Here is a 57671-nt window from a genome sequence, read left to right on the forward strand (position 1 = left end):
GTCGTGCAGCAACTGTTTTTTGATCCTCATGCTGGCGCCCCACTTTTCTTGACAGGTATTTATGGCCAGGCTGAAAACCGAAATCCTTCCCGAGCAGATCGCCGGGAAAAGCGTTGAACGCAAGAAGCTGCCCGCGCAGCAGCGTGCTACCGAAACCTACGAACGCATCCTGGTCGCCACGGCAAATACCCTGTGCGAGGTCGGCATAGAGCGCTTGTCGACCAATCTGGTATGCGAACGGGCCGGCCTCACGCCGCCCGCGCTGTATCGCTATTTCCCCAACAAGTACGCGCTGCTGACGGTGCTGGGCGAGCGCCTGCTCGAAAAACAGAACGAGCGGATCGATCACTGGATCACCCCCGAGCTGATTGCAGGCACGCCGCAGGCGCTGGAAAAGGCACTCGCCGAGCTGATTCTGGATACCTACCGGGTCACCGACGGCACACTGGGTGGCATGTGGACGCTCAAGGCACTGCGGGCGGTTCCCGCGCTGGAGCATGTACGGCTCGACTCACACCGCAGGGTTTCCCAGGCCCAGGCGGCGATCATTGGCAGTGCTTTTCCAGACGCCGATCCCGAGCGCATCGCCATGGTTGCCCGCGTCGCGGTGGAAATGATTCACGCGACCATCGAGTTGCTGTTCGATGAACCGCTGGAGCCCGCGAAAACCTGCGCAATGGTGGCTGCGATGATCGTCAGTCATCTGGATCGCCTGGCGTCCGAACCCGCGCATGGCGAGCAATGAGTGGCATGCAGGTTGGCCGTTTGGACCACGTTAACCGGCCGGTTCGCCCCTCCATCGGCCGGTCAGGGTTCTATACGGTTACGTGAGCCAGGAAATACACACCACTGCTGACGCGTCTGCAGTTGCGGCAGATTCCATCGCCGTCATGCAACCCCTATAAAAACCACGCAGCCACAGGAGCAGCGTCATGAATCAACCCGCCAGGGTTCCGCCAGCCACGACGTTCCACGCGGCCGGGCTAACCGAACTGTTCGAGGCACAGCAGGCTGCATTCCTCGCCCAGGGTGCGCCTTCCTTCGATCAACGAATCGCAGACCTCAACGCCGTTCTGCGTATGGTCAGCGATAATCAGGACAGGTTGCTCGAGGCGGTCAGCGCAGACTTCGGCAACCGCTCGTTCGACGAAACCCGGCTCGGTGAATTGATGCCGGTGGTCAACGGCATCAAGCACATCCGCGCGCACCTCAAGGCGTGGATGCGCCCCTCCCGGCGCAAGGCGGGTATTGCTTTCAGGCCCGCCACAGCCCGGGTGGTTTATCAGCCGCTGGGCGTCGTCGGCATTCTGGCCCCGTGGAACTATCCGCTGACGCTGACACTGGTGCCCTTGATAGAGGCGCTGGCTGCGGGTAACCGGGTAATGATCAAGCCTTCGGAACTGACACCCCGAACCTCCGAGCTACTCAAGCAACTGCTGGGCGAAGCCTTCCCGGCTGAACAGGTTGTTGTGGTCACTGGCGACGCCACGCTGGCGGGCCAGTTCAGTGAGCTGTCTTTCGACCATCTGCTGTTTACCGGCTCGACCCACGTAGGTCGCCAGGTCATGGCGGCGGCCGCACGTAATCTGACACCGGTCACACTGGAGCTGGGCGGCAAGTCTCCAGTGGTGGTGTGCGACGATTTTTCGATCGGTAAAGCCGCGCGGATGATCGCTATCGGCAAACTGTTCAACGCCGGCCAGACCTGCGTAGCACCTGACTATGTGCTCGTGCCGCGTGAACAGGTGGACAGCTTTGCCAGCGAGTGGCTGGCTGCAGCGAAAAAACTTTACCCGACCCTCGATGGCAATCCGGACTACACCTCGATCATCTCCCAGCGCCACTATGACCGGCTTATCGCGATGGCCAGCCAGGCCGTCGCGACGGGGGCCAAGGCATGGCAACACAATGCGCCTGCGACGGCGGGCGAACGCAAGATCGCACCGATGGCACTCACTCAGGTGTCCCTGCAAGCAGATGTCATGTGCGAAGAGATTTTCGGGCCGCTGCTACCGGTCCTTGCGTATGAGTCGCTGGATGAAGCCATCGCCTTTATCAACGCGCGCCCGGCACCGCTGGCCCTTTATTGCTTTTCCAACGATCAGACCTCTGTAGACCGGGTGCTGAGCCGCACGCGGTCCGGCGGCGTGACCATCAATGGCACCATGCTGCACGCGACTCAGGATGACCTGCCTTTTGGCGGTGTCGGCGACAGTGGCACCGGGGCCTATCACGGCTACGAGGGCTTCGTTCGTCTGTCCCACGCCCGCGGGGTTCTCAAGCTCGGTCGTTTCAACATGTCCGACAAGGTCTCGGCACCTTACGGTCGGCTTACGCGCCTGGTGACCCGGTTCATGATCGGAAAATAGACGCATGCCAAATGTTATTTCCCCGCCATGTCGCGACTTTATGTGCACATGCGCGGGGATCTTTTTCACTCCCTACTTCCCGTCACAACATCAGGCGATACGAGCTGACACTGGTTCGCCCGACCGCTTTCTGCTCCCTCCTTGCCCACCGTCCGACCGATAACCATCACTCTTTCTGATAGTGAAGTATTTAGGTAACCTCAGGACGATAGTCTTTGCTGTACTTCACTGGCGGTGCTCTAGCGAGCATCTAACGCTGATTTCGTGCCGGAAACGCCAACGCCCAAGTTGATGTGACTGCGCCATGCTTACAGCGTCTACACCCTTGTCAGCAGTTTTAAATTCATGGATGACTACATGCCTAACACACTACTTCCGCAGATTGGCAGGGCCATAGCCAGCATCGGTAGCGGGAATTTTTCCAGTATGTTCCACAAACTGATCGACACTCAGCTTGCGGTAGATGCCACGCACCTCTCCTCCCTGCCACAGCCCTGGCAAACACCACCTGCCGCTGCACTAACGGTCTTTAACGAGACCGTGACGTCATCACGGGGCACGCTGTTGCTCAGTGACTCGATTCATCTTTACCCTGATCAGGCCTCGGAAAGCTTTAGCTGTAAAATAACGGTATTTCGGGCGCTTCCCGCGCACGAATTTTCAGAAAAGGAACGCCGGCAACTAGGCGATATTTCTCCTCTGCTGTTTTCGATACTTGAAAAACATGTCAATGCCCTGCAATCGGCAATGCCCGGCATCGAGCCTAAAAAGCCGGAAAGCATTGAAAAGCGCTTTCAGGAACGACTGCGCGAAACAGGACTGACGTTATCCGAACGCGAAACCCAGGTGTGCCTGGGACTGCTCGCCGGCCATACTGCACTTGAGCAGGCCGAGCGGCTCGCACTCAAGGTCAATACCGTGGGCAGTTACCAGCGCCGCGCGGCGATCAAACTGGGCATCAGCGGTCGCAATTCACTGATGCGCTGGATGTATGGCTCATCAGCGGGCGTTTTTTCAACCTGCTGACCGCCAGTCGATGCAAAGGACGGGGCGATATCGATCGCCCCTCCCGGATCCGCCCTCACTGCCTCCGATGCCAGACCTCCTTGCGCTTGCAATGGCTCATGCCCCATATCCCCCGGTTCATTGCGTTTCCCCCACACCCACTGCCAACCCGTCATACCACCAGGCCGCCAGGCTATAGACGTCCGGCGCTTTCAGGACGCTGAAGTGGTTGCCCGGCCCGTGCCAGAGCGAAAGTTGCGGCAGCAAGTGCTGCCATTCGCTTGCGCAAGCGGCATGCTCAAGTTGATTGTCCAGCGCATCCAGTTGCGGATCATTCACCAATACCAGACTCGCCCTGCCGCTGTAGCCTCCCGGCTCAGGTCGATAGACCGTGCGCAAGGCGCTGGCAAACGTGCGGACAATGCCTTGCAGAGCCTGTGCCGCCAGGCGTGGCGGCAATAACCCGACGCGCACCATGGCCTGCTGAAGCAGGTGCATTTGCGTGACCGTATCGCTGTCGGCAAAGGCCAGCGGGTCAAGCTCGAGGCTTCTTCCGCTGGACAACTGCAGCGCCTCGATCAGGCGTTCCAGCACGGCGGTGGCGGTATAAGGTTTGCCGTCCAGGCCCTCGCCGCCAGGCGCTTCGCTGTCGATCAGGGTCAACGAGACGACCTCGCGGCCACGGGCCTGCAGCTTGACCGCCATGGCGTGCGCTGCCCAGCCGCCGAACGAATGCCCGACCAGATGCAGGGGACCTTTCGGATACAGCGCTTCGATGGCCTGCACGTGGCTCTGCGCTGCCGCTTCCACCCGACTGTGCGGAACACTGCGACCGTCCAGGCCACGCGGTTGCAGGCCGTGGATCGGCCAGTCCGGCCCCAACGCCTCGGCCAAGCCAATGAAACTGGTGACGCTGTCACCGGCGCCCGGTACGCAAAACACTGGCGCATGCCCGTCACGCCCGCTCTGGATGGCCAGCAGCGACTGATGAGCCGGTGCCGGCGGTGGCGTGGCAGGCGCGTTGTGCAACGCCTGAACGATGTTCAGACCGAGCACGGCCACGTGCGGTGCCTGCATCATCGTCATGTGGTCCCCCGGGACATCGACGCACTGCAGTTGATTTCTGGAGAGAATCTCACCCCAGCCCAGGGTCGAACTGCTTCCGATCGGCGCCATTGGACGCTGTTCGGCGCGGAACAGGTGAATCGGCAGGCTGAGCGGCTCCAGCTGGTAATGCGCCAGAGCCTGACCATGCGCCACTTCCCGGTCCAGGTAATGGTGCAATTGCTGATCGCTCGCCAGCGCGAGTTCCTCGTACAACAGGCCTTCGTCACGGCACAGTTGCAACAGCGTCGCGAAGTCCGGCAGCGGCGCTTGCTCGCTCAATGAGTTCAGACGCGCCAACTTCGCAGCGCCCTCACCCGCCTGGGCTTGCCAGTGCGCAGTGCAATGCGAGAGCAATTGCCGCTCGAGCAAGTCAGGTCCCTGCCAGCGCGCCTTGCCCTGATCGGTCAGGCGTGGCACATAGCTGTCGATCAGGCCGAGGAATGTCACGGCCTCGTCCATGCCCAGCAGTTGAGTGGCCACTTCGTAGGCCAGAACCCCGCCAAACGACCAGCCGGCCAACCGATACGGGCCCCGCGGCTGGACCTGACGAATGCGCTCCACCATCCGCGCAGCCAGGCACTCCATGGTGCGTAATTGCTGCTGCCCAAGGCCAATGCCCGGCAAGCCGTAAATCGGGAAGTCGCCTTGCAGATGTTGCCCAAGCACGGGGAAATAAGCATCCAGCCCGGTGAAATCGTGCAGCAGAAACAACGGTGACTCGCTGCCACCGGCACGCACTGTGATCACCTCCCGAGCTTCGTCCGGCGATCCTGGACGCTGGTCAAGCAAGCCGGCCAACGCTGCAACGCTAGGGTGCTGGAACAGCTCGGCCAGCGTCAGTGACACGCCGGCTTTTTGCAGCAGGCTGACCAGACGGATGGCCGACAGCGAATGGCCGCCCAGTTCGAAGAAGCTGTCGTGCCTGCCGATTTTCCCGACTTCAAGAACCTCGGCCCACAAGTCCGCCAAGCGCTCTTCCAGAGCCGTTGAAGGCGCCTGGTAAGCGAGGTTCGCCAGTGCGGCCAGGTCCGGCGCAGGCAACGCCTTGCGGTCGACTTTGCCGTTCTGGGTCAATGGCAGCGCATCAAGGCCTACAAACACCGCAGGCACCATGTACTCCGGGAGTTGACCCAACAGATGCGCACGCAAGGCGGCACTGTCGAGCGACGCGTCACGACGGGTGAAGTAACCCACCAGACGCAACGTGCCATCGTCCAGACGCTGGGTGGTCACCACCGCTTCGCCGACGCCCGGGCATTGCGCCAGGTGCTGTTCGATCTCGCCTGGCTCGATACGCACGCCACGAATCTTCACCTGATCATCGTTGCGGCCCAGGTATTCAAGCGTCCCGTCGGACAGCCAGCGCACCAGATCGCCGGAGCGATACATGCGCGCACCGGGCCTGTCGCTGAACGGATCGTCGAGGAAGCGTTCTGCGGTCAGGTCCGCACGGTTCAGATAGCCGCGAGCCACGCCTGCGCCACCGATGTACAACTCACCGGGCACGCCGAGTGGCAGTGGCTGACCACGCGAATCCAGTACGTACAGTCGGGCATGGGTAACCGGCTTGCCGATGTGCAACACCTTGCCTGGCTGCATCCGGCCAGAGCTGGCCACCACCGTGGTCTCTGTCGGGCCATAGTTGTTGACCACGGCAAAACCCGGATCACGGTTGAAGTGGCGCAAGCGATCACCGCCAATCAACAGGGTCTGCAGCGTCGGGTGGTGCAATTCACGGCTGAAGGCATATTCGGCCACCGGGGTCGGCAGAAACGCCACCTGCAGCGGCTGGGCCAGCCACCAGTCGAGCAGCACATCGAGCTGTTCATTGCCAATCTCCGCAGGCGGCAGGTGCAGCACCGCACCGGCACACAGCGCAGGCCAGACTTCCCAGGCCATGGCGTCGAAACCGAACCCGGCAACGCTGGCGGTATGACTGCCGGCACGCAGGTTGAAGGCTTCACAGTGCCAATCCACCAGATTGTTCAGCGTGCGGTGCTCGACCATCACGCCCTTGGGCAGCCCGGTGGACCCCGAGGTGTAAATCACGTAAGCCAGATGCTGCGTGGTCATTTCCGGCACGGACGGGTTGTCGGTGCGCTGTGACCAGTCCGGGCGATCAAGCGCGATCAGCGGCACCTGCAGTTCGGGCAGACGTGTCAGCAAGTCGAATTGCGCCAACACCACCACCGGTTCGCTGTTCTCCAGCAGGTAGCTGATGCGTTCATCCGGGTGGCCCGGATCGACCGGTACGTAGCTCGCCCCGGCTTTCAGCACTGCCAGCAGACCGGCCAGGGTCTCCAGACCGCGCCGCGCGACCACCGCCACCCGGTCGTCAGAACGTACGCCCAGTCCGATCAGATGATGGGCCAATGCGTTGGCACGGGCATTCAACTCGGCGTAGCTCAAATGCTGGTCGCCCGCCTGAGCGGCCAGTGCGTTCGGCTGATCAAACGCCTGCTGTTCGATACGTAGATGAACCGGCAGCGGGCACTCCGCCGTAAGGCGATCGGCATTGAAGCCATCGAGCAGTTCGCTTCGCTCGGTGCCGGGCAGAATATTCAGTGCTTGAATCGGCTCGGACGGCGCCTGCTCGAGGGCGTTGACCAATCCCTCCACGGCGCAGAAAAGATACGCGCAAATACGTCGGGCATCGATGCCTGTCGAGGTCAGCGCAGTAAGGTCGAACGCTTCGCCCAGATCATCGACGCTGAGCGTCAACGGATAGCTGCTGCGCTCGCCAGACTGCAACAGCTCGATGCCCTGCCAGGCCTTGCCGGCAGCCTCGTTTGCCTCACCGGGCGCCGCACTGTGGCGGTAATTCAACAGCGCACTGAACAACGGTACGCCCGCAGGCAAGGCGCTGCAACGCTGAGCGATTGCCAGAGAAGCCTGTTCGTGGGCAAGCAATCCGGTCAGGCGACGGTGGGTCTGGGACAGCGCATCGCGTGCACTCTGATCGGCCAGGTCGATGCGCAGCGGCAAGGTGTTGATGAACACCCCGAGTGTGCGTTCGGCACCCTCGCTGCCGTTCAAACGACCCAGCAGTACGGTGCCGAACACCACGCTGTCACGCCCGGCCAAGCGGCCCAGTACCTGAGCCCAGGCCAGGTGCATCAGGCTGGCAGGGCTGACACCCAGCTGCCGCACCTGATAGCGTAAACGCCTGCTCAGGTCCGCATCCAGACGCAGTCGGGCCTCGCCTGCGACCTCCGGCCCTGGCAACCAGGTCTGAGCATACGCCAGGGTCGGCTCATCCAGATCGCCCAATTGCTCGCGGAAGAACGCTTCGTGCGTGTCGTCCCCCGCCCCCAGCAAGGTCTGCGCGATGTAGTTGCGGTAAGGCACTGGCGCAGGCAGTTGCGCTGCCTGATCGAGCAGTACCGCCTGCAATTCCTGGCTCAGCAGGTCCAGGGCAACGTGGTCCATGATCAGGTGATGGAACAGCAGGACCGCGACGATACGCCCGTTGTCCGTGTCATCGGCGTGGATCAGCCGCAGCAGCGGTGCACGTACAAGTTCCAGCGGCTCGGGATTATCCAGCGCCGCCAGCGGCACCTCGATCACCGGCAGATCGGCATGTCGCCAGACCACTTGCACAGGCGTTTCCAGACCTTCCCAGCACAGTGAAGTGCGCAACACGTCGTTACGGGCGATGATCTGTTGCAGCGCCTGGCTGAAGGCCTCCAGTCGCGAGCGGTCGGCAAAGGCGAAGCGTGCCTGCAAGCGATAGGGATCATCCTCGGCGGCGGACAGGTAGTGATAGAAAATACCCGCCTGCAGAGGCCCCAGCGGGTAGATGTCCTGAATATTGCTCGCACCACCGGTAACGCTGGCGACAACGCGATCGATCCCTGCCTGGTCCAGTTTCACCAGCGGCAACAGGTCCGGGGTGATTGACGTGCAATCCGCACCGATCAGGTTGGCCGGAATCTTCACCTGAGCGCCGCTGCCAACGGCGCGTGCCAAGGCGGCCAGGGTCGGCTGGGCAAACAACACGCGGATATCGGCATCCATGCCACGGCGACGCATGCGTGCGATCAAAGTAACAGCGAGCAGCGAATGGCCGCCGAGTTCGAAGAAGTGATCGTTGCGCCCTACTTGCTCGACTTGCAGCAAATCGCTCCAGATGTCGGCCAGGGCCATTTCCAGCTCGCCTTGCGGCGGCGCGTATTCACGTCCTGGCAATGCGTCGCGATCCGGCATCGGCAAGGCACGTCGATCGACCTTGCCGTTGGCGGTCAATGGCCAGGCATCGAGGCGCACGAACGCACTCGGCACCATGTAGCCCGGGAGACGGTCCAGCATGTCGGCACGCAGCCTGGCGATATCAAGCGCCGGGCGCGGGCCTTGCTCAATGAAGTACGCCACCAGACGTGACTGTCCAGGTTCGTCCTCGCGCGCCACCACCAGCGATTCCTCGATACCCGACAACGAGGTCAGTTGCGCCTCGATTTCGCCCAGTTCGATGCGCATACCGCGGATTTTTACCTGATCGTCGTTACGCCCCAGATAGTCCAGCGTGCCGTCGGCATTCCAGCGCGCCAGATCGCCGGTGCGGTACATGCGCGCCTGCGGGTTCTCGCAGAACGGGTCGCTGAGGAAGCGTTCGGCAGTGAGTTGCGGCTGATTCAGATAGCCCCGCGCCACGCCTTCACCGCCGATGTACAGCTCGCCGGCAACACCGGTCGGCACCAGTTGCTGCTGCTCATCCAGCAGGTACACGCGGGTGTTGGCGATCGGCTTGCCGATGTCGAGGCTGCCGTCAGGCAACAAACGACCGGAAGTGGCAACCACTGTGGTTTCGGTCGGGCCATAGTTGTTGATCACGACAAAACCCGGATCGCGGTGGAACTGCCGCAGGCGGTCGCCACCGATCAGCAGCGTGTGCAGCGTCGGGTGATAGAGCTCGCGGCTGAACGCATATTCGGCCACCGGTGTCGGCAGAAACGCCACCTGCAGCGGCTGCGCCAGCCACCAGTCGAGCAGCAGGTCGAGCTGTTCATTGCTGATCTCGGCGGGCGGGATGTGCAGCGTTGCCCCTGCACACAGGGCCGGCCAGACTTCCCAGGCCATCGCGTCAAAACCGAAGCCGGCCACAGTGGCCGTATGGCTGCCGGCGTGCAAAGCGAACGCCTGGCAATGCCAGTGGACGAGATTGGCCAGCGTGCGATGTTCGACCATTACGCCTTTCGGTTGTCCGGTCGAGCCGGAGGTGTAAATCACATACGCCAGATCGCCGGGCGTCTGGCCCGACACCAGCGGATTTGCCGGTTGCTCAGGCCATTGAGGGCGATCGAGCGCGAGCAGCGGCACCGTCAGTGCAGGCAGGCGCGCCATGAACGCCTGTTCGGCGAGCACCACTACTGGTGCGCTGTCAGTCAGCAGATAGTTTATGCGCTCATCGGGGTGCGCCGGATCCACCGGCACATAGCAGGCACCGGACTTGAGCACGGCCAGCAGGCTCACCAGCGTGTCCAGCCCACGGCGTGCGACGACCGCGACGCGATCATCCGGGCGCACGCCCAGGCTGATCAGATGATGAGCAAGGCTGTTGGCCTGACGGTTCATCTGCGCGTAGTTCAGTGACTGCTCGCCGACCCTGGCGGCAACGGCTTCGGGCATGCCTTCGGCGCGTGCTTCTATCAGGGCATGAATGGTCTGACCTTGCGGCAGGCTCACCGCGCTGGCGTTAAGAGTGTCGAGCAGATACTCGCGCTCCTGCAGGCCCACCAGCGGAATATCAGCGAGCACCACCTGCTGGTTATTCACCAGCGTGCGCAGTAATTGTTCGAAATAACCGCAATAGCGCTGCACCGTTGCCTCATCGAACAGCGCAGTGGCGTAGTCCAGCGTACCGAACAAGGCATCACCCTGTTCGCCGAGGTTGAGCGACAGATCGAACTTGGAGACCTGACTCTGCTGTTCGACCGTCGCCAGCGACAGCCCGTCCATCTCCGGCAACGTAGTTTCCCCGGCCAGCCAGTTGAGCGTTGTCTGGAACAGTGGGCCATGGGCCAGGCTGCGTGTCGGGCGGACGATTTCCACCACCTGCTCGAACGGCAGGTCCTGGTGGTCCTGAGCCTCCAGGACTCGCGTCCTGACCTGTGCCAGCAGCGCCTCACCGGTGGGTGCCGCTGCCGTATCGATGCGTATGGCCAGCGTGTTGACGAACAGGCCGATCAGCCCTTCCAGCTCGGCGCGACCACGGCCCGCGATCGGGCTGCCGACCACCACCTCGGTCTGACCGGAAAGCCGCGCCAGCAGTGCGCCCCACGCAGTCAGCAAGGTCATGTACAGCGTAACGCCTTGCCGTTGTGCCAGAGCACGCAGGCCGGCAGTCAGTTGCCCATCCAGCCGTACGTTGAGGCTGGCACCGGTGAAATCCTGCTGCGCCGGACGCGGCCGGTCGGCAGGCAGGGTCAGCAGTGTTGGTGCGCCTTCCAGCGCCTGCCGCCAATAAGCAGCCTGGTGTTGCAGACGTTCACCGCTCATCCAGCCCTGCTGCCAGACCGCATAGTCGGCGTACTGGATGCTCAGCGCTGGCAGCGGATCGGCCTCGTCGCGACGCAGCGCCGGATACAACGCAAGCAGTTCGCGGGTCAGAACGCCCATCGACCAGCCATCTGAGACGATGTGGTGCACGGTCAGCAACAACACGTGCCGCGCGTCTTCCACCTGCAGCAGGCAGCCCCGGATCAGCGGCCCCCGCGTCAGATCGAACGCTGCGGTGGCCTCCGCTGCGACGCGTTCGGCCAACGTTTGCGGGTTTTGACGCAGGTCTTCGATGTGCAGGAACGACATGGCTGTCGGTGCGGTGAACACGACTTCAGCCCCCTCCTCGCGGGCAATGAAGCGGCTGCGCAGGGTTTCGTGGCGCTCGACGATTCGCCCAAGCGCGGCTGTCAGTGCAGCCACATCCAGCGATCCTCGCAGACTGAGGGCCAGCGGGATGTTGTAAGCCTGATTGCCGCCCTCCATTTGTGCCAGAAACCACAAACGCTGCTGGGCAAACGACAGCGGTAGCGACTGATCACGCGGCGCAGGCAGGATCAGTGACAGTTCACTGCGTCCCGTACCAGCCAGCGCACTGGCCACGGCTGCCAGTTCGCCCAGCGCGAAGAGTTCGCCCAATGGCAATTCCATGCCCATCTGCTGACGCACCTGCGACACCATGCGCATGGCCAGCAGGGAGTGCCCGCCCAGATCGAAAAAGTGATCGTGGCGACCGACCCGCTCGAGCTGCAGAACTTCAGCCCATATCTGTGCCAGAGCGATTTCAATCTCGCCCTGCGGTGGCTCGTAGGCCAGCCCCAACAGCGACGAGTGATCCGGTTTGGGCAGCGCACGGCTGTCCAGCTTGCCGTTGGCGGTCAACGGCAAAGCGGTCAGTTCGACAAAGGCCCCAGGCACCATGTATTCCGGCAGGTTAGCCTGCAGGTGAGCACGCATTTGCTCCGGTGCAGGCGCCTCGGCGTCCACCCGGCTGGTGAAGTAGGCAACCAGACGCACATGGCCCGGCTCATCCTCGCGCGCCACAACCACAGCCTCCCTGATGCCCGGCAACTGGTGCAGGCAATTGACGATCTCGCCCAGTTCGATACGGAAACCGCGGATTTTCACTTGGTCATCGTTGCGTCCCAGACATTCCAGCTGGCCGTCCTCCAGCCAGCGGCCCAGATCGCCAGTGCGGTACATCATCGCGCCGGGCTGATCGCTGAACGGGTCGGCGATAAACTTCTCTGCGGTCAGGTCCGGGCGATTCAGATAACCCAGCGCCACACCGTCGCCACCAATGTAAAGCTCGCCAATGGCCCCCAACGGTGTCAGGTGCTGATGAGCGTCGAGCACGTAGACCGTCGTGTTGCCGATAGGCCTGCCAATCGGTACCGACTCGGCGTGATCGGCCAGTGCTCTTACATCACTGGCTGTAGCGAAGGTAGTCGTTTCAGTGGGGCCGTACGCGTTCAACAGGTGCAGGCCCGGAGCCTGGGCAAGCAGCGTGCGGAAGCTCGCCGGATCGGCGCGTTCACCGCCGGAAAGCAACAGCCGAAGACCGCTGAGTGCCTCGGGGATCAGTTGCACGTACTGGTTGAACAGCGCGCTGGTCAGAAACAGCACACTGACATTGCCCTGACGCAGGGCTGCGCTGAAACGCATCGGGTCGATCAGCGTGGTGTGCTCGATCACCAACAGCTGTCCACCGTTGAGCAAGGCACCCCAGACTTCCATGGTGCTGGCATCGAACGCCGGGTTGGAGGCAAAGGCGATGCTGTCCTGTTCGTTGAAGTCGGCATAACCGTTGTTCAACACCAGCCTGGCAATGCCGCGATGGGCCACACGGACGCCTTTCGGGGCCCCCGTCGAGCCGGAGGTATACATGACGTAAGCCGCTGTGTCGGATGTCTGAGGCAGGCCCGGGTCATGCGCTGGCTGGTCGTCAAGGTTCAACTGGTCCAGATCGATGCGTTGCACCGTCGAGCCCATCGAGGTGGCGCTCTGTGTCAGCACACATTTCGCCTGGCAATCATCGAGCATGTAATGCTGGCGTTCGGCAGGCGCATTGACGTCCAGTGGCACGTAGGTCGCTGCGCATTTGCCGATAGCCAACTGGCTGATCAGCAGTTCCAGTGAGCGCGGCAGCAGAATCGCCACATGCTCGTCGGGCCGCACACCTTGCCCCAGCAGGTAGTGCGCCAAGTGGTTGGCGCGCTCGTTCAACTCACCATAAGTGAGTGAGCGACGGCCATGCACGGCCGCCACTGCATGCGGATGAAGCGCAGCGCGGCGTTCGAACAGACGGTGCACGGGCTGCTCGCGGGGGTAGTCACGCCGGGTATCGTTGAATGTTACCGACAGACGCTCGCGTTCTGCCTCCGGCACCACTGACGATTCGATCAGGGCTGCTGCCGATTGCTGCTCCAGGGCCCGCACCAGATGGACAAGGGCTTGTTGCACGTAGGCGCAAATCCGTTGCGGATCAATACCCGGCGCAGCCTGGGCTGTCAGGCTGAAACCATCGCCGAAGTCATCGATACTCAAGGTCAGCGGGTAGTTACTGCGCTCCTCTGCGTGCACGACCTCAATCCCTTGCCATGCCGTGTTGTTCGCCTGGTCATCGACCTCAGGCACAGCGCTGTGGCGGTAATTGAGCAGCGTATTGAACAGTGGCGCACCAGCCGGCAAGGCACTGCAGCGCTGGGTCAGAGCCAGCTGAGCGTGCTCGTGGGCGAGCATCCCGACCAGACGACCATGAAGGTCGAGCACGGCACTGCGCGCGCAGTGCCCGACCAGATCCATGCGCAATGGCAAGGTATTGATGAACACCCCCAAGGCGCGCTCGCCCCCTTCACCGCCGCGCAGGCGTCCAAGCAGCACGGTGCCGAATACCACGCTGTCACGCCCGGACAACTGGCCCAGCACCTGAGCCCAGGCGAGGTGCATCAAGGTGGCGGCACTGACACTCAACTGCCTTGCCTGATCGCGGATCTGCCGGCACAGGTCGCTGTCCAGTGTGAGTCGTGCATCGCCAGGAATCTGCTCTGCGGATGTCATGGCCAGGCCGTAAGGCAAGGTCGGCTCATCGATATCGCCCAACTGCTCGCGGAAGAACACTTCATGGGCGTCCTCGCCAGGCCCGCGCACAACATGGGCAATGTAGTTTCGGTAAGGCACAGGCGCTGCAAGCTGAGCTTCGTCGTCCAGCAGTATCGCCTGCAACTCATGGCTCAATATGTCGAGGGCGATGTGGTCCATGATCACATGGTGGTAGCGCAGCACCGCTGCGATCCTTTGGTTGGCCGGATCATGGGCATAGACCAGTTGCAGCAGCGGCGCCTGCGTCAGGTCCATGCGTGGTGCATTGAACAGGTCCTGCAAGGCTGTCTCTTCAACCCGCAGAGGCGCCTGACGCCAGACCACTTGTACCGGTGCTTGCAAACCTTCCCAGAACAACCCGGTGCGCAGAATATCGTTGCGCTCGATCACTCGCTGCAAGGCATGGCAAAAAGCCTCGAGACGCGAGGCGTCGGCGAAGGCGAGCTGCGGCTGCAACAGGTAAGGATCGCGGTCCCCGGCGGTCAGGTGGTGATAAAGAATACCGGTCTGCAACGGGCCCAGCGGGTAGATATCCTGCACATTAGCGGCACCGCCCGGCACCCGCGCCACGATACGCTCAATGGCGGGCTGATCCAGCGCTACCAAGGGCAGCAGTTCAGGGGTGATGCGCTGGCAGTGCGCATCGATCAGGTTGGCTGGCACATCGATTTCAGTGTCGCCACCGACAGCCTCGGCCAGCGCCGCCAGCGTTGGCTGGACAAACAGAACACGAATGTCCGCACGCATGTCCAGACGACGCATACGCGCAATCAGGGTCACGGCCAGCAACGAGTGGCCGCCCAGTTCAAAGAAATTATCCTGACGACCGACCTGCTCCACATGCAGCAGCTCGGCCCACAGGCTTGCCAGGGCGATTTCGATCGATCCTTGCGGCGCTTCATAGGCCCGGCTGGCGATGCTGTCGCGGTCCGGTGCCGGCAGGCTTTTGCGGTCCAGTTTGCCGTTCGCCGTCACCGGCAGGCTGGCCAGCCGTACATAGGCTGCAGGCACCATGTATTCGGGCAGCAGGCCGGACAGCCAGGCACGCAACTGTTCGATATCCAGCCCGGCTTTATCTTCAGCCGAGGTGTAATAGCCAACCAGTCGTTTATCGCCAGGCACATCCTCGCGCGCCACAACCACAGCGTCGAGAACATCTGGATGATCGTTCAGGAGCGCTGCGATCTCACCCAGTTCGATACGGAAACCGCGAATCTTGACCTGTTCGTCATTACGGCCCATGTATTCCAGGCTGCCATCGGCCAGCCAGCGGCCCAGGTCACCGGTACGGTACATCCGCGCATTCGCTGCGTGGCTGAACGGGTTGTCGAGAAAGCGTTCAGCCGTCAGAGCTTCACGGTGCAGATAGCCCCGCGCCACGCCGGCACCGCCGACATACAGCTCGCCAACCACGCCCATCGGCACCGGCTCGCCGCGGGCATCGAGAACATACAGCTGCAAATCGGGAATGCGCCTGCCGATCGGGCTGGCGCCGAGGCGCTGGGCGTCTTCGGGCTGCAACGGGTAATAGGTCACATGCACCGTGGTTTCGGTGATGCCGTACATGTTCACCAGTTGTGTGCCGGCATTCACCTTGCGGGCATACCACGGCTTGAGTATCACGGTGTCCAGCGCTTCACCGCCGAAGATCACCTTGCGCAACGAATGCGCCTGGCCGTTCTCGCCCTGTGCAGCAATCAACTGACGGAACGCACTCGGCGTCTGGTTGAGCACCGTCACCCCGGTGCTGCACAGTAATGCGTAGAAGTCTTCGGGCGAGCGGCTGACCAGCTGCGGCACGATCACCAAATGCCCGCCATGCAGCAACGCGCCCCAGATTTCCCAGACCGAAAAGTCGAAGGCGAACGAATGGAACAGCGCCCAGACATCCTGCTGGTTGAAACCGAACCAATCTTCGGTGGCCGAGAACAGCCGCGCGACGTTGCGATGTTCGATCATCACGCCTTTGGGCTTACCGGTGGACCCGGAGGTGTAGATCACATAAGCCAGGTTGCCGGGCGTTACCGGCACCTGCGGATTACAGACGGATTCGTCCTGCAAGTCGTCGTCGAGACAGATCACCGGCACTTCCGAGACCGGCAAGGTGCCCTGCACTGACCGCTGACTCAACAACGCCACCGGTGCGCTGTCGTCGAGGGTATAAGCCAGACGTTCAAGCGGATAAGCCGGGTCCAGCGGCACGTAGGCGGCACCGGCTTTGAGAATCCCCAGCAGGCCCGCAATCATCTGCAGGCCGCGAGGCGTGCAGATGGCGACTCGATCGTCCGCACCGATGCCCATGCCAATCAGGCGATGCGCGATCCTGTTGGCCTGGGCGTTGAGTGTCGCGTAGCTCCACGACTCCTCTTCATAGCTGACGGCAATCGCATCCGGCGTGCGCTGCGCTTGCGCTTCAAACTGACTGTGCAGCGTCTGCTCTTGCGGATACACCGCATCGGGTGCATTGAAGCCGTCGGTCAACTGCCGACGCTCGGCCTCCGACAACAGCCGAATGTGGCTCACCACCGTCTGGCTGTCAGCCACCATGGCGCGCAGTATCGCTTCCAGATACCCCAGATGGCGTTCGACGGTGCCGTGGTCAAACAGCGCTGTGGCATATTCCACGATGCAACTGAAATGATCAGGGCCATCGCTGACGCTCAACGCCAGGTCGAATTTTGCGAATGCGGCCTGTTCATCCAGCGGTTCGAGCTGCATATCGCCCAGTTGCAATCCCAGCCCCTGGCTGCCGTCCCAGGTCAGCGATGCCTGGAATAACGGGCTGTGCGCGAGGCTGCGCGGCGGCCGCAGGCGCTCCACCACTTGTTCGAAAGGCAGGTCCTGATGGTCCTGCGCTTCCACCACACGGGCCTTGATGCGCTCCAGCAGCGTCACCACATCCGGCTCGCCCGACGTATCGACACGCACGGCCAGGGTATTGACGAACAGACCGATCAAGCCTTCGATTTCAGCACGACGGCGGTTGGCAACCGGCATGCCGACGACCACCTCTTCCTGTCCGGACAGCCGCGCCAGCAATACGGCCCATGCGCCCATGAACAGCATGAACGGTGTCACCGACTGCGCCTGGCAGAAGGCTCTGAGGTCGGTGCTCAGACGCGGATCGAGATCCAGCGCGACGCTGGCCCCGGTGTAGTCCTGATGCGCAGGACGTGGACGGTCGGTGGGCAGGGTCAGCAATACCGGCGCACCCGTCAGGGTCTGCTGCCAGTAATCGGCCTGATGACTCAATCGCTCGTCGTCCAGCCAGTTGCGTTGCCACACGGCGTAATCGCCATATTGCAGTGCCAGCGCGGGTAATGGATCCTCCTGCCCTTGACTGAACGCCTGGTAGAGCGCGGTCAGTTCGCGGGTCAGCACGCCCAGCGACCAGCCGTCGGCAACGATGTGATGCACGGTCAGCAGCAAGACGTGACGGTCTTCAGCCAGACACAGCAAACGGCCACGGATCGGCAGGTCGTGCTGCAAGTCGAAGGGCTGCGCGGCTTCCTCCCTGATCACGGCCTGCAGCGCTTGCGGGTCCTGTTCGCGTAAATCCTGCCAGCAGATGCGCGGCACTTCAGTCACAGACGCGGCCTCTACCCAGGCATTGTCGTCTTCCTGGCTGAAGCGGCTGCGCAGGCTGTCGTGGCGGGCCACAATGCGCTCCAGTGCACGCGTCAAGGCACGGCTGTCCAGCGGACCGCTCAATTTCAGGCCCAGCGAGATGTTATAGGCGCTGTTGGCATCTTCCATTTGCGCCATGAACCAGATGCGCTGCTGAGCGGAAGACAAGGGTACCGGACCGTTGCGTGGCTGCACGTCGATGACCGGCAACTGACTGCGCGCGGCAGCGGTCAGGCAGTGTGCAACCGCGATCAGCGAGCTGTCGGCAAACAGGTCGCCAAGGGCCAGTTCCAGTGACAGGCGCTGACGGACCTGAGAAACCATACGCATGGCCAGCAACGAATGACCGCCCAGCTCAAAGAAACGGTCATGACGCCCTACGCGCTCGACCTGCAGCAATTCGCTCCAAATCAGGGCCAGCGCGGTCTCAAGCTCGCCTTGCGGAGCCTGGTATTCGCCGGTCGACAGCGCGGTTCGGTCGGGTACCGGCAAGGCACGGCGGTCGACCTTGCCATTGGCCGTCAGTGGCCAGCTATCCAGGCGCACCAATGCGCCGGGCACCATATAACCCGGCAGGCGCGCCAGCAGTGCGGTACGCAATTGCTCCACGGTGCTGGAGGCAGCGCCGGCACGCTCAGTGAAATACCCCACCAGCCGTGGTTGCCCCGGTTCATCTTCGCGAGCCAGTACCAGTGCCTCCTCGATACCCGGCAACTGGCTGAACTGGTTTTCGATCTCACCCAGCTCGATACGCACCCCGCGAATTTTCACCTGATCGTCATTACGACCCAGGTATTCCAGCGTGCCATCGGCATTCCAGCGTGCCAGATCGCCGGTGCGGTACATGCGCGCCTGTGGTTGCCCGGCGAACGGATCATGCACAAAGCGTTCGGCAGTCAGTTGCGGCTGATTCAGGTAACCACGCGCCACACTGTCGCCACCGATATACAGCTCGCCCGGCACACCGAGCGGGACCAGCTGTTGCCGCTCATCAAGCAGGTAAATCGAGGTGTTGGCGACCGGTCTGCCGATGTCCAGGCTGCCGTCGGGTAATAAACGACCGGAGGTGGCGACCACCGTGGTTTCGGTGGGGCCATAATTGTTGATCACCGCAAAGCCCGGATCGCGATGGAACTGGCGTAGCCGGTCACCGCCGATCAGCAGCGTGCGCAGGGTTGGATGACGCAGGTTGCGACTGAAGGCATATTCGGCCACCGGTGTGGGCAGAAAAGCGACCTGCAATGGCTGGACGATCCACCAGTCAAGCAGCGCATCAAGCTGCTCATTGCCGATTTCGGCCGGTGGCAGGTGCAGCGTCGCCCCGGCGCACAAGGCCGGCCAGATTTCCCAGGCCATGGCGTCGAAACCGAAGCCCGCCACACTGGCGGTATGACTGCCCGCGTGCAGATCGAACGCCTCACGGTGCCAGTCGATCAGATTGTTTAGCGAGCGGTGCTCGACCATCACGCCCTTGGGCTGGCCGGTCGAGCCCGAGGTGTAGATCACGTAGGCGAGATGGGTCGCATCGAGCGTGTCGATGTGAGGATTGTCTTGCTGCTCCGGCCAGTTTGCCAGGTCCAGTTCGATCAGTGGGGTGTTCAATCCCGCCAGGCCCAACCCTTGCAGGCGTTCGACAAACGCCGGTTGAGCCAACACCGCAACCGGCGCGCTGTCGCCGAGCAGATAGGCAATGCGTTCGTCCGGGTGCGCCGGATCGACCGGCACATAGCCCGCACCGGCCTTGAGCACCGCCAGCAAGCCGACCAGCGTCTCCAGGCTGCGCCGCGCTACCACCGCCACGCGGTCATCGGGTTGCACGTCAAGACTGAGCAAATGATCGGCGAGCGCATTGGCGCGTGCGTTCAGCTCGCGGTAGCTCAGGTGTTGTGCACCTACCTGTGCGGCAATGGCGTCAGGCTGCTGCTCTGCCAGCAGCTCAATGCGCTGATGAATTGTCAGCCTGCGTTCGTAGTCAGCACGTCGGTCATTGAAGTCCAACAACAACTGCGCACGCTCGCTGGCGGGCACGATATCGAGCTGATCGACCGGCAACTGCGGCGTCTGCTCCAGCGCATCGACCACGCTTTCCATGGTCCATTGCATATAGGCGCAAATACTGTGCGGGTCGATGCCTGCGGTGGCTTGAGCCGTCAAGCCAAAGGCTTCACCCAGATCATCGACGCTCAGCACCAGCGGATAATTGCTGCGCTCCTGAGCCTGCAGCACTTCAATGCCTTGCCATGTTTCACCGGACGCCTGCGCCGGCGCACTGTGGCGGTAGTTGAGCAATGCGTTGAACAACGGCGTCGGCGCCTTTACCCCACTGCAGCGCTGCGCCAGTGCCAGCGGTGCGTGTTCGTGGCGCATCAGTGCGGTCAGGCGCTGGTGGGTGGCGCGCACTGCGGCTTGCACGCCCTGCTCAGCCAGATCGAGGCGCAGCGGCAATGTGTTGATGAAGATGCCCAGCGCCCGCTCTGTGGCTTCGGCCCCCAGCAGGCGCCCCATCAGCACGGTGCCGAACACAACCCGCGACTGTCCGGCGAGGCCTGCCAGCACCCGTGCCCAGCCTAAATGGAACAGGCTGGCGACACTGATGCCCAGCGTTCGCGACTGAGCGCGCAGGCGCTGACACAATTGCTGATCGAGCGTGATGCTGTGCTCTTCGATCGCATCACCCTCACCGCTCAGATCCTGCAGGCCGTAGGCCAGTGTCGGTTCGTCGAGATCACCCAGCATCTCGCGGAAAAACGCTTCATGCTGAGCCTCGCTGACGCCCAGCAGCGCTTGCCCGACATAGTTGCGAAACGGTACCGGTACGCCCAGCATTTCGGCTTGCCCCGACAGACATGCCTGTATTTCATGGCGCACCACCTCAAGGGCACTGTGGTCCATGGCAATGTGGTGGAACAGCAGCGTAGCCTCGACCCGCTGGCCTGCTACGGGTGCATGGCAGACCAGACGCATCAGCGGTGCCTGGCCCAGGTCCATCGTCAGGTCTGCCGCGAGCGGCGAGCGGTCGACCTTCAGTTCAGCGTGGCGCCAAACCACCTGCACCGGGGTTTCCAGCCCCTTCCAGTGTATTGAGGTGCGCAGAATGTCATGCCGGGTGATGACGCTTTGCAGCGCCTCGGCGAACGCGTCCAGACGTGCCTGGTCAGAAAAGGCGAATTGCACCTGCATGACATAGGGATCGCCTTGGGTGGCGGTGACATGATGGTAAAGAATGCCTTGCTGCAGCGGCGCCAGCGGGTAGATGTCCTGGACGTTCGCGGCACCTCCCGGTGTCGCGTCCATCAACAGGTCAATAGCTGCCTGATCGAGCTTCACCAGCGTCAGCATTTCGGGGGTGATTCGCTCGCAACCCTGCTCGATGCCGTTGGCTGGCAATGCCGGTGCGCCGCGCTTGCCGTTCTGATAATCGCCCTGTTCGATGAGCTCGATCAGCGCCGGCTTATGCTCACGCAGATGTTCCAGTAGCCCGTTCTCGGTCAAGGCACGGCGATTGCCCTGCACCACTAATTGACCGTCCTTGACCGTCAGGTGGATTTCGTGAGCTTTGAGTGTCGCCAAGAGTTCGTTGATGCTCACAGGGTAATCTCCATGTTCTCTGTGATGGCTGCGTAGCCCGCCAGCGTAGGTTGTTCGAAAAGCGCCCGGACATCGGCCTCGATGCCTTCCTGGCGCAGGCGCGCAGTCAGGCTCACCGCCAGCAGCGAATGACCGCCCAGTTCGAAAAAGTTGTCGTGACGGCCGACCTGCCCGACCCCGAGCAGTTCGCTCCAGAGCCTGGCCAGCAAGGCTTCGGTTTCGCCTTGCGGTGCCTCATAAGGGCGGGTCAGGAGCGCATCCTGCCCGGGCGCAGGCAGCGCCTTGCGGTCCAGCTTGCCGTTGGGGCTCAGGGGCATTTCATCCAGATGCAAGAACAATGCGGGCACCATGTAATCCGGCAACTGCGCACGCAGCACCTCACGCAATGTCTCGACCGACAGCTGTGTGCCGGTGTAATAGGCCACCAGCCGCTGCCCGCCTGGTTGCTCGTCGCGCACCAGCACGACCGCCTGTTCGATACCCGGATGGCTGAGCAGGCAGGCCTGAATGTCGCCCGGTTCGATACGCAACCCGTGGATCTTCACCTGATCGTCATTGCGGCCAAGGAACTCGAGGTTGCCGTCTGCCCGCTGACGTACCAGATCGCCACTGCGGTACAGGCGATCGCCTGCTACGAAAGGGCTGTCGATAAAACGTTCGGCATCGGTCTTTGGCAGGTTCAGGTAGCCACGCGTCACCCCGGCACCGCCGATATGCAGCTGGCCGATAACCCCCTGCGGTACAGGCTGGTCATGGGCGTCGAGCACGTAAAGCCGCGTGTTGCTGATCGGACGCCCGATAGGCAAGGCAGTGTCCGGTACGGCTTCGTCGGCTTGCAGTGTCCACACGCTGCAATCGACGGTGGTTTCGGTCGGGCCGTACACGTTGTGCAGGCGTACCTCTGGCAAACGTTTGCGTAGCTGCGCGGCCATCTCCACGGTCAGCTCGCCGCCCCCGCAGACAATGTCGGTCAGGCTGCTGCACGCGCTGCTCTGCGGCAGATCGAGGAACTGCTGCAACAGTGCAGGAACGAACTGCACCACGCTGACCTGGCGCTCCTGAATCACTTGCGCCAGGTAGGCAGGATCACGCTGGCCGTCAGGGCGGGCCAGCACCAGCGCAATACCGCTGCTCAGTGGCCAGAAGATTTCCCAGACCGAGGCGTCGAAGCTGATCGGGGTCTTTTGCAGCATGACAGTGCCCGAGGTCGGTGGGCACAACCTCGAGCTCCATTGCACCAGGTTGCTGACGTTACGGTGCTCGACCATCACCCCTTTCGGCGTACCGGTGGAGCCCGAGGTATAAATCACATACGCCAGATGCTCCGCCGTCAGGCCGGGAACGCGCGGATTCTGATCACGCTGAGCGTCCCAGGTCACGCTGTCCAGATCGATCCGCAGGGCGTGCTCGTCGTCGAGCAGATCGCGGGTGCCGGCCTGTACCAGCAAGGCGACCGGCGTGCTGTCCTTGACCATGTACTGCAAACGCTCGCGCGGGTAGCTCGGATCCAGGGGTACATAAGCGCCACCGGCCTTGAGGATCGCCAGCAGACCGATCACCATCGACAGGCCGCGCTCGACACAGATCGCAACCCGTTGATCAGGCCGCACGCCCAGATCGATCAGGTGATGCGCCAGGCAGTTGGCCTGTTCGTTGAGCTGGCGATAGCTCAATTGCGCACGCCCCGCGCGCAGGGCTATCGCCTGCGGCGTACGCACCGCCTGTGCTTCGAACAGCCCGTGCAGGGTTTGCTGAAGATCGTGATGGATCGCCGTGGCGTTGAATTCGACCAGCGAGCGCTGCCGCTCTTCAGCGCCGAGTACCGACAGATGCTGCACCGGCAGATCCGGCTGGCCTTCAAGGGCATCCAGCATGGCCGTCAGCGTCTGCTGCACATAAGCACAGATACGTTGCGCCCCTACCTGCGGTGGCACGGTAACGCTCAGGCGCAGGCTGTCGCCCAGATCGTCGACGTTGAGGCTCAACGGGTAGTTGGTGTGCTTCTCGCTGGTCAGAATCTCCAGGCCTTGCCATGCATCGAGCTGCGCATCCTGGCGCGCCTGGCCTGCGGCGTGTCGATAGTTGAGGATTGCACTGAACAACGGCAATGGCGCTGCCACCCCGCTCCAGCGCTGTGCCTGAGCCAGGGATGCGTGCTCATGGCCAAGCAGTGCCGCCAGTCGTGCATGCGTGGCGCGTGCGCCGTCGCGCACGCTGAGGTTGCCCAGATCGACCCGCAACGGCAGCGTATTGATGAACATGCCCATACCACGGTCGGCACCCGCACCGCCCTGCAAACGACCTAGCAGCACAGTGCCGAATACCACGCGGTCATTGCCGGTGGCCGCGCCCAGAACCCGCGCCCACGCCAGATGCAACAGGCTGGCGACGCTGACACCCAGTTGCCGCGCCTGACTGCGCAGGCGCTGTAGCAACGCATCGGGCAGCACCTGCTGGGCTTCCTCAATGCAGCTGCCGTCACCCTGCACATCGCGCAGATCGAATGGCAACGTCGGCTCGTCGATATCGCCAAGTTGCTCGCGGAAATACGCCTCATGTTCCGCTTCGCTGACACCCAGACGTGCCTGGGCCACATAGTTGCGATACGGCACGGCGGGCTGAGTCGGGCCCGGCTTGCCGCGCAGATGGGCGAGTATTTCTTCGCGCATGACTTCGAGCGCCGTGGCGTCCACCACAATGTGATGGAAACGCAGCGTTGCCGACAGGCCTGGGCCTTCCGCGTCCGGGCAGTAGGCCAGACGGATCAGCGGCGCACAGCTCAAGTCCATACGCGCCGCGCCCGCCGGGGTGTCGATTTGCGCCAGTGTCACCCGTTCGACAAGCAGATCCGCCTGGCGCCAGACCACCTGTTGCGGCGTTTCCAGGCCTTCCCAGACGATCGCCGTGCGCAGACTGTCGTGCCGCGCGATGACCTTGCGCAAGGCAGCGGCCACCGCCTCCAGACGCTCCGGGCTGTCGACGTTCATGCGCAATTGCAGCAAGTACGGGTCGCCCTGCTCGGCAGTCAGGTGGTGATAGAGGATGCCTTCCTGCAGGGGCGCCAGCGGGTAGATTTCCTGCACATTGGCCGCTCCGCCAGGCACCGTGGCGACAATGCGCTCGATGGTCGTCTGGTCGAGCTGTGAAAGGCTCAGCAGGTCCGGCGTGATGTGTGTACAACCGGCCGGAACGCGATTGAGCGGCGTCGGGATTTCACGCCCTTTGCCCACCGATGCGGCCAGCGCGGCGACGGTCGGCTGGCCGAGCAGGACGCGTACATCGACGCTGAGCCCGGCATTACGCAGACGCTCGACCAGACTGACCGCCAGCAGCGAGTGGCCGCCCAGCTCAAAGAAGTTGTCATGACGACCGACTTTTTCCAGGCCAAGCACGTGCGCCCAAAGATCAGCCATGAGGGTTTCAGTTGCACCCACGGGTGCCACGTAGGCTTGACTGGTCAGCGCTTCCAGCTCCGGGTCCGGCAAGGCACGGCGGTCAAGCTTGCCATGGCTGGTCAGCGGCAACGCGTCCAGGCGTGTGAAGGCCAGCGGCACCATGTGCGCGGGAAGACATGCACGCAACGCCTCGCGCAGCGCTTCGGGTTCGACAGGAGCGTTTCCGGTGAACCAGGCCAGCAAACGTTCACCGCGCACCAGCACCACAGCGTCCTGCACCTCGGCCTGACTGGCCAGAGCCGATTCGATTTCGCCCAGCTCGATGCGCATGCCGCGAATTTTCACCTGGTCGTCATTGCGTCCCAGATAGTCGAGGCTGCCATCGGCATTCCAGCGCACCAGATCGCCGCTGCGATACAGGCGCGCCTGCGTTGCGGCGCTGAACGGATCGGCGATAAAACGCTCTTCGGTCATTTGCGGACGATTCAGATAGCCACGGGCAACCCCCGCACCACCGATGTACAACTCGCCGACGACACCCACCGGCACGGGCTGCAACTGCTCATCCAGCACATACACGCGAGTGTTGGCGATCGGGCCGCCGATATGCAAAGGCCCGCCCGGCTGCACGGCACCAGAGGTCGCCACCACGGTGGTTTCAGTCGGGCCGTAGTTGTTGATCACGGCGAAGCCAGGGTCGCTGTCGAACTGGCGCAAGCGGTCGCCGCCGATCAGCAGCGTGCGCAGCGTCGGGTGTTGGCGCGGGCGTCTGAAGGCCTGTTCGGCTACCGGGGTCGGCAGGAAACCGACCTGAAGTGGCTGTTCCAGCCACCAGTCGAGCAACTCATCGACGTGCTCGTTGCCGACCTCGGCCGGTGGTAGATGCAGTACCGCAGCGGCACACAGCGCCGGCCACACTTCCCAGGCCATGGCGTCGAAGCCGAAACCGGCCACGCTCGCCGTATGACTGCCAGCCTGCAGAGCGAATGCCTGACAGTGCCAGTGCACCAGATTGACCAGCGTGCAGTGCTCGACCATGACGCCCTTGGGCTGGCCGGTGGAGCCGGAGGTATAGATGACGTACGCCAGTTTTTGCGCATCAAGGTCCGCAACACAGGGGTTATTGCCGGAAGAGCCCAGCCAGTCCGCTTGCTCGATGTTCACCCGGGCAGTATCGCCGGCCAGCTCGTGGGTCGAGTTTTCAGTCAGAACCACGCGGGGCGCGCTGTCCTGCAGCAGGTAGGCAATACGCTCGGCCGGATAGACCGGGTCGACCGGCACGTAGGCCGCACCGGCCTTGAGCACCGCCAACATGGCAACCAGGCGTTCGGGACCACGGTGCAGGCACAGGGCGATGCGCTCATCGGTTTTGACGCCCAGGTCAATCAGATAGTGGGCCAGGCGATTGGCGCGCTCGTTGAGCTGAGCGTAGGTCAGTACATGACCGCCCTGAATCACCGCAGGGCTGTTTGGCTGGCTGGCAGCCTGCGCTTCGATCAACGCATTGACGGTGCAGTCCTGCGGGAACGGCTGCTCGCTGCCGTTGAAATCGAGCAACAAATGGTTGCGCTCTGCCGCGTCGAGAATCGCTACGCTCTCCAGCCGCAGCGGCAGCGCCTGTTCCAGAGTGTCCAACAGATGCTCCAGCGTGTTGAGCACCCAGCCAGTGATACGCTCGGCGCCCATACCCTGCTGTGCCAGCATATGCAGGTCGAAACCTTCGCCCAGATCGTCCACGCAGAGCGTCAGCGGGTAATTGCTGCGTACATCGCCACCGAGCACCCGCACGCCTTGCCAGAGCCCTTCGCCGTCCTGCGGTTTTACCTCAGCGCTGTGGCGATAATTGAGCAAGGCACTGAACAGCGGGGAACCCGATGCCACCGCGCTGCAGCCCTGAGCGAGTACCAGTGAAGCCTGCTCGTGAGCGATCAGCGCAGACAGCTTCGCGTGCACCGCCTTGACGGCTGATCGAGTGTCCTGCGCCGTATCCACGCGCAGCGGCAACGTATTGATAAACACACCGAGCGCCCGATCAGCGCCGTCACCGCCCATGCGTCCCAGCAACACAGTGCCGAACACCACGTCGCGACGATTGGCGAGCACGCCCAGAACCCGCGCCCAGACGACGTGCATCAGGCTTGCAGCGCTCACCCCGAGCTGGCGTGCCTGCTCGCGCAGCCGCAGCGCCAGTTCAGGGTCGAGGGCCCGTCGCTCCTCCTCGATGCCACTGCCGTCGGCGTGCACGTCCTGTATGCCAAAAGGCAGGGTTGGCTCATCGACGTCACCGAGCATTTCAGTGAAAAACGCTGTGTGGCTTGCCTCATCATTGGCCAGGCGTACTTGCGCGACGTAGTTGCGGTACGGCACCGGCGTTTTCAAGTCATAGCGGTGGCCGAACAGCAACGCTTGCATCTCACGGCTGACGATTTCCATCGCTGTGTTATCCAGCACCAGGTGGTGGAAGAGCAGAATGGCGACGGTCTCGACGCTCGACGCTTGCTGGGCATGCACCAGACGCATCAAGGGTGCCTGGGTCAGATCCAGTCGATGATGACGGGCGTCGAACTGGCGTTGCAGACGATCGATGACAGGCGTTTCGGGGTCATCGGCCTCGAACTCGATGGCCTGTACCGTCAGCTCGGCATTGCGCCAGACCACCTGTTGCGGGCTTTCCAGACCTTGCCACACCACCGAGGTGCGCAGGATATCGTGGCGGTCGATGACTTCCTGCAAGGCCGCAGCCCAGCTGTACAGACGCTCCGGCGTGTCGAACGCCAGACGCCATTGCAGCAGATAGGGATCGCCCTGCTCTGCGGTCAGGTGGTGATAGAGAATGCCTTCCTGCAACGGTGCCAGCGGGTAGATCTCCTGCACATTGGCGGCACCGCCCGGTACGCTGGCGACGATGCGGTCAATGGCTGACTGTTCGAGCGCCACCAGACTCAACATGCCCGGAGTGATCTGCTTGCAGCCTGCCGGAATAAGGTTTGCCGGCACCTTGAAGGTGCTGACGTCCGTCTGACATGCCGCCAGAACGGCCAGTGTCGGCTGGCTGAGCAGCACATGCACATCCGCCTTGAGTCCGGCCTTGCGCAGTTGCTCCACCAGACTGACGGCGAGCAAGGAATGGCCGCCCAGTTCGAAAAAGTTGTCGTGTCGCCCTACGCGCTCGATGCCCAGCACCTGTGCCCAGATGGCCGCCATGGCGATTTCCACTTCGCCCTGTGGTGCTTCATAAGCGTTGCCAAGCAGGTACGCCGGGTCGGGATCGGGCAGCGCACGACGGTCAAGTTTGCCGTTGGCCGTCAATGGCAGCGACGCCAGCCGGGTAAACGCGCGCGGCACCATGTAGCCCGGCAGGCGTGCGCGCATTGCCGCTGCCAGCGTGTCGGTGTCGACCGTGACGGTTTCTGTGAACCAGGCCAGCAGATGGAGATCGCGAACCAGCACAACCGCGTCTTTGACCCCCTCCAGACTGGCCAGCACCGATTCGATTTCGCCCAGCTCGATGCGCATGCCACGAATCTTCACCTGGTCGTCGTTACGGCCCAGGTAATCCAGAGTCCCGTCGTCGTTCCAGCGCACCAGATCGCCGCTGCGGTACATACGCGCCTGTGCAACATCGCTGAACGGGTCGGCAACAAAGCGCTCGTCGGTGAGTTGCGGCTGGTTCAGGTAGCCTCGCGCAACACCCTCACCGCCAATGTAAAGCTCACCGGGTACACCGACGGGCATCGCTTGCAAGTGCTTGTCGAGTACGTAGACACGGGTGTTGGCGATGGGGCCGCCAATGTGCAGCGAGCCGGTGGCCAGCACCTGACCGGAGGTGGCAACAACCGTGGTTTCGGTCGGACCATAGTTGTTGACCACGGCATAACGGCGGTTGTGAGTGAGCTGCCGCAGGCGATCGCCGCCGATCAGCAGCGTACGCAAAGTCGGATGATCCTGATTCTGGCTGAAGGCGTACTCGGCCACCGGGGTGGGAAGAAAGCTCACGTCCAGCGGTTGCGCGCGCCACCAGTCGAGCATGGCTTCAATGTCCTCACCACCGTCCTGGACCGGCGCCACATGCAGGGTTGCACCAGCGCAAAGGGTCGGCCAGACCTCCCAGGCCATCGCATCGAAACCGAAACCGGCCAGGCAGGAGGTATGACTGCCCGCCTTCACATCGAAAGCCTGGCAGTGCCAGTCAACCAGGTTGGCCAGGGTTCGATGCTCCACCATCACGCCTTTGGGCTGGCCAGTGGAACCGGAGGTATAAATGACGTAGACCAGATTGTCGCTGCCCAGCCCCGCTACCTGAGGATTGTTCTCGGCGCCCTGGCCGTCGATGCAGTGGTCCAGTTCGATCAGCGGCACTGCCAGCGGCGGCAGACGCTCGATCAGCGAAGACAGGGTGAGTACCACCACCGGCGCGCTGTCAGTGAGCAGATAGTGCAGGCGTTCGCGCGGGTGCGACGGATCGATGGGCACATAAGCCGCCCCCGCCTTGAGAACGGCCAGCAGCCCTACCAGGGTTTCCAGGCCACGGCGCGAAACGATTGCCACGCGATCATCAGGGCGTACCCCCTGATAGATCAGACGCTGAGCCAGGGCATTGGCCTGACGGTTAAGTTGCGCGTAGGTCAGGTGTTGCCCCTGGAATATCGCCGCCACGGCATAGGGGCGAGTACGGGCCTGCTGTTCGATGCGTCGATGAATCAGTTGCTCGTCGCCCGCAACGCTTTCAGTCTGGTTCCAGGCCTGTAGTTGCAATTGCTCGGCAGGTTCTGAGAGGTGGAAGTTCTGAATCTTCAGTGACGGGTTTTCCAGCCCCTGCTCCAGAATGTGCAGCAAACGCCCGGCAATCGCCGAGGCCTCGTCATCATCGATCCAGGCACGGTGGTGAACCAGGTGCAGCGAGGCTTCGTCGTTGCAGCTGTTGCTGCGCAAGTGGACGGCCAGCGGCGTCGCCTCGTAGCCATTGGACACTTTTACAGTCTGCGCCTGCGCATCGGTGTAGCAGTAACCATGGTCTTCCAGCTCGTAGGACACCGAAACTTCGAACAGTTGCGCCCTTCCCTCACGTGACAATTCGAGGCTGCGATTGAGCTCGCTCAAGGGGAAGCGCTGATGGCGGAAGTCACGTTTCAGTGCGTTGCGCACCTCGACCACCAAGGCACCGAAGTCCAGCCCTTCGTCGAAGGCCATGCGCACGGCACTGACCTGAGCGAAGTGACCCAGCGTCGCCTTGAAGCGCGCACCACTGCGATTGAGCAGCGGCAGCCCGACAATCCACTCGTCGCGTTGCGCTGTGCGCGCAAAATAGACATGCAGAACCGCCAGCAGTACATGAAACGCAGACGCGTTGTGGCGCTCGGCAAATTGTTTCATGCGCGCATGCACGTTACCGGGAAGCGGCTGCACACAGGCGTGCGACGGCGCCGGGTCATTCGCCCGGCGGTTGTGATAGCGCGACACCAGCAACGGCTCCGGCAAATCACGGTATTTTTCCAGCCAATAAGCCCTGTCCAGCGAATAGCGTTGCGACGCCTGATAACGTGCATCGTCTGCAATGAAGTCGATGTACCCCGGTGCAACGAGTTCGAGGTCTTTGCCTGCCATCAACGCGCTGTAAAGCTCGCCCAGAGACTTGAACAACAGTCCGAAACCCCAGCCATCGAGAATCAGGTGGTGGGCCTGGCCTGCCAGCCAGTGCTGATCATCAGCCAGACGGATGAGACAGAAGTCGAGCAATGGGCTGCCATCGAGCCCGTACGGGCGGCGCATGTTGTCATTGATCAGTGCTCGCGCTGCCTGTTCCGGTTCGGGGTGACCGCTGACGTCGTGTAACGGCAAGGACACCGGCAGGCAAGCCGCATATGACTGCAGCGGCATGCCATCCTCTGCGGCACCCGGCATCAGCACCGTGCGCAGTACTTCATGTGCGCAAACCAGTTGCTCCAGCGCCTTGTGCAGGGTCGCCGGGTCAACCGCTCCGGACAGTTGCAGATAGCCGCCGATGTTATAAAGCGGAGAGTCACCGCGGCTGATCTGATCAAGCCAGACGTCGCGCTGAGCAGCGGTCAATGGGAATGTTGCGGCGCTGGAGGCGAGCATGACTCAAGGTCCTTCTTGGCAGGTAGGCAGCGGATTAAGCACTGCCGTCCCAGCTGTGTATGGCCCCTGAAACCCGGACAGTGCCGTACAGCCAAATGTCGGTGCAGATACACTTTCGGCCGATTGCAATCCTGTCCCTGTTTTTTGTTACAGACGCAGGATGAAAGCTTAGGCTGAATACCCCGAGACCAAGTGCCATCATCTGGCTCATCAGTAAGTGCAATCAGTAGTTGCCGCGCAGCAGTCGACATGGTCCGTTTTTGCGCGGTCGGAATCAGGAAAGCTCAAGATGAACACGGCGCAACATTTCGAGTACCACGACGACCCACGCTTTTATCTGCAACTGGCCAAACTGGTATCCAGTACGGGCGACGACACCTTTGCCGGGCACATGCTGCAATTGGTGGATTCGCTGGTGCCCATTCACGGGCTTGGCCTCAGTGAATGGACGCTTGACCTGCGTGAGAGCAGCATCAGTCGTATCAATCCGCTCGGCAGTGCGGGCCTGAAACATGACCCTCCCGGCAGCGAGACCACCGGCCATCCTCTGTTACCCAGCATTCTGCACATGCAGGACCCGTTATTGATCCAGCTCAAGACCCCGCTGAGCGCGCAACTTCCTCAGCACAACACCCACCAGTGCAATCTGGTGTCCAGCCACGGTGAACGTCGGCTGATCATCTGTTTTTATCGGCTGACTGCGTTACGGGCGTTTTCCCTGACAGAATTGTCCTTGCTCAAGAGCCTCTCCGACACTCTGTTGCCGCTGGTCGAGCATCACGCGCAGAGCCTTGTTCAGTCCAGCAACAACGCCACCCGCCTCGAGCCGGAGCCTGGCTCGCTGGATCAGGCCTTCAGTGGCAGGCTCGCACAGGACTCGGTCACACTTTCAGCACGCGAGCAGGAAGTCTGCCTGGGCTTGCTGACCGGTGGCACCGTGGCTGAGATGGCGCAGCGCCTCAAGGTCAAGAACAGTTCGGTGGAAACCTACCTCAAGCGCGCTACCGCCAAACTGGGCGTCAGCGGACGACATGGCCTGGCACGCTGGATGGCAGGTGATTGAAACGCGTATGCCATCGTGAACGAACTGCAGCGATACGCGCCCATAAAAAAGGGCCACTAAAGGCCCTTTCGCACAGACGTTTGTGTTTTCAATCAACCCGGAAGGCAATCACGCTATCGCCCAGTGTCGTACCGAGCGATCCGTGACCGCCGGCAGCAATGACCACGTACTGCTTGCCGTCGTTGCCGGTATACGTCGAAGGAATGGATTGTCCGCCGGCGGGCAACTCATGCTCCCAGAGCACTTCGCCGTTATTGACGTCATAGGCGCGGAAAAAGTTATCCGCCGTCGCACCGTGAAAGGCCAATCCGCCTGCCGTCACCATCGGACCGCCATGGACGACCATGCCCATGGGAAAGCCAACCGGAAAACGTCCCTGCATGAAGCTGGTCTTGAGGTTTTTGGTCGTACCGACCCGACGCATCCATTGGGTCTTGCCGGTCGCGAGATCGACCCCGGCCATGGTTCCCCACGGTGGCGCTGTGCACGGAATGCCAAGGCTCGAGGCGAATCTGGAAATACGGATGGCATAGTCACCGTCGAAGTTCTCGTTCCAGTAGGGCTTGCCTTCCTGAGTGAACAGGCGTTTTTCCCGGGCCTGCGCGGGGCGCTTGATCAGGTTGTAGACATACGCCAGGCGCACCGGTGCGGCAATCAGCAACTGGCGGTCAGGGTCCACGGCCACCGACCCCCAGTTGAACACGCCTATGTTGCCGGGATAGATCAGTGATCCTGACTCGGTGGCCGGTGTCCAGGGGTTAGCGTCATAACGGAGTGTGTTGTAAGCGATCCGGCAAGCCATCTGGTCAAAGGGCGTAACGCCCCACATGGACTTCTCGGTCAGCACCGGCGGGATGAAATTAAGTCGCGAGACCGGCTGGGTGGGTGCAAAGCGCTCGCCTTCGACACCGCCCTCGGTGCGCACACTGACCTGATCGACAGGCACGATAGGCTCCCCTGTCAGTCGGTCAAGCACGAAAATGTTGCCGACCTTGGTCGGCAATATCACGGCAGGCTGGCGGTTGCCGTCCTTTCCCAGATCCAGCAGTGAGGGCTGCGATGGGTTGTCGCGATCCCAGAGGTCATTGTTCGAGGTCTGGAATTTCCAGCGCAGCGCGCCGGTCTTCAGGTCGAGAGCCACCAGCGCATCGCGAAACTGCTCGGTGTTGCTGCCGGCGTTACGCCGAGTGCCGGTTTCGTCGGGCGAAGCGTTGCCGAACGGGACGTACACCAGACCGTTTTTGACATCGGCGCTCAGGGTTGCCCAGGCGACCGGCGTGTCCTGCGGATAGTTCTGGTCAGCCGCTATAGGTTGGGTGTTTTTCGGATTTTGCGGATCGAAATTCCACACCAGCCTGCCGGTGATGACGTCGTAGGCGCGAATCACCCCGGACGGGTTGCCGTCGTTATAACCGTTATCCATGATCGAGCTGCCGATCACGATCAGATCGCCCGCAATCAGTGGCGCGGAGGTCTGCATCAGCGCGTGCGGGCGGATCGTGCCCATGTTGACGCTCAAGTCGATCACCCCGCCGCTGCCGAAGTCGCTGCACAGGTTGCCGGTGTCGGCATCAAGCGCTACCAGTCTGGCATCTGCAGTCGCGGTGATGATGCGTTTGGCGCATTGAGCCGGCTGTTGTGGCTGACCCGTCGAGCTGGAGGCCGCGGAATAATAGCTGACGCCACGGCAGGTCTGATGCTGTTGCAGGTACGAGCGTTTTTTCTCGGGGGTGTATTTCCAGGCCAGTTGCCCGGTCTGCGGGTTCAGTGCATGCACTTCGTTATGAGGCGTACACACGTACACCCGATCGTTGATCTTGAGCGGCGTGGCTTCAAAGGTGTACTCGCCGGCGTCCTTGTCCTCATCACGCAGGTCGCCGGTATGGTATTCCCAGGCCACTGACAGCTTGCCGACGTTGGCCGGGGTGATCTGATCGAGGCTGGAGAAACGCTGGCCCATGTTGCTACCGCCATATGCAGCCCAGTCACTGCCTGCCGAGTCGGCGCTGCGGGTGGTCGCCACGTTGTCGATCCGCCCCTGCTGCGGGTACGGATCGTGAAACATCAGCGCAATCACGATCAGCAGCATTGCGCCAAGCGTTCCGCCCAGCAACGGGTGAAAACGACGGTTATCGGTACGCGAGCGCGCCTGATAAAGCGGCCGCACTACCCAGGGCATGGCCAGCCACAGGCCGATCAGTGCAAACAGATCGCCGCGAGGGATCCACTGCCATTTGTCGAGGCCGGCTTCGTAGATGATCCAGAGCAGGATCCCCCACATCATCAAGGCATACAGGGTAAGTGCCGATTTCCTTTTCAGGAATACCAGGGTTGCTGTGGCCAGCAAACCTAGGGCAATCACCGAGTAGGCCGGTGAACCGCCGGCAGCCACCAGTTGCGCGCCCATGAACAGCAGAATGAGGCTGAGTATCGCGATGACGATACCGGTCACTTTGAGAATCATCTTCCTTGCCCTTTATTGTTATCCGATCTTGCGCAGCGACGCTTTCGACCACGGATTTCGCCCGTAGTGTCAGTTTTTGCGTGTCGCGTCATCCAGGGCAAGGATAGTGTGGGCGTTGGTGACGGTGGTTGCCAGGGTGTTGATCACGCCTGAGCGCAAAGCACCCAGCGTGGCGGCGGCCTTGGTGTTTTCACTGGCGATGGCCACTACATCCGGGATACGAAACAATTCCTGCACGGTCAGGCCGATCACCCGGCCCTGTATGGCATTCACCGCAGGCTGGCCATGAATGTCGATGAAGTCATAGCCCATCATGTCACCCACCGTGCCGGACAGCCTGGCCTGGGCGATTTCCTGCGGGGAGAACCAGCCCATGCGCACCATGTTGCTGTTCTCGCTCATGTCGCCAATACCGATCAGCGCCATGTCGGCACGCCGGGCACGGTCAAGCGTCGAGCGCACGGTGTCGTTGCTGATCAGAACACTGCGCAGTTCGGGGTTGGCAACCAGCGCCGGGGCGTACAGGCTCTCGCTTTCGCCACCGAAGCGCAGCGCCAGACGGCGGCAGATGTGGTCGGGGTTCATGTACTCGCCCGCCTTGAGCGAACCGCCGATGGCACAGACAAATGTGCAGTTGCGCGTCACCGGCAGGAAGACGTTGTCCGCAACCGCACCCACATTGCGGCCCATGCCCACGGCGACGATCATGCCGTCGCCCAGGGTCTTGTTCAGGTAATTGGCAACCAGGCTGGCGACCGCCGAGCGCTGGGTGTCCGGGTCGCTGTGGTCGACTGCAATCAACGCCCTGTCCAGCTGAAACCGCTCGACCAGCGCCATTTCCAGCTCGTTGTTCATCGCCGGATGCTGCAGCACCCGTACTTCGACAATCCCTTCATCGCGTGCGCGTTTGAGCAGTCGGCTGACTTTTGCGCGCGACAGGTCAAAGCGTTTGGCGATGGCTTCCTGAGTGACGTTCTCAAGGTAATAGAGCATCGCGACTTCAGTCATCAGATCGATGTCGCTGGCCATGCGCTGGGTACTGTCACTCATGTGGACGGGCTTCCGTTTCGGCGTCAAAGGCACATTCTCCCTACTCCCGCCCTGTTCCGTCCACTGACTATTGATGCCCGTCACGCTCTATCGCGTTTATGCGCTCGACCTTGGCGCCGGAGCGCGCGGCTTCGAACTCCGACTCCAGAAACGATTTGACGATGCTTTTCGCCAGTTCCGTGCCGATCACCCGTGCACCGATGGAAAGAATTTGCGCATCGTTACTCTTGCGCGCCCGCTCGGCCGAATAGGTGTCGTGAGCCTGGGCCGCACGAATGCCGAAGACCTTGTTGGCGGAGATGGCCATGCCTATTCCGGTCCCGCAGACCAGCACGCCAAGCCGCTGCTGCCCTGCGTTGATGGCTGTGGCCACGGCCAGGGCGATGTCCGGGTAAAGCACCGGTGCCGTGGAATGAGTACCGAAATCGGTTACCGGATAACCCAGCGACTCGATATGGCGCTTCAACAATTCCTTGAGTTCATAACCCGCTTCATCACATCCGATAGCCACCGGGAAAGGTGTGTTCATGGCATCAGGCTCCACTGCCGGGGTCTTATTATCTGACCAAATGTTCAATCGGTGAAATTCCGATCAGTCATTTCTCAAACATTAGCCCGGTTCTGTCAAGCAAGTTTTCCAGCGAATTCTGAAAAAAAGCTCAGAACTGCCGCAGGACTGCCTTCAGGCGGACACTTCAAAACTTTTATGGGAAACAGATTGACTGATCAGAATTTCATTTGGTACACATATGCTCACTGAGCAACGCATCAGCACCTAATAAGAATTCACAGCACGAGGACACGCCAATGGCCAAGCCATTACTGCTCCAGGCTGAACACGTCACCAAGGCTTACGCTGGCATCCCCGCCCTGCGTGACGGGCGTCTCTCATTGCGAGCCGGAAGCGTGCACGCCCTGTGCGGCGGCAATGGCGCGGGCAAGTCCACTTTTCTGAGCATTCTGATGGGCATCACCCAACGTGATGCCGGGACCATCCTGCTCAACGGCGAGCCGGTGCAGTTCAATCGTCCCGGCGATGCTCTGGCAGCCGGGATTGCGATGATCACCCAAGAGCTGGAACCCATCCCCTTCATGACCGTCGCCGAGAATATCTGGCTGGGCCGCGAGCCACGCCGGGCCGGGTGCATTGTCGACAGCAAGGAACTGAACCGACGCACCCGCGCACTGCTGGACGAGCTGGAATTCGACGTCGACGCCACCAGCCCCATGCATTTGCTGAGTGTGGCGCAGATACAACTGGTGGAAATTGCCAAGGCCTTCAGCCATGACTGCTCGGTGATGATCATGGACGAGCCCACCTCAGCCATCGGCGAGCGTGAAGCGCAAATCCTGTTCAAGGCCATCCGCCGACTTGCCGCCCGGGGCGCAGGCATCATCTATGTTTCCCACCGCCTCAGCGAACTGGCACAGATTGCCGACGATTACAGTATCTTTCGCGACGGCGCCTTTGTCGAAAGCGGACGCATGGCCGATATCGACCGGGCACATCTGGTGCGCGGCATCGTCGGTCAGGAGTTGGCGCGTGTCGATCACAAGGTCGGCCGCGAATGCACGGTCGAATGCTGCCTGAAGGTCGAGGGCCTGAGCCGCAACGGCGAGTTCGAAGACATCAGCCTGCACGTGCATCACGGCGAAATTCTCGGCATTTATGGGCTGATAGGCTCGGGTCGCAGCGAGTTCCTCAATTGTCTCTACGGCCTGACCACACCGGACGCCGGCAGCGTCACCCTGCAAGGCAAGCCACTGCCGGTCGGTCTGCCCAAGGCGACCATTCGCGCGGGCGTTTCGCTGGTCACCGAAGACCGCAAGGACAGCGGTCTGGTGCTCAGCGGCAGCATCCTGTCCAACATCGCGCTGTCGGCTTACCGACGGCTGTCGAACTGGTCGCTGATCGATGCCCGCAAGGAGCACAGGCTGGCCGAAGACATGGTCAAGCGCCTGCAGATCAAGACGACGTCGCTGGATCTGCCCGTCGCGTCGATGAGCGGCGGCAACCAACAGAAGGTCGTCCTCGCCAAATGCCTTTCCACCGAACCGGTGTGCCTGCTCTGCGACGAGCCGACCCGGGGCATCGACGAGGGGGCCAAGCAGGAAATCTATCACCTGCTCGATCAGTTCGTACGCGCTGGCGGGGCCGCCATCGTGGTCTCTTCGGAGGCGCCGGAGCTGCTGCGCCTCAGTGACCGAATCGCCGTGTTCAAAGGTGGCAAGCTGGTGACCATCAGCAGCGATGCCGATCTTTCCCAGGAAGTCCTGTTGAGTCTTGCCTCATGAATGCCAAAACCATTATCGCACCAGCCTCCACGTCTCCACGCAGCCGCCTGCGCCTGTCTCTCGACCGTTTCGGCCTGCCGCTGGTGTTCATTCTGTTGTGCCTGGTACTGGCTTTTGCCAGCGAATATTTCATGACCTGGCGCAACTGGATGGACATCCTGCGTCAGACCTCGATCAATGGCATTCTCGCGGTCGGCATGACCTACGTGATCCTGACCAAGGGCATCGACCTTTCCGTCGGATCGATTCTGGCGTTCGCCGGATTGTGCAGCGCACTGGTGGCGACCCAGGGCTATGGCCTCTTGGCAGCGGTCAGCGCAGGCATGTTTGCCGGCGCCATGCTCGGCGTGGTCAATGGCTTCATGGTCGCCAATCTTTCGATTCCACCGTTCGTCGCCACCCTGGGCATGCTCAGCATCGCCCGCGGCATGACCTTCATCCTCAACGACGGCAGTCCGGTGACCGACCTGCCAGAAGAATACCTGGCGTTGGGTATCGGCCGGCTCGGCCCGATTGGTGTGCCGATCATTATCTTCGCGGTGGTCGCACTGATTTTCTGGATGGTCCTGCGCTACACCACCTACGGCCGTTACGTGTACGCCGTCGGCGGTAACGAAAAGAGCGCACGCACGTCCGGTATCGGCGTACGCAAGGTGATGTTTTCGGTGTACGTGGTTTCCGGGCTGCTCGCCGGCCTGGCAGGCGTAGTGCTCTCAGCCAGAACCACCTCCGCCCTGCCCCAGGCCGGCATGTCCTACGAACTGGACGCCATCGCAGCAGTGGTCATCGGCGGCACCAGTCTGTCCGGAGGCACCGGCAGCATTGTCGGCACCCTGTTTGGCGCACTGCTGATCGGCGTGATCAACAACGGCCTGAACCTGCTCGGCGTGTCCTCCTATTACCAGCAGGTCGCCAAGGGCCTGATCATCGTGTTCGCAGTGTTGATTGATGTGTGGCGCAAGAAAAAACGCTAAACCGGCATGAACGACTGACTACAACAATAACGAGGTTCTCATCATGAAATTCGGTACATCCCTGGCCGCGGTCGCGGCGTTCTCCCTGCTCGCCAGCAGTATCTCCATGGCCGCCGATGGCAAGACTTACAAGATCGGCGCGGCGGTGTATGGCCTCAAGGGTCAGTTCATGCAGAACTGGGTGCGCGAGCTCAAGGAGCATCCGGCGGTCAAGGACGGCACCGTGAAAATCACCGTGTTCGACGGTAACTACGATGCGCTGACCCAGAACAATCAGATAGAGACCATGATCACCCAGCACTACGATGCGATCATTTTCGTGCCCATCGACACCAAGGCCGGCGTCGGCACGGTGGCCAGGGCGATGGAAAACGACATTCCGGTGATCGCATCCAACACCCGGGTTGCCGGCAACAAGGTGCCTTACGTCGGCAACGACGATGTCGAGGGCGGTCGCCTGCAGGCGCAGGCCATGGTCGACAAGCTCAAGGGCAAAGGCAATGTGGTGATCATCCAGGGGCCGATTGGCCAGTCGGCGCAAATTGATCGGGAAAAAGGTGAACTGGAAGTCCTGAGCAAACACCCGGACATCAAGATCATTGAGAAGAAGACCGCCAACTGGTCCCGGGCCGAAGCCCAGACCCTGACTGAAGACTGGCTCAACGCGCATCAGAACGGTGGCATCTCCGGGATCATTTCGCAGAACGACGACATGGCTCTCGGTGCCCTGCAAGCGGTGATGTCGCGCAACCTGAAGCCTGCCGATGTGCCGATCACCTCCATCGACGGCATGCCTGATGCCATCCAGGCGGCGAAGAAAAACGAAATCACGACCTTCCTGCAGGACGCCCAGGCCCAATCGCAGGGCGCCCTCGATGTCGCCCTTCGCACCCTGGCCGGCAAGGACTACAAGCCGCAGTCGGTGATCTGGGAACGCTACGCCAAGGACGTCAAATGGGGCGACGGCACCGACAAGAACTACATCCTGCCCTGGGTGCCGGTCACCGATGCCAACGCCGATGCGCTGTACAAGCAGGTCAGCGGCGGCAAGTAACCGGTCTGAGATTCCCGCTTCTGCCCGAAGGGCGTGGGAGCGAACCGGGCGACGCTTCGCTCCCACGGCTTTCGGCCAGAATCAAAAGCTACGTGTTTGAATCTTCAAAAAAACAGCGCTACAGGAGTCATCTTCATGTCTGAATTCTGGAACAAGGCGTTCGATCTCAATGGCCGTTGTGCGGTTATCACCGGCGGAGCAGCCGGGATTGGCCTTGCCTGTGCCAGCCTGCTGGTCGCGCGCGGCGCACGGGTCGCACTGCTGGACCGTGACCCGGCAGTGGCCGAGGTCGCCGCCGGCCTGGGCAGCGGGCACATTGGTATTGCGGTCGACCTGCGCCGGGTCGACCAGGTCAACAGCACCATCGACAGCGTCTTCGAGCATTTCAAACGCATCGACTATCTGGTCAACAGTGCTGGCGTTGCCATGCTGGACAAGGCTGTCGACGTCAGCGAAGAGGCCTGGGACACGACGCTGGAGATCAACCTCAAGGCCAGTTTCTTCGTCGCCCAGGCCTGCGCACGACACATGCTCGGTCAAGGCAGCGGACGCATCGTCAACCTTGCCTCGCAGGCCGCGGTCATTGGTCTGGACAGGCACGTTGCCTATTGCGCGAGCAAGGCCGCAGTGGTGGGCATGACCAAAGTACTGGCCATGGAGTGGGCGCCGCACATCAACGTCAACGCCATCTCGCCCACCATCGTCGAGACCGCGCTGGGCAAAAAAGCCTGGGCAGGCGAAGTCGGAGAACGGGCCAAAACGCAGATCCCGGCAGGCCGCTTCGCCCAGCCGGAGGAAATAGCCGGGCTGGCCCTGTACCTGCTCAGCGACGCCGCCAGCATGATCACCGGCGAAAACGTAGTGATCGATGGCGGCTACAGCATCCAGTAATTCATTTTTCTGTCGCGAGGTTCATCGTCATGTCCACCGTCACCGAACGCACTGCCGAACAACTTTCACCGGTCATACCGAAAACCATGCAGGCCGTGGTCTGCCACGGTCCGGAAGACTACCGGCTGGAAACCGTGGATGTGCCGACTCCCGGCCCCGACGAAATCCTCACCAAGGTCGAGCTGTGTGGCATCTGCATGGGCGACATCAAGACCTATCGCGGCGCGCCCTCGTTCTGGGGCGATGCCGAGCAGCCTCGCTACGTCAAACCACCGATGATTCCCGGCCATGAATTCGTCTGTCGCGTGGTGGCGCTCGGCCCTGGTGCCGAAAAGCGTGGCGTGCAGATCGGCGACCGGGTGATCTCCGAGCAGATCGTGCCGTGCTGGGGCTGCCGCTTCTGCAACCACGGACAGTACTGGATGTGCCAGAAGCACGACCTTTACGGCTTCCAGAACAACGTGCAGGGCGCCATGGCCCAGTACATGATTTTTACCAGGGAAGGCATCATTCACAAGGTGCCCGACTCGATTGCCCCGGACGAAGCCATTCTCATCGAGCCACTGGCCTGCTCGTTGCACGCAGCCGAACGGGCCGATGTCGATTTCGACGACATTGTGGTCGTCGCCGGTGCCGGCACACTGGGCCTTGGGATCATTGGCGCGGTGCGCATGCGTAACCCGAAAAAACTCATCGTTCTCGACATGAAGCCCGAGCGCGCCGCCCTCGCCCTGCGCATGGGTGCCGACGAGGTGTGGAACCCGGCCGAGGTCGATGTGCTGGCGAAGATCCGCGAGATAACCGACGGCTACGGCTGCGACATCTATATAGAAGCCACCGGACACCACAAGGCCGTCAATCAGGGCCTGGCGATGCTGCGCAAACTCGGACGCTTTGTGGAGTTCAGCGTATTCAACGATGAGGCCACGGTGGACTGGTCGATCATCGGTGACCGCAAGGAGCTGGACGTGCTCGGCTCTCACCTCGGCCCCTACATGTACCCGCGCGCCATCGACTTTATCGGCAACCGCAAGATCGACATGCGCGACGTCGTCACGCACAAATTCCCCCTGGCGGAGTTCAAGGAGGCGTTTGCCGTCATGGAGCGCGGTGATAAATCATTGAAGGTGGTTCTGGAACCCTGATCCGCCCGATCCTTATAAAAAGAACACAGGAAATCGCGTTATGAACCGAGTGATAAACGATCCGGACCAGGTGGTCGAGGACATGCTGCGCGGCATTCTGGTAGCGCACCCCGAACTGTCGCAAAGTGAAGGTAACCCGCGGGTCATCAGCAAAACCAGCCCCTCAGAACAAGGGAACGTAGGGATTGTCACCGGCGGCGGTTCCGGTCATGAGCCGGCCTTTCTTGGTTATGTCGGTCCCGGGCTGGTGGATGCAGTAGCGGTCGGCGAGATTTTTTCCTCGCCCACGGCCAAGAGCTTTTTCGACGCCTTCCGCGCGGCCGATCACGGTGCAGGCATCGCCTGCCTGTACGGCAACTATGCGGGCGACAACATGAACGTGAAGCTGGCGATGAAAATGGCCGCCAGCAAAGACCTGCAAGTGCGCACCGTGGTGGCCAACGACGATGTGGCCTCGGCACCGAAATCCGATATCGCCAAGCGACGCGGAGTGGCCGGGGAAATTTTCATGTGGAAGGTCGGCGGCGCCGCGGCTGCACACGGTTACGATCTGGACGGCGTGATCCGCGTCGCGCAGAAGGCCGTGGATCAATGCCGATCCATCGGTATCGGCCTGACGCCCTGCACCATCGCGGCGGTCGGCAAGCCCAACTTTCAGATCCCCGACGGCAAAATGGAGCTGGGCATCGGCCACCATGGCGAACCGGGTATCGAAGTCATCGACATCGAGTCTGCGGCGGCCATGGCAGAACGCATGCTGGCGCCGATTCTGGCCGATCGGGATTTCAGCGTGGATGACAGCGTAGTCGTGCTGGTTTCAGGCCTTGGAGCAACGCCGGTGATGGAACTCTACGTGTTCTACGCCGAAGTGGAACGCCTGCTCAAGGCCCGGGGCTTGAAAATCCATCGCTGCTACGTGGGCAATTACTTTACGTCGCTGGAGATGATGGGCGTAACCCTGACGCTGCTGGGCCTGGACGCCGAGCTGAAAAAGCTGATCGACCACCCTTGCCGTTCCATCGGCATGACCCAGGCGGAGTGAACCATGAGCGAGCATTTTTCTACGTATCTCCCTGCGCAACAAGGCACTCCTATCGTTGCCGACCTGGTGAGCGTGATCGTCGCCAACCGCGAATACCTCAGCGAAGTGGATGGCGCGATCGGTGACGGCGACCATGGCATCAACATGGCCAAGGGCTTCGCCCACTGCGGTCGTACCATCGAAGGCCGCCAACTGAGCCTCGCCGAGGCGCTGGATGAGCTGACCCTGAGCCTGATGGAAGGCATCGGCGGCTCCATGGGCCCGCTGTATGGCAGCCTGTTTATCGGCATGGCCGATCAGGTGCGCGGTTGCGAGCAAATCGACGCGACTGCCTTCGCCAGTCTGCTGCGCGGCGGCCTCACCTCGCTGCAGGACATCACCGAAGCCGGGGTCGGCGACAAATGCCTGATGGATACCCTGATTCCGGCCGTCGAAGCCTTCGAGCAGGCCCATGCCCGGGGGGAATCATTCAGCGCGGCACTCGATGCGATGAAAAGCGCTGCATCACAAGGGCGCGATTCCACCCGTGATCTGGTCGCGAAGATAGGCCGGGCGAGCCGCCTCGGCGAACGCTCGCTCGGCGTGCTGGATGCAGGCGCGGTGTCGTGCTGCCTGATACTGACGCAACTGGCGGATTCAGTGCAGTCGAGGCTGAAAGACCGTTAAAGCACCGCACTATCAAAGTTCGAATCGAATCCGCCGCTCGCGGCGCTGTGCTTCCGGCAGCGCCTCGCCGGCCATCCTGCGCGAGGATCTATACAGCAGCAACCCCTCACTGCGCTTGCGCACGCAATCTGGCGGGCTCGTTCTTCTCGGCGTAGTGACGCGCGCGGCGCAAAACATGCTGGGTGGCTCTGCGCGCCTCCTCCTTGTTGAGTTCGACATGCGCTTCCAGCAATTGCTGGGCGTGTTGCGGCCGACGTTGCAGTAGGGCCTTCAGAATGCTGCCATGTTCTTCGTATGTTGCATCGACTCTGGAGGCGCTGAACTCAAGACGCCGGATGGTTCGGGTCTTCTCGGTGATCTCGTAATGCAGCCTGGCCATTTCCCGATTACCCACTGCCTCGACCAACGCGCAATGAAAGCGTTCGCCCAGCCCGGCGAGGATATCGGTGTCTCTCAAACGCTCGCTTTTCGGCACCAGCCAGGTGCGTATGAGTTCGTCGATCAGCGGCTCGACACTCAGGTCCATCAAACCCAGCCTGGCGAGCGCCGTCAGCTCGAGCACCACGCGAACGTCATACAGCTCCTCGAAGTGACGAGGATCGAAGGGCCGCACCTGCCAGCCGCTTCGGTAATAAACCTCCACATAGCCTTCCTGCTCCAGCCGGAACAATGCCTGCCTGACCGGTGTACGGCTGGCTTGAACACGCTCGGCCACTTCACCTTCAGTAAATCGTTCGCCGGGTAATAGACGAAACTCGGAAATATCTTCTTTGAGCAGGGCGTAAATCCGCTCGGACATGGTTTCCGAGCGCTCTTTCAATTTTTTGGCGCATGCTGTCTGCATTGATGATTCGTCCTTGTAATCCAGTTACTTAACCTTGGCGCAGATGATCTGCGGTATTGCCGGACATCCACCAGCGTGGGAAATCTGCAATCCCGTTAATCACCGCATCCACGTTTTGCCGATGGGCCTCGAATAGCGTCGGGTCATATTTTCCGGTACGCACCAACAGGCTGCTGGCACCGACGGCTTTCGCCCCTGCGCAGTCAGTCAGAACGTCGTCGCCCACCACCAGAGTGCGGCTGGCGCTGGTATCGAGTTTGCGCAAGGCAGCCTCGAAAAACATCGGTGACGGTTTGCCCATGATCAAGGCCTGTACCTGTGCTGCGGCCTCAAGCCCGACGATGAAGGCGCCGCAATCGAGGCGCTCCCCGTCACGATCGAACCAGAACAGGTTTTTTTGCAGCGCAATGAGACGAGCACCGCCTCGCAACATACGGAAACAGCGATTCAGCGTGGCGTAGTCGAAGGCTTCGCCGATATCGCTGATGACCACTACGTCCGGGGTCGTATCCTCTGTAACGATGCCGCTGAACGCCGGCCGTATCGAATCGGGGACCAGCAGATGGCACTTGAGGTGCGGATGTTGCTGCAGATAGCCCAGACACGCCGTGGTGGCGGTCTGGATTTCGTCGGGGACGACCTCGATTCCGGCGTGGCAAAGCTCCTCTGCCAGCGCCTCCGGCATCTTCGCCGTGGTGTTGGTCAGCAATTGCAGCCTTAACCCCTGCGAGCGCGCGAAGCTCAATGCATCGGCTGCGCCCGGCAGAGGCTGTCCCTTGAGCATGAGTGTGCCGTCAATATCGAAAAGCAGGCTGTCGAAGCGCATGGATAAGCTCCCTGTGGCTGAAAGTATCGAGTCAGGTGTCAGATTGTGGCTGTGAGCCACTGGCGAATCGCAGGCAATGTCATTTCAGCGTCGGCAGGCCGTGGCAACGGCGTGCTGCTGGCGTCCAGCAACACGCCACGCAACCACGTGTCATTGGCGCATACCGTGTGATCGCCACCTTTTCGGCTGAGGCGAACGGCGTGTGCTGAACGAGCGGCCAGCAGTCGCGTGCCTCGCGGGGCCTGCCAGTAGCAGCAGCCCGTCCAGCCTTCAGCAAAGACCTGCCCGCCGGCGCACTCGAACATCGTCCACTCATCTCGAAACGGCTCTGCGAGGCTTTTGCGCCAGGCGTCGGTCACTGAGCCAGGGTTGTGTCCGGACAGCGCCAGTCGTCCGGTGTTGAACAGCACCAGACCGTTGTCGGCCGGATGAAAGAGCGCCGCGCTTTTGTGCATATCCGGCACGCCTGATGCGTCATAGACCAGCCAGCCCTGCTGCTCGAAAAAACTGTTGGGGTACAGATCGTGATGGACAGGTGCCATGCCGTGATCCGAGTGAGCGACGCAGCGTACTTCGCCACCCGCGGCGTCGACGCAGCGCAGGATCAGCTCATCGACCCACCCCGCTATCTCGTCGAACAGGCGTTGTCCAACCGCCTGCATCAATTCGCTGGCCCAGTCTGGCGCGAGGTACTTGAGCAAATGATGTGACAGCAGATCCACCACCGGGTAATAACCGACGACACGCTGTGCATCACCGGCCCTGACTGCGCCGACAATGTCGTCGCAAAAGCTTTCATGCATCTCGCGCATCAGTTCCAGCAGCAGCCATTCCGCAGCGCCCTGCCCGCCCTCATCCAGCCGCTTGCCCAGCTGTCCGGTGCGGTACAGCACCGTCAGGTCATTGGCCACGTAAGCCTTGCCGGTGTCGCCCTGCAGATCAAGCGCCTGGACCTCGCGGTAACCGAAGCTGATCACACAGATGCGTTTTTCGATGTGCACCGCGCGCAGTGCAATCGCCTTGCACACATTGCCAGGGGCCTGCCGCGACAACGGCACGTGCACCGTTCTGCCCAGCGACAATCGGCATGCAGCACGGCCATGGTCCTCTGGCCAGTCCAGCACCGCACCGTCCTGTTGAAGACTGACCCTGGCAAGCACATCCAGGGCCTCGATACGCAGGCAGCCACCGTTTTCGATGACCTCGGGACGCAGCGAAAAACCCTGATAGACGCAGCTTTGCCCAAGCAATGCGTCACCCAGCCTGTCGGGCTGCACAAAGGGCACGGCACACAGGCGGAAAGTGATGCCCTGGCGCGCCCATTCATCCCAGACCATATCGATGTGGCGCGGCCAGACCTCAAAGGCATCCGTCACCGCCAGGCAGTCCTGCGGCGTTGGCGCAGGCACGAGATAGCCCGTCAAACCGTGCTCGCTGACCGGTGCGCCGCTGAAGATCGACAACAGCGAGGGCGGGGTCTGGCAATTGGGCGACAGTGGCAGCAAGGGGTAACACGGCCACTGCGCCGAGGGCCGTTCAGGCTGTCGTGCCCGGTAACGCTTGACCAGCTCCCACGACAACCCGTCGATCAACAGCCATACCAATGGATCAGCGCCCTTCATGAAGCGATCCGGCGTTGAGAGTCGTCCAACGCCCACCGGGCCACCACGGCAACACGCTGCTTCAACTGTTCCAGAGAACCGCTGTTGGGCAGTACATAATCCGCTTCGATCCGGCGCATCTGCAGATCCAGTGGGCTGTTTTCCACCACACTGATGTCGCCTCGCTGCCCCAGACGCGTTTGTCTCACGGATGAATCGGCAAGCACCTTGATCACCTGAAAGCCTTGCGCCTGAAGGTACGGCCAGTCGACCGTGTCGTCGCGCAGGTCATCATTGATGACCACCTGCGCGCAGCACCGGGCCAATCGTCGGGCGAAGTTCGTGACCAGCGACTGACTGTCCAGATCCCTCAGCTCGCGTGCGATGCACTCCAGCAAACGCTGATTCTGGCTGCCGTTCGCCACTTGCACCCCGGCCTGCTCATAGAACATGCCTTGTAATTCGTACAAGGGCTGGGCGAGCTTGATGACCTCGACCGACAGCCCTGCCGTTTCAAAATACTCACGCAGCAAATCGGCGGTTGTACTCTTCCCGGAACCGCTGGGGGCCACCAGTGCCAGACGCAATTGGGTAGCGTGGTTCATAGGATCTCCTTATCAGGCGCTGATCAGCTCGCGCGCCACACCCACACGGCTTTGCCACTGCACACCGAGCAGCCCACGGACGATCTGCGGCGGTACGCTGTCGGTCAGCGAACCGGCATCCAGCAAGCCGTGCCAGGTCGAGGTAACGAAACGATGCGGCCACTCGAAGAGTGTGGGTGAGTGAATCTGTTCCAGAATCGCATCGCGGCCCATTGCATCGACCCGCAATTTGCCCCGCGCCGCCACGTTGGGCAGGATGACGGTCTCCAGCCAGCCACAGCCTTCCGGGCTGGCCTTGAGTGCGGCGCGCATGGCTTCGGGTTTGCACAGGCGTTTTTCGGTATGCGCGATCGACAGATCATCGGCCACCGCTGCCAGATCGAGTCGCTTTGCCAGTTCTGGATGTGTACGTAATGTGCCGACACCGACATGGGGATAATCCGGCCAGCCGCGGGCACGAATCCGACCGTCGACGCTGTCCAGCAACAGCTTGTCCCCGGAGAAGTACAGGTACTCGTCGGACAGCACCAGGTCGAGCATGGTGGTGGTCTTGCCTGCCCCTTTGGCACCGCCGATGGCAACGATTCCGCCGTCCGGTGCGACCACCGCCGAGGCATGCATGATCACACTGCCTTTGGCCTGCTCGACCAGCAGCCCGTAATAACGCACCAGCTCGATCAAGTGGATGAAGGCATTTTCGTCGCCATGGAAACCAACCGTGTGACGCGCCCGATCAATCCGGTAACCGACCCGTGTCTCGGCATCCCAGGCGTAGTCCAGCCCCGTCTCCGGGTCATGGCCACGCAATACCCGCAGGGTAAAGCCGGGGGCGTAGGTTTCACGGATGATGTCGGGCGTCACGCAGAGGCTCATCCACTCCGGGTTGAATGCCGCGCTGTCGTGCAGCCGAACCCTCAGGTCGACGGTGGTCCGGCCGTCGTCGTCCACTTCGGCAAAGTAAGGCGCGAGGAATACCCGCAGCCGCTGGGCCAGTGCCGAGCCGGAGGTCTGATCGTCCAGTTCGAATCGATAGCGTCCATTGCAAAGATAACGGCTCATGAGTGCAGGCTCTCCGGGCTGGTGATGAAGGGTGATGGCGAATGCAGAAAGGCAAAACGATCAGTCAGGGGCCAGCATTCCTGGCGACGTTCGCTCAGAAATGCCTGCAGATGCGCCATCAGCCTGCGCAGATCAGCATTGATCGACTGAGGGTCCAGTGCGCCCCGGCACTTGAGAAAACGCACCTCACCGCGCGTCGTGCTCCCCGCCTGCGAATCGAGCGGCATGCAGGTCTCGAAGGTGATCGCGAAGAGGTTGCCGCTGTCCACGGATTCACACGGGGCACTGAACGCATAACGTCGATACTCGCCAAGCGCCTGCAGCGTGCAGTCAATGTTCATGGCCATGGCCTCCAGCGTCGGGGAGCCCAGCGACAGGTGCCTTACGGTGCCGGACAGGTTGCCCGGCGCGCTGCGAAACAGCTGCACGATGGGTTCATTGACCGCCAGCTTGCGTTTGCGACTGCAGTGCTCGACCCATACATAACCACCGTCTTCCGCCCTTGCGGCGGTTACCTGATGGTCCCAGACCTGAAATTCGTCACCGCACTGGCTGGTGAACGGCGCCATTGCCGGGCTGAAACTGGCGTCGAACCAGGCCTCGCCGAGCATTCGCGCATGGCAATCAGGTGCCAGCTCGAAGGACTCGACGTAGGTCTGTTCGCTGGTGGCGTAGCGACATTCCCAATTGTTGATCGCCAGATGGTTGCGCTCGAACGCATTGCGCAGCGCGATCAACAGGTTTTGCGGGACGGCAGGCTGCTCGATTGCAAGCGGCGGCTGTACAAACAGCGAACGATGCACATCGATGCGATTGAGCAAATGGCTGATGTACACCCGGTCCGCCTGCAAGCGGATGATCGCCAGCGGGATGGCGGCACCGGACAGGTTTTGGCAGCTTTCATCGCCCAGCGCGCCGTGCGAATCCTCAAGGAGCATCGCCCCGTCGGCATCCCAGCGTGCCAGTACCCGGTGGCGGCCTCGCAGGTCAGCGACGGCGGTCAGCTCACCCAGCAACGCCGTGTCCGCGGCAATGGCATACAACGTGTGGTCATCGCTGCCGAACGGCTCCTGATGACGGATTTTCCAGCTACCAAACACAATAGCCGTCTGCGTGGTCGTGGATTGCGACATGCTCATCTCCCCGGCAAAGTGAATTCAGAGCCGACTCGCCTCACGGGCAAAGTCGAGTTTCGAATAGAGATCCTGCTGAAACGGCGGGTGCCGCTCCGCCAGAAAGTCGCGCATCACGTTGGATACGGTTTCAAAGTCTTCCTCCACCTCGCGCAGCGTGTGCAGGGTCCTGCTGCGGCAATATTCGACTTCGACCTGGGCGAACTCCGCACTCCCGTCGACCATGCGGCAGACATCGAAGTACGCCCCGAAACCATTACCGGTCCTCAGCGATTCGAAATTGATGTCGATCCGGGTGCGCCTGAACGGCTTGAGCCGAAGCAGGTTCGCCGAGGTCATCGAGCGGGCGTGAGTTTCGATATCGGCAAACGCCACCGGCTGATCGGTGTTGAAGTCTTCGCGGCGCAATTCCGCGTTCTCGAGAAACCATTTGCGCTTGACTGCCATCAGCCCGTCGGCCTGGGGAATGAACGAGATGTAACCGGTTTCGAGGGGGTCACCCGTCACTTCGAAGATATGCGATTCATAGTCGTAGGTTTGAAAGTCACGGTCGATTTCCAGCACCAGGTCCTTGAAGGCGCCCTCTCCGAATGCCTTGTGCATCGCGGTGGACAACTGCCACATGTCAGGTATCTGAAACGAGGTGAATTTACGTTCCAACTCCATTTCCGGACGCCAGCGCACGTACCAGCAGTCATCACTCAGCATCGGTTGCGAAACGGCGACGCGCGCAGCGGCAGATCGGGCCAAACGTTGCCAGGCCCTCCAGACAGCACGTTCGACCGGTTCGACATCCATCAAGTGCAGGAACAAGGCCCCGGCTTCGCCCTCGTGAACGTAGTGATAAACGCTACATTTATCGGGGTGATGCATCACCGCCAGGGTGGCCATCAGGGCCTGATCGGACGGTCGACGATTGAGCGTCGGATCCAGCATATGCATGCGCGAACGGCTGTCCTGGGTACGCTTGCGCTGCCCGGCATTGAACACCTGAAAGTCGAAGTCTTTCATGGGCATCGGCACATGAGTGTGATGGGCATTGGAAAGCCACTGCGCATGCAACGTACCGCTGGGGATGAACAGGCCGTTGTCCGAGTGACGGGCTCGCGCAGCCTCTGTGTCGACAATGGCGACCAGCGCAGAATCGAGGCTGCCGTTGAGGGTGTGCGGATCGAAAAACAACAGTGAAATATCCGTAGTCATTGTAGCTCCCGTACTTCGTTGACCGCGTGAGGCAGCGCCTTGGGGCTCTGGCTGAAAGTGATCCGTTGTCTGGCAACCCCCTGCTGATAAAGCGCTTCGGACTCCACGGCAGGAATGCCGTGTTCACGCAACAGAATCGAAAGATGGCAAAGCATGGACGCCTGCTCGAAGACAAAACCGCGCGCGAACGGCAGCAATGCCGCCAGCGCCGCATAAGGGCGCGGCGAGACCACAATCGCCTGTCCGTCGTGAACACGCAGTTGCCGCTCAAGCTCTTCCAGTTCGGCACCCAGCGAGCTGGACGAAGGGATCGAATTGATTGAAACAGTGGCCGAGATACTCAGTTCTTCCAGCTGTCGCCCCGCCGTGACCAGCACCACCGGCCCGTCGGCATAACCTGGCGAAATCAGGCGGATTTCCGTTGCGTCCTGCACCTGCACGAACGTCGACAACGGCGAAAAATCGATCAGATGCAACTGCTGCCCTGCCCTTACCCATTCCAGTTGCACCGAGCCCAGCAGCGCGCCAGCTGCATGGGTGATGCTGTGCAGCTGCTGCGCATCGGCGGGCCCACTCGGGTCGTTCGTCGCCAGGCGCGCGCGTTGAGTGCCGGCAATGCCACGATTGATCGCCAGCAAACCTTCCGATGACCACTCACAGGTCGTCGAGCCGTCATCGCACGCCTGGGTGATGAGCCCGGTTTCCCCTTGCAGAAATTCGCGCAGCACGAAACACACCACCCGCTCATCGCTGAGTTCAAGCAGCCGTTCACGCACTGCGCCACGCTCGAGGATCTGCTGGCGCACCTGATCGGAGAAATCCAGTACCACTTGATCGGTCTTGAGCCTGTCCAGCAGTGCCTGGCTCATGGCCGGCTCGAGCAGCCCTTGACGATTGGCCTTTATCAGCAATGCCTGGCCTGCCGAGACGCCGTGGGTTTGTGCGAACAAGGCCAGCGGACGGCGCTTGCTTCGAAAATACTGCGCAAAGGCAGGCAATGGACGGAAATCCGTCAGTGCGTCGTCACTGGCAAGGTAGAGTTCAGCCCACTCCAGCACCGGTTCCAGGCTGCGCGCCTCGCGCAGGCTGGTGACGGGTCTTGCCTGAAGCAGCCAGAGTTGCCCCTCATCCACCGCCCATTCGATGTCGGCAGGCATGCCCAACGCCGCAGATGCCCTGGAGGCCAGCGCCGCCACCTCCAGCAGCAATGCCGTGTGCGGTTCCAGCGCAGGGTCGCAGTCCAGCAATTGCTGGTCACCGATCCGCGCCGACATGCCCTTCTGCACACCGGACACCATCGCTTCGCCCAGCGAGGCGACCGTTTCAATCAGCGTCACGGCCTCACCGGTCAGCGGATCGTGGCTGAACGCGACGCCTGCGAAGCGAGCCTTGACCATGCGCTGCATGATCACCGTCATTTCGACCGGTGTTTCCAGCATCGACGCCCGCAAGCGTTCCAGGATGGCCTGACGGGAAACCCCGGAGCGCCAGACATCCAGAATCGCCGCCTTGAGCGCCGGCAACCCTTTGACCGACAGATGCGTGCTGAAAATTCCGGCGAAACTGTGCTGGTTGCCATCCTCGATATTCGCCGAAGAGCGCACGGCAAGTTCGCTGTCGGCATCAAAGCCTGCCTGCCCGAGCAATGCCTGAAGATGGCTGTCGGCGGCGTCACTCCATTCGAACTCGGCCAGCCGGGCGATTCTGTCCATGTGCTCGTCAAGGAAGGCACCAGCGGTGATGCGCACGGTTTTCAGCGTGTCCTCAATGGCCTGTTTGCGGCTGGCAAAGTCCTGCCATAACACGCGGTAATCAGCATCTTGCAGAGCGCTCAGGGCGGGCACCGGCAGATCACCGGCAAGGTGTTTCAAGGTCGAGTATTTACTGGACACGACGGCCTCCTGCTATCAGTGGAATATCGGTGGCCATTCGACCGGACCTGGCCGCCAGCGCATCGGGCGCGGCATCGAGCTCTTCCTGGGCTGCAGCAGCGGGGAATGGCGCAAGGTTGGGCACCAGCGGCTGCGGGCGCGGCGTCTTCTCGAAATCCATGAAAATCCGTGACGCGAAGGCCTCGGTCGCGCCCTGGTATTTTCCGGAATACAGCTCGATATCGCCCTTGACGTTCCAGAACATCATTTGACCGATGTTCATGCCGGGGTAAACCCGTATGCGGTTGAGCGCATACAGCTGCAAGGTCCAGCGCCCGACGAAGCCGATGTCGCCCAGCGGCGCCGACAGGTTAATGAACATGCCCAGCCTGGCGATCGAAGAACGAGCCGCATACGTCGGTACGAAATGGGTGCTGCCCATGGTTTCTATGGTCGAGGCCAGATACAGCTTCATGGGCTGCAATTCAAAGCCTTCCGGACCGATTTCGATGGTTCGCGTCGACGCCTCGGCGCGCACATCGATCACATCGTCTTCGTAGACCTTCATCTGGTCATGCAAGCGGAAGTTGTAGCTGTTGGGATTGACGTTCTCATGGGAAAACGGACTGATGACGATTTCACCCGAACGCACGCGATTTTCGATTTCACTACCGGTCAATATCATGGTCAATCCAGAATGATTTTCGAGGGAACGGTGCTCTTGGAGCCCAAGTAGCGTCCCGCGTAGCAGGTGGTCATGCCGAAGTTCGCCCAGAAGCAGACCTTGGCCACTTTGGTGCCGGCATAGACCCGCACCGGTTGAGTCACAACGATTTCCAGCGTCCAGCTGATGGCCGCCCCGGTATGACCGAGCGGCGCACTGGTCTGGATGAAAACGCCACAGGACGCCGTGGACACATTGGCGTAAAGCTCGCTGGCAAAATCGATACCGCCGATCTGCTCGGCAGTGGCGCCCAGGTAAAAACGGTTGGGGTACAGCACGAAGCCTTCGGGCGGAATATGGTGCTCGACCACCTCCAGCTCACCGTGAGGATCGATGCGGTCGCTGCGGTACTCCAGAAGCAGATCCGCCAGGTGACAGCCGTACGAGTTGACCTCGACATGGGCGGGGTCGAAAGGCTCGATGACGACACTGCCGACCTCGCGCATCTTCACTATTTCAGAACCGGTCAGCATCATGGGTTCAAGCCTCCTGATCCAGAGAGGCCACGGCACGCGCTCGGCCGTTGGCACCATACAATTCAGCGCGCATGCTGCGTTCCCCCAAGAGATAGCCCTGAGTGCAGCAGGCGGCAGCCGAGCCAGGCAGGCGTTGCGCCAGGCGTCGAGACAAGGTGCCCAGGCGATAGCTGGGTATCTGTTGAAAGAGGTGGTGCTCCCAGTGCCTATTGATATTGCACGGCGCGAACAGCCCTCGTTCCAGCCAGCCGGGGCTGACACTGCGTGCATCGCGCTTCACACTCCGGGTCGAAAGCCCTGCGTGCTCCGACAGGCTGCGAATGCGCAGAATCGGCGGCAGAAAGAACACCAGGGGCGCCAGCCAGTAGAACAGCACGCCCGGCCAGGCCTGCAACGCCGTGATAAGCAGTGCGGCGCAGGCATAAAAGGCCATTGCCTGATAGCGCTCGATGCGGGTCGACGGCACGCGGTGAGTGAACAGTCCGATCACGCTGAAGCTGTCCATCGTGCGTAGCGATTGCAGGGTCGACAGCCCACTGATGTCGCGCAGCAGCGCCTGCCAGAACAACCCGGAACTGGCGGGTGCGAAGGCATCGGCATAGTCCGGATCGTCCGGCGTGTTGAGGTGCTTGTGGTGGGCAATGTGGTGAGCCCGGTAGCGTGACGTGCTCAACGTCAGAGGAAACGTCAGGAACACGTTGGAGATCAGATCGTTGCGCCGCTTGTCACGACTGATCAGCAAATGCGCCGCATCGTGCATGAGTACCAGCAACGCGTGCTGTCGCGTCGCAATGACGACTACTGCGATCAGACACACCAGCGTCGAGTCGCTGACTTCAGCCAACGTGACTGCGGAGGCGATCACCGCCCACTGCACGCCTATCTGCAATGCCTGCCGCCAGTGGCTGAGTTGCTTGAGATCCGAGGTCAGTGACAGGTTATCGCGTGCCAACGTGGCGCGCTCGGAGCGTCGGTCGTAAGCGCCACTGTCCATCGTGTCGAGTTCGATTGTGTCTGCCATGTTCCATCTCCCGTTCAATCGTTGAAAGGGCCTGCTAACCGTGCATTGCCGCCGATTTCGCGACAAGCTTGTCCAGGCTGAGCCGCGCGTCGGGCGCATGAGCCAGCCAGTAATCCACCGCTTTGGGTAAAAACACTTCCGCGCCGGGTGCCGGGTTCCGGACGTTCAACGGTGGTCTGACCAGATCGCTTTCGGCGTACACCCCATAGATCTGCAACAGGCGCTCGAAATAGCGGAAATCCCGGGTCGAAATACCTTCGGGCCGCCATGCGACCAGCGAGCGCTTGAGGAATGCCCATTGCCGGCTGCGCAGGATCGGTGCCGGGGTCAAGGGCGCAATACCCGCTTGCTGCCGAGCATGGTCGACGCGCGACTCGATGATGCGGATCACCTGCTCATAAGGCAGGCGTGCATCCCCCGCCGAGGCGACGACCTCACGCGCTTCACCACCGGCCACGCAATGACTGACCAGATGGATCAATTCGTCCACCACCCAATCGATAGGCACCAGATCGAACAGCCCTTGGCGATTGCCGACCAGAAACGGGGGCGCAAAGGCATTGATGAAGCGAATCAGCGGGTACAGGCCGTGAAAACGACTGATTGCACCATCGCTGGTCGCGCCGATGACCAGGCTGCAACTGAACACCGAAATCGGCATCTGCGCGCCGAAGGTCTCACGCAAACCACGCTCAGCCGCGGCCTTGCTTTCCTCGTAGCCGTTGCGATAAGTCCAGCCCTCACAACGGGTGAACGCTGTGGACACGTAAATGAAATGAGGCTTGCGCACCAGCTTCTGAACAAAGCCGCAGAACAGCTGCGCACCTTCGACATTCAACTCGTGCATCTCTTCGAAGGTCTTGTCCCAGGCCACATCGGCAGCCAGATGGACTGCCGTGGCGCACTCGATAGCGGGCAGCGTGGCGGCCAGCGCATTCAGGGACTCGGCGTCTGTAAGGTCGGCGATCTGGCATTCGAGCCGCGAGCGGCTGTGCGCAGGCAAATCCTGCAGGCAGCGACTGGCCGCCTGCGCGGAACGGCACAAGGCGATCACATGCGACGCCGGATGCTGACTGAGCCATTCGCGCACGAACCAGGAGCCCAGCGCACCGCTGGCCCCGGTGATGATCAGTGTCGAGCGCATATCAGCAGCCCCCTGCCGCAACTCGCTGATGACGGCGAGCGAGCAGCTGATTGCGTATCCCGTCCAGCATCTGGATGTTATTGGCGCGAATCGCCCGTTCACCGATCGGGTGCAGGACTTCGGCCAGTGACGGGATGCCCAGGTCGAAGGTGACGTTCAGGTCCACGTGCAAGCCGTCTTCGCGCTGGATCAGCAACCACTCGCCGTACCAGACCTCAAGGTCGCCATCGGTCTGCTTGAACTCGATGCGCTCGTCCGTCACCAGCCAGTCCTGCTCGGTCCAGGTCAGCTCGCTGCCATTGATCAATACGCGCCACGTACTGGAAACATATTCACTCTGCCGGGGGTGAACGATCACCTCCAGCACATCGCTCATGAAGTCGGGATAGCGAGCGAAGTCCGAGAGAATCGGCCAGACCTCGCCAGGCTCGAAATCACCGAGAAGAACACTGGTTGATACATCAGGCATAGGAAATCTCCGTCATTGAATGGAACGATAAGCCGCATCGACGGCATCACAGAAACTGTTGATGCCTTGTTCGAGGTGGTCTCGGGAGATGGTCGCGTCGGGATACACCCGCAGCACGGAGGTTGCGCCCAGGCAGAAAGCCAGCAGTACATTGCGCTGCGCGGCCTCGATCAGGGTCTGCGCCACATAGTTGCTGGAGGTGAATTCCACCCCGATCATCAGGCCGCTGCCACGCACTTCAGCCACGGCGGGACAGTCCTGTAAACGCGCACGCAGAATGCTCATGGCCACCTGCCCCAGCTCGTTGACGCGCTGACAGAAGGCGGGATCGCTGACCACGTCGAGCACAGCGTTGACCACCGCTCCCGCCAGCGCGCTGCCAGCGTAGGAAGAGGCATGCACGACCGGATCACGCGCCGGTGCCCCGAAACGGCTGCTGTCATAAATGGCGGCGGCCACCGGAAACACACCACCGCCCAGGGTTTTGCCGAACACAACGATGTCGGCAGGCGCGCCGCAGATCAGCGATCCGCTGCGCCCCAGACCGGACTGAATCTCGTCGTGGATCATGAACGCGCCATGTTCGTGACACAGACCGGCAAGTTCGCCCAGAAAATCCAGGTCGACCGGCCTGATTCCGCCCTCTCCCTGAACCGGCTCGGCGATTACTGCGGCAATATCGCCCTCTGCCAGCGCCTGGCGTGCAGCAGCAAGATCACCGGCAGCAATGAACACGACATCTTCGGCGTGCATCAGCGCAGCGTGCCCGCGATAGCCATAACTGACCGCAAGCGCACCACTGGTCCGGCCATGGTAGGCGTGGGTCAAGGCGATGACTCGCCGCCGGCCGGTCTGCATGCGTACCAGCTTGAGGGCTGCTTCAATGACCTCCGAACCGCTGTTGCCGTAAAGCACACCGTTGCCCGGACGGCCGACACACGTCACGAGCCGCTCGGCGGCGCTCAGACTGGATTCGTTGGCCAGTATCCGGCTGGAAAGACCCAGTGATGCGACCTGTCGCGTCAGCGCAGCCACGACTTGAGGGTGCCGATGGCCCAGCAGGTGCAACCCGAAGGAGCCGAAGTCCAGCCAGCGGCGGCCGGTGTCATCGGTTATCCACGAACCTTCGGCCGAGTGCTCGGCTGCGGTAAGCCCGGCCATGCGCAACATAAGGCCTTGTTCACGGCCAAACACCGCACCGTAGCGTTCGACGAATGATGATTTGCGCGCAGGCACGCTCGCCGGCGCACTCATGACATGACTG

General features: G+C 61.6%; 30 protein-coding genes and 1 pseudogene (1 of these 31 cut by a window edge). 11 read left to right on the forward strand and 20 right to left on the reverse strand.

Annotated elements, in window-relative coordinates; translation table 11 throughout:
• The first annotated feature begins 61 nt into the window (after positions 1 to 61).
• The 3 genes from P406_RS05460 to P406_RS05470 all read left to right on the forward strand — a co-directional run bounded on the left by P406_RS05460 (position 62) and on the right by P406_RS05470 (position 3395).
• On the forward strand, positions 62 to 745 hold the full coding sequence (locus P406_RS05460; protein WP_046235582.1) for a TetR/AcrR family transcriptional regulator: 684 nt from the start codon (positions 62 to 64) through the stop codon (positions 743 to 745).
• A gap of 187 nt (positions 746 to 932) precedes the next feature.
• Entirely contained in the window at positions 933 to 2369 is a 1437-nt protein-coding gene (locus tag P406_RS05465) for a coniferyl aldehyde dehydrogenase (RefSeq protein ID WP_046235583.1), read from the forward strand.
• Between the two features lie 357 nt (positions 2370 to 2726).
• Entirely contained in the window at positions 2727 to 3395 is a 669-nt protein-coding gene (locus P406_RS05470; RefSeq protein ID WP_032698894.1) for a helix-turn-helix transcriptional regulator, read from the forward strand.
• 117 nt (positions 3396 to 3512) lie between these two features.
• On the opposite strand, the gene P406_RS05475 is transcribed toward P406_RS05470, so the two are convergent.
• Together P406_RS05475 and P406_RS05480 are read right to left on the reverse strand one after the other, a co-directional pair.
• Positions 3513 to 21293: a non-ribosomal peptide synthetase gene (locus P406_RS05475; protein WP_046235584.1), complete on the reverse strand. Its 17781-nt coding sequence runs from the start codon at positions 21291 to 21293 to the stop codon at positions 3513 to 3515.
• Positions 21290 to 30787 (reverse strand): non-ribosomal peptide synthetase, encoded by a 9498-nt coding sequence (locus P406_RS05480; protein ID WP_046235585.1) that lies wholly within the window; start codon positions 30785 to 30787, stop codon positions 21290 to 21292. The genes P406_RS05475 and P406_RS05480 overlap by 4 nt, the downstream gene beginning before the upstream one ends.
• Before the next feature lie 289 nt (positions 30788 to 31076).
• On the opposite strand from P406_RS05480, the gene P406_RS05485 reads away from it, so the two are divergent.
• A complete protein-coding gene (locus tag P406_RS05485; protein ID WP_003410446.1) occupies positions 31077 to 31850 on the forward strand; it encodes a helix-turn-helix transcriptional regulator in 774 nt (257 codons plus the stop codon).
• Between the two features lie 88 nt (positions 31851 to 31938).
• On the opposite strand, the gene P406_RS05490 is transcribed toward P406_RS05485, so the two are convergent.
• The 3 genes from P406_RS05490 to rpiB all read right to left on the reverse strand — a co-directional run bounded on the left by P406_RS05490 (position 31939) and on the right by rpiB (position 35893).
• Positions 31939 to 34314, reverse strand: coding sequence for a glucose/quinate/shikimate family membrane-bound PQQ-dependent dehydrogenase (locus P406_RS05490; protein ID WP_046235586.1), 2376 nt, complete (start codon positions 34312 to 34314; stop codon positions 31939 to 31941).
• Between the two features lie 69 nt (positions 34315 to 34383).
• Entirely contained in the window at positions 34384 to 35364 is a 981-nt protein-coding gene (locus P406_RS05495; protein ID WP_046235587.1) for a sugar-binding transcriptional regulator, read from the reverse strand.
• Positions 35365 to 35431: 67 nt separating this feature from the next.
• On the reverse strand, positions 35432 to 35893 hold the full coding sequence (rpiB, locus tag P406_RS05500) for a ribose 5-phosphate isomerase B (RefSeq protein ID WP_003395470.1): 462 nt from the start codon (positions 35891 to 35893) through the stop codon (positions 35432 to 35434).
• Between the two features lie 278 nt (positions 35894 to 36171).
• On the opposite strand from rpiB, the gene P406_RS05505 reads away from it, so the two are divergent.
• From P406_RS05505 to dhaL, 7 genes are all read left to right on the forward strand, one after another.
• Positions 36172 to 37659, forward strand: coding sequence for a sugar ABC transporter ATP-binding protein (locus P406_RS05505; protein ID WP_046235588.1), 1488 nt, complete (start codon positions 36172 to 36174; stop codon positions 37657 to 37659).
• Positions 37656 to 38633 carry an ABC transporter permease gene (locus tag P406_RS05510; protein WP_003410438.1) on the forward strand — a complete coding sequence of 326 codons (978 nt, stop codon included), beginning with the start codon at positions 37656 to 37658 and terminating at the stop codon, positions 38631 to 38633. The genes P406_RS05505 and P406_RS05510 overlap by 4 nt, the downstream gene beginning before the upstream one ends.
• Positions 38634 to 38676: 43 nt before the next feature.
• Entirely contained in the window at positions 38677 to 39687 is a 1011-nt protein-coding gene (locus P406_RS05515) for a substrate-binding domain-containing protein (RefSeq protein WP_003395474.1), read from the forward strand.
• 135 nt (positions 39688 to 39822) lie between these two features.
• Entirely contained in the window at positions 39823 to 40578 is a 756-nt protein-coding gene (locus tag P406_RS05520; RefSeq protein ID WP_003410436.1) for an SDR family oxidoreductase, read from the forward strand.
• A gap of 29 nt (positions 40579 to 40607) precedes the next feature.
• Positions 40608 to 41723, forward strand: coding sequence for an erythritol/L-threitol dehydrogenase (locus P406_RS05525; RefSeq protein WP_003416654.1), 1116 nt, complete (start codon positions 40608 to 40610; stop codon positions 41721 to 41723).
• 40 nt (positions 41724 to 41763) lie between these two features.
• A complete protein-coding gene (locus tag P406_RS05530; protein WP_046235589.1) occupies positions 41764 to 42765 on the forward strand; it encodes a dihydroxyacetone kinase subunit DhaK in 1002 nt (333 codons plus the stop codon).
• Positions 42766 to 42768: 3 nt separating this feature from the next.
• Positions 42769 to 43431, forward strand: coding sequence for a dihydroxyacetone kinase subunit DhaL (dhaL, locus tag P406_RS05535; RefSeq protein ID WP_046235590.1), 663 nt, complete (start codon positions 42769 to 42771; stop codon positions 43429 to 43431).
• Between the two features lie 12 nt (positions 43432 to 43443).
• On the opposite strand, the pseudogene P406_RS30115 reads toward dhaL, so the two are convergent.
• The 15 genes and pseudogenes from P406_RS30115 to P406_RS05605 all read right to left on the reverse strand — a co-directional run.
• Positions 43444 to 43566 (reverse strand): annotated as a pseudogene (locus P406_RS30115) (aromatic ring-hydroxylating dioxygenase subunit alpha); the annotation flags it as partial.
• Positions 43538 to 44275 carry a GntR family transcriptional regulator gene (locus P406_RS05540; protein WP_003410429.1) on the reverse strand — a complete coding sequence of 246 codons (738 nt, stop codon included), beginning with the start codon at positions 44273 to 44275 and terminating at the stop codon, positions 43538 to 43540. The pseudogene P406_RS30115 and the gene P406_RS05540, both read right to left, overlap by 29 nt.
• Positions 44276 to 44303: 28 nt before the next feature.
• The gene (locus P406_RS05545) at positions 44304 to 45101 is read right to left on the reverse strand and encodes an HAD-IIA family hydrolase (protein WP_046235591.1); all 798 of its coding nucleotides are present in this window, start codon (positions 45099 to 45101) and stop codon (positions 44304 to 44306) included.
• A 38-nt stretch (positions 45102 to 45139) separates the two neighbouring features.
• A complete protein-coding gene (locus P406_RS05550) occupies positions 45140 to 46723 on the reverse strand; it encodes a hypothetical protein (protein WP_046235592.1) in 1584 nt (527 codons plus the stop codon).
• Positions 46720 to 47307 (reverse strand): dephospho-CoA kinase, encoded by a 588-nt coding sequence (locus P406_RS05555; RefSeq protein WP_046235593.1) that lies wholly within the window; start codon positions 47305 to 47307, stop codon positions 46720 to 46722. Before P406_RS05555 ends, P406_RS05550 begins: the two co-directional genes overlap by 4 nt.
• A 12-nt stretch (positions 47308 to 47319) precedes the next feature.
• Complete coding sequence (locus tag P406_RS05560) at positions 47320 to 48366, reverse strand: hypothetical protein (RefSeq protein WP_046235594.1); 1047 nt, start codon at positions 48364 to 48366, stop codon at positions 47320 to 47322.
• Positions 48363 to 49499 (reverse strand): hypothetical protein, encoded by a 1137-nt coding sequence (locus P406_RS05565; RefSeq protein WP_046235595.1) that lies wholly within the window; start codon positions 49497 to 49499, stop codon positions 48363 to 48365. The genes P406_RS05560 and P406_RS05565 overlap by 4 nt, the downstream gene beginning before the upstream one ends.
• Before the next feature lie 24 nt (positions 49500 to 49523).
• Positions 49524 to 50702: a hypothetical protein gene (locus P406_RS05570; protein WP_046235596.1), complete on the reverse strand. Its 1179-nt coding sequence runs from the start codon at positions 50700 to 50702 to the stop codon at positions 49524 to 49526.
• Complete coding sequence (locus tag P406_RS05575) at positions 50699 to 52594, reverse strand: PEP/pyruvate-binding domain-containing protein (protein WP_046235597.1); 1896 nt, start codon at positions 52592 to 52594, stop codon at positions 50699 to 50701. Before P406_RS05575 ends, P406_RS05570 begins: the two co-directional genes overlap by 4 nt.
• A complete protein-coding gene (dcd, locus tag P406_RS05580) occupies positions 52584 to 53258 on the reverse strand; it encodes a dCTP deaminase (protein ID WP_003410417.1) in 675 nt (224 codons plus the stop codon). The genes P406_RS05575 and dcd overlap by 11 nt, the downstream gene beginning before the upstream one ends.
• 2 nt (positions 53259 to 53260) lie before the next feature.
• Positions 53261 to 53773 carry a dCTP deaminase gene (locus P406_RS05585; RefSeq protein ID WP_003410416.1) on the reverse strand — a complete coding sequence of 171 codons (513 nt, stop codon included), beginning with the start codon at positions 53771 to 53773 and terminating at the stop codon, positions 53261 to 53263.
• Positions 53774 to 53777: 4 nt separating this feature from the next.
• Positions 53778 to 54794: a fatty acid desaturase family protein gene (locus tag P406_RS05590; protein ID WP_046235598.1), complete on the reverse strand. Its 1017-nt coding sequence runs from the start codon at positions 54792 to 54794 to the stop codon at positions 53778 to 53780.
• A 34-nt stretch (positions 54795 to 54828) separates the two neighbouring features.
• Positions 54829 to 55938, reverse strand: a complete 1110-nt coding sequence (locus P406_RS05595) for an SDR family oxidoreductase (RefSeq protein WP_046235599.1) — start codon at positions 55936 to 55938, stop codon at positions 54829 to 54831.
• Position 55939: 1 nt separating this feature from the next.
• Positions 55940 to 56407 (reverse strand): type II toxin-antitoxin system RatA family toxin, encoded by a 468-nt coding sequence (locus P406_RS05600; RefSeq protein ID WP_003402649.1) that lies wholly within the window; start codon positions 56405 to 56407, stop codon positions 55940 to 55942.
• 12 nt (positions 56408 to 56419) lie between these two features.
• On the reverse strand, positions 56420 to 57671 hold the 3' portion of the coding sequence (locus P406_RS05605; RefSeq protein ID WP_046235600.1) for an aspartate aminotransferase family protein. Its footprint extends 5 nt past the window's final position; the window shows 1252 of its 1257 coding nt (coding positions 6-1257); the start codon falls outside the window, past its right edge; the stop codon is at positions 56420 to 56422.

This window comes from Pseudomonas syringae pv. coryli str. NCPPB 4273 (assembly GCF_000972175.1).
In the GTDB taxonomy this organism is placed as follows: Bacteria; Pseudomonadota; Gammaproteobacteria; order Pseudomonadales; family Pseudomonadaceae; genus Aquipseudomonas; species Aquipseudomonas syringae.

What these genes read in the sequence shown, in the direction of transcription:
- P406_RS05470 (WP_032698894.1), top strand. Translation starts at nt 2,727, where the DNA reads ATGCCTAACACACTACTTCCGCAGATTGGCAGGGCCATAGCCAGCATC.
- rpiB (WP_003395470.1), bottom strand. Translation starts at nt 35,893, where the DNA reads ATGAACACACCTTTCCCGGTGGCTATCGGATGTGATGAAGCGGGTTAT.
- P406_RS05495 (WP_046235587.1), bottom strand. Translation starts at nt 35,364, where the DNA reads ATGAGTGACAGTACCCAGCGCATGGCCAGCGACATCGATCTGATGACT.
- P406_RS05485 (WP_003410446.1), top strand. Translation starts at nt 31,077, where the DNA reads ATGAACACGGCGCAACATTTCGAGTACCACGACGACCCACGCTTTTAT.
- P406_RS05570 (WP_046235596.1), bottom strand. Translation starts at nt 50,702, where the DNA reads ATGACTACGGATATTTCACTGTTGTTTTTCGATCCGCACACCCTCAAC.
- P406_RS05540 (WP_003410429.1), bottom strand. Translation starts at nt 44,275, where the DNA reads ATGCAGACAGCATGCGCCAAAAAATTGAAAGAGCGCTCGGAAACCATG.
- P406_RS05595 (WP_046235599.1), bottom strand. Translation starts at nt 55,938, where the DNA reads ATGCGCTCGACACTGATCATCACCGGGGCCAGCGGTGCGCTGGGCTCC.
- P406_RS05550 (WP_046235592.1), bottom strand. Translation starts at nt 46,723, where the DNA reads ATGAAGGGCGCTGATCCATTGGTATGGCTGTTGATCGACGGGTTGTCG.
- P406_RS05460 (WP_046235582.1), top strand. Translation starts at nt 62, where the DNA reads ATGGCCAGGCTGAAAACCGAAATCCTTCCCGAGCAGATCGCCGGGAAA.
- P406_RS05545 (WP_046235591.1), bottom strand. Translation starts at nt 45,101, where the DNA reads ATGCGCTTCGACAGCCTGCTTTTCGATATTGACGGCACACTCATGCTC.
- P406_RS05600 (WP_003402649.1), bottom strand. Translation starts at nt 56,407, where the DNA reads ATGCCTGATGTATCAACCAGTGTTCTTCTCGGTGATTTCGAGCCTGGC.
- dcd (WP_003410417.1), bottom strand. Translation starts at nt 53,258, where the DNA reads ATGATATTGACCGGTAGTGAAATCGAAAATCGCGTGCGTTCGGGTGAA.
- P406_RS05515 (WP_003395474.1), top strand. Translation starts at nt 38,677, where the DNA reads ATGAAATTCGGTACATCCCTGGCCGCGGTCGCGGCGTTCTCCCTGCTC.
- P406_RS05510 (WP_003410438.1), top strand. Translation starts at nt 37,656, where the DNA reads ATGAATGCCAAAACCATTATCGCACCAGCCTCCACGTCTCCACGCAGC.
- P406_RS05505 (WP_046235588.1), top strand. Translation starts at nt 36,172, where the DNA reads ATGGCCAAGCCATTACTGCTCCAGGCTGAACACGTCACCAAGGCTTAC.
- P406_RS05585 (WP_003410416.1), bottom strand. Translation starts at nt 53,773, where the DNA reads ATGATGCTGACCGGTTCTGAAATAGTGAAGATGCGCGAGGTCGGCAGT.
- P406_RS05520 (WP_003410436.1), top strand. Translation starts at nt 39,823, where the DNA reads ATGTCTGAATTCTGGAACAAGGCGTTCGATCTCAATGGCCGTTGTGCG.
- P406_RS05490 (WP_046235586.1), bottom strand. Translation starts at nt 34,314, where the DNA reads ATGATTCTCAAAGTGACCGGTATCGTCATCGCGATACTCAGCCTCATT.
- P406_RS05525 (WP_003416654.1), top strand. Translation starts at nt 40,608, where the DNA reads ATGTCCACCGTCACCGAACGCACTGCCGAACAACTTTCACCGGTCATA.
- P406_RS05465 (WP_046235583.1), top strand. Translation starts at nt 933, where the DNA reads ATGAATCAACCCGCCAGGGTTCCGCCAGCCACGACGTTCCACGCGGCC.
- P406_RS05565 (WP_046235595.1), bottom strand. Translation starts at nt 49,499, where the DNA reads ATGTCGCAATCCACGACCACGCAGACGGCTATTGTGTTTGGTAGCTGG.
- P406_RS05480 (WP_046235585.1), bottom strand. Translation starts at nt 30,787, where the DNA reads ATGCTCGCCTCCAGCGCCGCAACATTCCCATTGACCGCTGCTCAGCGC.
- P406_RS05555 (WP_046235593.1), bottom strand. Translation starts at nt 47,307, where the DNA reads ATGAACCACGCTACCCAATTGCGTCTGGCACTGGTGGCCCCCAGCGGT.
- dhaL (WP_046235590.1), top strand. Translation starts at nt 42,769, where the DNA reads ATGAGCGAGCATTTTTCTACGTATCTCCCTGCGCAACAAGGCACTCCT.
- P406_RS05530 (WP_046235589.1), top strand. Translation starts at nt 41,764, where the DNA reads ATGAACCGAGTGATAAACGATCCGGACCAGGTGGTCGAGGACATGCTG.
- P406_RS05560 (WP_046235594.1), bottom strand. Translation starts at nt 48,366, where the DNA reads ATGAGCCGTTATCTTTGCAATGGACGCTATCGATTCGAACTGGACGAT.
- P406_RS05590 (WP_046235598.1), bottom strand. Translation starts at nt 54,794, where the DNA reads ATGGCAGACACAATCGAACTCGACACGATGGACAGTGGCGCTTACGAC.